At 63.5% G+C, this 57671-nt stretch carries 52 protein-coding genes (2 of these 52 running past the window's edge); 19 read left to right on the forward strand and 33 right to left on the reverse strand.

From position 1 onward, the window contains the following. Together XW59_RS18615 and XW59_RS18620 are read left to right on the forward strand one after the other, a co-directional pair. Positions 1–398, forward strand: partial view of an aspartate aminotransferase family protein gene (locus XW59_RS18615; protein ID WP_047146852.1) — the end only. The gene continues 940 nt to the left of window position 1, outside the view; only the last 398 of its 1338 coding nucleotides appear in the window; its start codon lies beyond the left edge, outside the window; the stop codon is at positions 396–398. Between the two features lie 18 nt (positions 399–416). Further along, entirely contained in the window at positions 417–2003 is a 1587-nt protein-coding gene (locus XW59_RS18620) for an aldehyde dehydrogenase family protein (protein WP_047146853.1), read from the forward strand. 66 nt (positions 2004–2069) lie between these two features. On the opposite strand, the gene XW59_RS18625 is transcribed toward XW59_RS18620, so the two are convergent. The 9 genes from XW59_RS18625 to XW59_RS18665 form a co-directional block, all read right to left on the reverse strand. Then, entirely contained in the window at positions 2070–3092 is a 1023-nt protein-coding gene (locus XW59_RS18625) for a GTP-binding protein (RefSeq protein WP_047146854.1), read from the reverse strand. A 2-nt stretch (positions 3093–3094) separates the two neighbouring features. After that, on the reverse strand, positions 3095–4702 hold the full coding sequence (locus XW59_RS18630) for an amidohydrolase family protein (RefSeq protein WP_047146855.1): 1608 nt from the start codon (positions 4700–4702) through the stop codon (positions 3095–3097). A 394-nt stretch (positions 4703–5096) separates the two neighbouring features. Then, positions 5097–5471 (reverse strand): RidA family protein, encoded by a 375-nt coding sequence (locus tag XW59_RS18635; RefSeq protein ID WP_047146856.1) that lies wholly within the window; start codon positions 5469–5471, stop codon positions 5097–5099. Positions 5472–5485: 14 nt separating this feature from the next. Further along, positions 5486–6781, reverse strand: coding sequence for an FAD-dependent oxidoreductase (locus tag XW59_RS18640; RefSeq protein WP_047146941.1), 1296 nt, complete (start codon positions 6779–6781; stop codon positions 5486–5488). Positions 6782–6841: 60 nt separating this feature from the next. Beyond that, complete coding sequence (locus XW59_RS18645; RefSeq protein WP_047146857.1) at positions 6842–8404, reverse strand: ABC transporter substrate-binding protein; 1563 nt, start codon at positions 8402–8404, stop codon at positions 6842–6844. Between the two features lie 27 nt (positions 8405–8431). Then, complete coding sequence (locus XW59_RS18650) at positions 8432–9769, reverse strand: MmgE/PrpD family protein (RefSeq protein WP_047146942.1); 1338 nt, start codon at positions 9767–9769, stop codon at positions 8432–8434. Between the two features lie 29 nt (positions 9770–9798). Continuing rightward, a complete protein-coding gene (locus XW59_RS18655) occupies positions 9799–11571 on the reverse strand; it encodes an ABC transporter ATP-binding protein (protein ID WP_047146858.1) in 1773 nt (590 codons plus the stop codon). Further along, positions 11571–12452 (reverse strand): ABC transporter permease, encoded by an 882-nt coding sequence (locus tag XW59_RS18660; protein ID WP_047146859.1) that lies wholly within the window; start codon positions 12450–12452, stop codon positions 11571–11573. The genes XW59_RS18655 and XW59_RS18660 overlap by 1 nt, the downstream gene beginning before the upstream one ends. Continuing rightward, positions 12449–13390 carry an ABC transporter permease gene (locus tag XW59_RS18665; RefSeq protein WP_047146860.1) on the reverse strand — a complete coding sequence of 314 codons (942 nt, stop codon included), beginning with the start codon at positions 13388–13390 and terminating at the stop codon, positions 12449–12451. The genes XW59_RS18660 and XW59_RS18665 overlap by 4 nt, the downstream gene beginning before the upstream one ends. A gap of 249 nt (positions 13391–13639) precedes the next feature. On the opposite strand from XW59_RS18665, the gene XW59_RS18670 reads away from it, so the two are divergent. After that, complete coding sequence (locus XW59_RS18670) at positions 13640–14413, forward strand: helix-turn-helix domain-containing protein (RefSeq protein ID WP_047146861.1); 774 nt, start codon at positions 13640–13642, stop codon at positions 14411–14413. Positions 14414–14478: 65 nt separating this feature from the next. Here the strand turns inward: XW59_RS18670 and XW59_RS18675 are convergent, their stop codons facing one another. Then, positions 14479–15123, reverse strand: a complete 645-nt coding sequence (locus XW59_RS18675; protein ID WP_047146862.1) for a DUF3617 family protein — start codon at positions 15121–15123, stop codon at positions 14479–14481. A gap of 48 nt (positions 15124–15171) precedes the next feature. Then, the gene (locus tag XW59_RS18680) at positions 15172–16167 is read right to left on the reverse strand and encodes an SPFH domain-containing protein (protein ID WP_047146863.1); all 996 of its coding nucleotides are present in this window, start codon (positions 16165–16167) and stop codon (positions 15172–15174) included. Positions 16168–16774: 607 nt separating this feature from the next. On the opposite strand from XW59_RS18680, the gene XW59_RS18685 reads away from it, so the two are divergent. Then, a complete protein-coding gene (locus XW59_RS18685; RefSeq protein WP_082137687.1) occupies positions 16775–17830 on the forward strand; it encodes a hypothetical protein in 1056 nt (351 codons plus the stop codon). Positions 17831–17941: 111 nt separating this feature from the next. On the opposite strand, the gene repC is transcribed toward XW59_RS18685, so the two are convergent. From repC to repA, 3 genes are all read right to left on the reverse strand, one after another. Further along, positions 17942–19336, reverse strand: coding sequence for a plasmid replication protein RepC (gene repC / locus XW59_RS18690; RefSeq protein ID WP_246666138.1), 1395 nt, complete (start codon positions 19334–19336; stop codon positions 17942–17944). 216 nt (positions 19337–19552) lie between these two features. After that, the gene (gene repB, locus XW59_RS18695) at positions 19553–20608 is read right to left on the reverse strand and encodes a plasmid partitioning protein RepB (protein ID WP_047146864.1); all 1056 of its coding nucleotides are present in this window, start codon (positions 20606–20608) and stop codon (positions 19553–19555) included. Further along, positions 20605–21852 carry a plasmid partitioning protein RepA gene (gene repA / locus XW59_RS18700; protein WP_246666145.1) on the reverse strand — a complete coding sequence of 416 codons (1248 nt, stop codon included), beginning with the start codon at positions 21850–21852 and terminating at the stop codon, positions 20605–20607. The genes repB and repA overlap by 4 nt, the downstream gene beginning before the upstream one ends. A gap of 873 nt (positions 21853–22725) precedes the next feature. Between repA and XW59_RS18705 the strand changes: the two genes are divergently transcribed. Beyond that, a complete protein-coding gene (locus XW59_RS18705) occupies positions 22726–22998 on the forward strand; it encodes a hypothetical protein (protein WP_136068331.1) in 273 nt (90 codons plus the stop codon). Positions 22999–23092: 94 nt separating this feature from the next. Next, positions 23093–23260 (forward strand): hypothetical protein, encoded by a 168-nt coding sequence (locus tag XW59_RS29385; protein ID WP_170990183.1) that lies wholly within the window; start codon positions 23093–23095, stop codon positions 23258–23260. 113 nt (positions 23261–23373) lie between these two features. Here XW59_RS29385 and XW59_RS18710 read toward each other — a convergent pair whose 3' ends face one another. Beyond that, the gene (locus XW59_RS18710) at positions 23374–24276 is read right to left on the reverse strand and encodes a LysR family transcriptional regulator (protein WP_047146866.1); all 903 of its coding nucleotides are present in this window, start codon (positions 24274–24276) and stop codon (positions 23374–23376) included. 240 nt (positions 24277–24516) lie between these two features. Between XW59_RS18710 and XW59_RS18715 the strand changes: the two genes are divergently transcribed. Continuing rightward, the gene (locus XW59_RS18715) at positions 24517–26028 is read left to right on the forward strand and encodes an aldehyde dehydrogenase family protein (protein WP_047146867.1); all 1512 of its coding nucleotides are present in this window, start codon (positions 24517–24519) and stop codon (positions 26026–26028) included. Positions 26029–26078: 50 nt separating this feature from the next. Here XW59_RS18715 and XW59_RS18720 read toward each other — a convergent pair whose 3' ends face one another. Continuing rightward, positions 26079–26993, reverse strand: a complete 915-nt coding sequence (locus tag XW59_RS18720) for a LysR family transcriptional regulator (protein WP_082137688.1) — start codon at positions 26991–26993, stop codon at positions 26079–26081. Between the two features lie 149 nt (positions 26994–27142). Between XW59_RS18720 and XW59_RS18725 the strand changes: the two genes are divergently transcribed. The 11 genes from XW59_RS18725 to XW59_RS18775 all read left to right on the forward strand — a co-directional run bounded on the left by XW59_RS18725 (position 27143) and on the right by XW59_RS18775 (position 37779). Continuing rightward, a complete protein-coding gene (locus XW59_RS18725) occupies positions 27143–27952 on the forward strand; it encodes a shikimate dehydrogenase (protein WP_047146869.1) in 810 nt (269 codons plus the stop codon). Positions 27953–27987: 35 nt separating this feature from the next. Continuing rightward, positions 27988–29250, forward strand: coding sequence for an FAD-dependent oxidoreductase (locus XW59_RS18730; RefSeq protein WP_047146870.1), 1263 nt, complete (start codon positions 27988–27990; stop codon positions 29248–29250). A 21-nt stretch (positions 29251–29271) separates the two neighbouring features. Continuing rightward, positions 29272–30978, forward strand: coding sequence for an FAD-dependent oxidoreductase (locus XW59_RS18735; RefSeq protein ID WP_047146871.1), 1707 nt, complete (start codon positions 29272–29274; stop codon positions 30976–30978). Between the two features lie 14 nt (positions 30979–30992). Then, entirely contained in the window at positions 30993–31313 is a 321-nt protein-coding gene (locus tag XW59_RS18740; protein ID WP_170990184.1) for an NIPSNAP family protein, read from the forward strand. A gap of 23 nt (positions 31314–31336) precedes the next feature. Further along, positions 31337–32230 (forward strand): alpha/beta hydrolase, encoded by an 894-nt coding sequence (locus XW59_RS18745; RefSeq protein ID WP_047146872.1) that lies wholly within the window; start codon positions 31337–31339, stop codon positions 32228–32230. A gap of 2 nt (positions 32231–32232) precedes the next feature. Further along, positions 32233–33216 carry a LysR family transcriptional regulator gene (locus XW59_RS18750; protein ID WP_052958254.1) on the forward strand — a complete coding sequence of 328 codons (984 nt, stop codon included), beginning with the start codon at positions 32233–32235 and terminating at the stop codon, positions 33214–33216. A gap of 92 nt (positions 33217–33308) precedes the next feature. Continuing rightward, positions 33309–34334 carry an ABC transporter substrate-binding protein gene (locus XW59_RS18755; RefSeq protein WP_136068342.1) on the forward strand — a complete coding sequence of 342 codons (1026 nt, stop codon included), beginning with the start codon at positions 33309–33311 and terminating at the stop codon, positions 34332–34334. Positions 34335–34398: 64 nt separating this feature from the next. Next, entirely contained in the window at positions 34399–35166 is a 768-nt protein-coding gene (locus tag XW59_RS18760; RefSeq protein ID WP_047146874.1) for an ABC transporter ATP-binding protein, read from the forward strand. Continuing rightward, complete coding sequence (locus XW59_RS18765; protein ID WP_047146875.1) at positions 35159–35959, forward strand: ABC transporter permease; 801 nt, start codon at positions 35159–35161, stop codon at positions 35957–35959. The genes XW59_RS18760 and XW59_RS18765 overlap by 8 nt, the downstream gene beginning before the upstream one ends. Before the next feature lie 33 nt (positions 35960–35992). Beyond that, positions 35993–37036 carry an alcohol dehydrogenase catalytic domain-containing protein gene (locus XW59_RS18770; protein WP_047146876.1) on the forward strand — a complete coding sequence of 348 codons (1044 nt, stop codon included), beginning with the start codon at positions 35993–35995 and terminating at the stop codon, positions 37034–37036. An 8-nt stretch (positions 37037–37044) separates the two neighbouring features. Then, a complete protein-coding gene (locus tag XW59_RS18775) occupies positions 37045–37779 on the forward strand; it encodes a hypothetical protein (RefSeq protein WP_136068334.1) in 735 nt (244 codons plus the stop codon). Between the two features lie 241 nt (positions 37780–38020). Here XW59_RS18775 and XW59_RS18780 read toward each other — a convergent pair whose 3' ends face one another. The 7 genes from XW59_RS18780 to XW59_RS18810 form a co-directional block, all read right to left on the reverse strand. Further along, the gene (locus XW59_RS18780; RefSeq protein WP_047146877.1) at positions 38021–38698 is read right to left on the reverse strand and encodes a DUF1028 domain-containing protein; all 678 of its coding nucleotides are present in this window, start codon (positions 38696–38698) and stop codon (positions 38021–38023) included. A gap of 34 nt (positions 38699–38732) precedes the next feature. Beyond that, positions 38733–39533: an ABC transporter permease gene (locus tag XW59_RS18785; protein ID WP_047146878.1), complete on the reverse strand. Its 801-nt coding sequence runs from the start codon at positions 39531–39533 to the stop codon at positions 38733–38735. A gap of 1 nt (position 39534) precedes the next feature. Beyond that, the gene (locus XW59_RS18790; RefSeq protein ID WP_047146949.1) at positions 39535–40401 is read right to left on the reverse strand and encodes an ABC transporter permease; all 867 of its coding nucleotides are present in this window, start codon (positions 40399–40401) and stop codon (positions 39535–39537) included. Positions 40402–40466: 65 nt separating this feature from the next. Then, on the reverse strand, positions 40467–41516 hold the full coding sequence (locus tag XW59_RS18795) for an extracellular solute-binding protein (RefSeq protein ID WP_047146950.1): 1050 nt from the start codon (positions 41514–41516) through the stop codon (positions 40467–40469). A 39-nt stretch (positions 41517–41555) separates the two neighbouring features. Continuing rightward, positions 41556–43532, reverse strand: a complete 1977-nt coding sequence (locus tag XW59_RS18800; protein WP_047146879.1) for a hydantoinase B/oxoprolinase family protein — start codon at positions 43530–43532, stop codon at positions 41556–41558. After that, entirely contained in the window at positions 43529–45598 is a 2070-nt protein-coding gene (locus XW59_RS18805) for a hydantoinase/oxoprolinase family protein (protein ID WP_047146880.1), read from the reverse strand. The genes XW59_RS18800 and XW59_RS18805 overlap by 4 nt, the downstream gene beginning before the upstream one ends. Before the next feature lie 14 nt (positions 45599–45612). Continuing rightward, the gene (locus XW59_RS18810) at positions 45613–46683 is read right to left on the reverse strand and encodes an ABC transporter ATP-binding protein (RefSeq protein ID WP_047146881.1); all 1071 of its coding nucleotides are present in this window, start codon (positions 46681–46683) and stop codon (positions 45613–45615) included. 221 nt (positions 46684–46904) lie between these two features. Here XW59_RS18810 and XW59_RS18815 point away from each other — a divergent pair, with 221 nt between their 5' ends. Next, on the forward strand, positions 46905–47927 hold the full coding sequence (locus XW59_RS18815) for a LacI family DNA-binding transcriptional regulator (RefSeq protein WP_246666139.1): 1023 nt from the start codon (positions 46905–46907) through the stop codon (positions 47925–47927). Positions 47928–47929: 2 nt separating this feature from the next. Here XW59_RS18815 and XW59_RS18820 read toward each other — a convergent pair whose 3' ends face one another. From XW59_RS18820 to XW59_RS18865, 10 genes are all read right to left on the reverse strand, one after another. Continuing rightward, a complete protein-coding gene (locus tag XW59_RS18820) occupies positions 47930–48328 on the reverse strand; it encodes a RidA family protein (RefSeq protein WP_246666140.1) in 399 nt (132 codons plus the stop codon). A 22-nt stretch (positions 48329–48350) separates the two neighbouring features. Continuing rightward, the gene (locus XW59_RS18825; protein WP_047146882.1) at positions 48351–49331 is read right to left on the reverse strand and encodes an oligopeptide/dipeptide ABC transporter ATP-binding protein; all 981 of its coding nucleotides are present in this window, start codon (positions 49329–49331) and stop codon (positions 48351–48353) included. Next, on the reverse strand, positions 49328–50302 hold the full coding sequence (locus XW59_RS18830) for an ABC transporter ATP-binding protein (RefSeq protein ID WP_047146883.1): 975 nt from the start codon (positions 50300–50302) through the stop codon (positions 49328–49330). Before XW59_RS18830 ends, XW59_RS18825 begins: the two co-directional genes overlap by 4 nt. After that, positions 50299–51840 carry a gamma-glutamyltransferase gene (locus XW59_RS18835; RefSeq protein ID WP_047146884.1) on the reverse strand — a complete coding sequence of 514 codons (1542 nt, stop codon included), beginning with the start codon at positions 51838–51840 and terminating at the stop codon, positions 50299–50301. Before XW59_RS18835 ends, XW59_RS18830 begins: the two co-directional genes overlap by 4 nt. After that, on the reverse strand, positions 51833–52744 hold the full coding sequence (locus XW59_RS18840; protein WP_047146885.1) for a polysaccharide deacetylase: 912 nt from the start codon (positions 52742–52744) through the stop codon (positions 51833–51835). Before XW59_RS18840 ends, XW59_RS18835 begins: the two co-directional genes overlap by 8 nt. A 28-nt stretch (positions 52745–52772) precedes the next feature. Then, the gene (locus tag XW59_RS18845; protein WP_047146886.1) at positions 52773–53564 is read right to left on the reverse strand and encodes a glucose 1-dehydrogenase; all 792 of its coding nucleotides are present in this window, start codon (positions 53562–53564) and stop codon (positions 52773–52775) included. A 7-nt stretch (positions 53565–53571) separates the two neighbouring features. Continuing rightward, positions 53572–54432: an ABC transporter permease gene (locus XW59_RS18850; protein WP_047146887.1), complete on the reverse strand. Its 861-nt coding sequence runs from the start codon at positions 54430–54432 to the stop codon at positions 53572–53574. After that, positions 54429–55358, reverse strand: coding sequence for an ABC transporter permease (locus XW59_RS18855; RefSeq protein ID WP_052958256.1), 930 nt, complete (start codon positions 55356–55358; stop codon positions 54429–54431). Before XW59_RS18855 ends, XW59_RS18850 begins: the two co-directional genes overlap by 4 nt. A gap of 117 nt (positions 55359–55475) precedes the next feature. Further along, positions 55476–56990, reverse strand: coding sequence for an ABC transporter substrate-binding protein (locus XW59_RS18860; protein WP_047146889.1), 1515 nt, complete (start codon positions 56988–56990; stop codon positions 55476–55478). After that, on the reverse strand, positions 56971–57671 hold the 3' portion of the coding sequence (locus XW59_RS18865; protein WP_052958257.1) for a GntR family transcriptional regulator. 97 nt of this gene lie beyond the right edge of the window; 701 of the gene's 798 nt are visible here — the last part of the coding sequence; its start codon lies beyond the right edge, outside the window — the gene reads right to left on this strand; it ends in the stop codon at positions 56971–56973. The genes XW59_RS18860 and XW59_RS18865 overlap by 20 nt, the downstream gene beginning before the upstream one ends.

Below are 57671 nucleotides of genomic sequence, written 5' to 3' on the forward strand. Positions count from 1 at the left end.
CGCTGGAAGTCCAAAAGATCATTTCCGACGATGCGCTGGTCGAACGCGCCGATGCACAAGGGCAGATGCTGACCCGCCTCTTGCACGAGCGGTTCGGACAGCACCCACATGTGGGCGACATTCGCGGGCGGGGGCTCATCCAGGCGATCGAGCTGGTGGCCGATCGCGAGACAGCATCGCCGTTCGATCCGAAGCGCGGCCTTGCCGCCTCCATCAAATCCGAAGCCATGCGGCGCGGCCTCTGCATCTATCCAGGATCCGGAACCATCGACGGAACGCGAGGCGACCACGTGCTGCTGGCGCCTGCCTTCATCGTTTCCGACGAGGAGATGGCGGTGGCGGTGGAGAGGCTCGGGGATGCCGTCGATGCCTGCATCAGCCGCATCCAGATACACTAACCAGAGAAAGGAACAGCCATGAGCGAGATCGACATTCGCACCCTGCCCCGGGTCACTTATTCGAACATCAACGAGGATTTCTCCGGTGTTCACGCGGTTCTCGACCGCATCATTCCCGAAGTCCGGGCAACGCTGGGCCGCGAGCATCCCAATTTCATCGACGGTGCGGACAACACGGACGGCGCGTCCTACGACGCGGCCTATCCTGTCGATCGCTCCGTGAAGCTCGGTACCTTCTATGCCGCCTCGCAAGAAGCAGTCGCCCGTGCCGTCGAGGCAGCGTGCAAGGCTTATCCGTCCTGGCGAAAAGCCGGATGGCAGCAGCGCGTCGCCATCGCACGCCGGGCCGCCGACATCGTCGAGGCGCGCAAGTTCGAGATCGCCGCCGCCTGCCTGCTCGAAGTCGGCAAGTCGCGCATGGAAGCCATCGGCGAGGTCGAGGAAGCGATCGACATCATCCGTTTCTACAGTGCCGAAATGGAAACCAACAAAGGCTTCGACCGTCCCTTGCAACAGGCGCAAGAACGCGAAACGACGCTCGATGTGCTTCGGCCCTACGGCGTCTTCGCCGTAATCGCTCCATTCAATTTTCCGGTCGCGCTTTCCATCGGCATGTCGATCTGCGCACTTCTCGCCGGCAATACGGTTGTCTTCAAGCCCAGTCCGATGGCGGGCCTGACCGGCCGTCTCATCACCGACTGCTTTGTCGAGGCAGGCTTTCCAGCCGGCGTGTTCAACCTCGTCAACGGTGGCAATGAAACCGGCGCCGCGCTCGCCGGGCATCCAGGCATCGACGGCATCGCCTTCACCGGCTCCCACTCCGTCGGCATGATGCTGCAAAGGACGTTCGGCAGTGGCGGCGCCCATGCCAGACCGGTGCTCGCCGAAATGGGCGGCAAGAACCCCACTTATGTCGCAGCCTCCGCCGATCTGGACACCGCCGTCTCCGGCATGGTGCGTTCCGCCTTCGGCCTTCAGGGACAGAAATGCTCGGCCGGCTCGGTAGTGTTCGTCCACGACTCCATCGCCAAGCCCTTCGTCGAGCGCCTTGCCGAGGCGGCGGCAAAATTAAAGATCGGCGATCCTTACCAACAGGACGTGTTCATGGGGCCGGTCATCAACGAGGCGGCGCGCGACCGCTTCGTCGCTGCTGTCGAGGCAGCAAAGACGGCCGGTGCAACCGTGCATGGCGGTGCGGTTCTCGACAGCGAGGTCCACAACAAGGGCTTTTTCGTCCAGCCGGCCATCGTCACCGGGCTTCCCGACAACCATGCACTGCACCATGACGAGCTGTTCCTGCCCTTTCTCACCGTACGCACCTTCAGTGATCTGAACGATGCGATCGAGCGCGGCAACGCCGTCCAGTATGGCCTCACCGCCGGCATCTACACGAAGGACGACGCGGAGCTGGAACAGTTCCTCGACACCGCCGAAGCGGGCGTTCTCTATGCCAACCGCGCCAGCGGCGCAACGACCGGCGCATGGCCGGGCATCCAGACCTTCTGCGGCTGGAAGGGATCCGGCACCGGCTCAAAGGGCGGGCTCGGCTCCTGGTATCTGCCGCAGTTCATGCGTGAGCAGAGCCGCACGATCATGCGCGGCTGATGCTGGCCGCAAACGAAAAAGCGCGGTCCCTGACCGCGCTTTTTTATTGGCTGGAAATGGAAAGAATCAGGCGGATCTGGCGTAGCCGGTCGCGACGCAGACGAAGGCAGGGCGCGTGCACGTATCGCGAAACTCCAGCGACAGGTCGGGCCCGATCTCACCCAACTCCTCGAGGTCGACGTCGCGCGCGATGATGACCATCGCATTCTGCACCGGCGGCTGCGCCATGCGCCGCGGCGGATCGAAGACGGTACCGACGCTCTGGACCAGCAGCGCGCCCGGTTGCCCCTGAACAGCGACGATCCCCTTGGTCCGCAGCAATCTCGGGCCGAGCAGGGCCGCCATATTGTCCAGCCATTCGAACAGGTCGTCTCCCGGCACTGCGTCCTTCGCCCGCGCAAGAAAGACGCCGATGCGCTCGTGCGGCGATGAAACCGGCTCGTCCTGCGCGATTCTTTCGGCCAGCCTGTCGATACCCACCGTCGTCGGTTTGAAAGCCTTCCGCACCCGCCGGCCTCTTTCCACCTCGTCGACGATCCGCGCCAGCGGATTGATCCCTTCGACCGCGCGCACCGCTTCGGCCCGCGCGATGTTCGAAACGCAGTCGAGCTTCGTCAGCACGATCGTCTGCGCGGCCGCCAGTTGCGCGGCGGCTTCCTCAAACTCATCCTGCGCCAACGCCCCGTTGACGCAGTCATAGGTCGCAACCACCGAAATGCGAAACGGCAGCGGCAGGCCGAGCAACTGCCGGATGATCGGCGCCGGCCGCGAAAGACCGCTCGTCTCCAGAATGATCCGGCGCAAGGGCGGGCGGCCCAGCCGCTCGTTCTCGTCCATCAGCGCGGCGACCGTCACCGGCAGGTCGCTCATCATGGAACAGCACACGCAGCCATTGCTGAGCTGGGCCAGTTGCAGGCCCGATTGCGCAGCCGTGACGGTCGAGCCATCGATGTTGATCTCGCCGACCTCGTTGACGATGACCCCAGTATTCTCGAACCCGGTTTCGGCCAGCAAGGAGAGGAGCAGCGTGGTCTTGCCGCTCCCCAGAAAGCCATTCAGCAGAAAGAACTCAGGCAGTTCGTCTTGCATTGTCATTGCCGGGTGCGCGGTCTTGTGTCCTCGCCCTCTTCGAAGCTTTGCGCGACGATCTCGCGAACGTCGGCCAGCAGTTCGGCGGGGTCATAGATGACGCCGTCCTTGATCGTGTATTCGATGCCGCGCTGCCATTCGGTCTTGCCGGTCTCGTCGTTGAGACGCCATGCGCCCGTGCCGTAGAGGTATTTCAGGTCTTCGAGCGGATCGTGGCGATGGACGAGAAGGTCGGCGCACTTACCGGGCGCGATAGTGCCCGTCTCGTCGTCCACGCCGAGAAGGGCGGCGCTCTCCGAGGTCGCGGCGCGGAAGATTTCCAGCGGATGGAACCCCGCCTCCTGCATCTGCTCCAGTTCGCGGATGAAACAGAAACCGTAGAGCTGGAACGTGAACCCGGCGTCGCTGCCGGGCACGACGCGCCCGCCCATGTTCTTGTAGTCATTGCAGAAGCGCATCCAGCGGCGGAAATGCTCCTTCCACTGCACCTCGTTGGTGGTGTTCCAGCGATACCAGTGTGAGCAGTGACCGCCGCGATGCGGCTGGAAATAGGTCCACAGCGTCTTGTGGGTGTACTCGTCGTGCCAGTCCGCCCGGCGGGCACGCATCAGGTCCCGGTTGGCTTCCAGGATGGCGAGCGTAGGCACAAAGGAGTGCCCGAGTTCGAGGAACTTCTCGAGCGTCTCCTGCCACTTCGCGCTGCCCGGCTCGGCAGACTGGATGAAATTCTGGCTGCTCGAATTGTAACGAAGCGACTCGTCCATGAAGTCGTAGCCGACCGGATAGGCTTGCACCGCGCGGTCGGTGAACATGGCCTCGGGAATGCCATAGAAGTGTTCGGTCGACGTGAGCCCCCATGTGGCACTGCGCAGGGCATTAACCTTGGAAACCGACATCTGCGCATGATGGCAGCCCGAGCGCATGCCCAGCGCATTCGCCTCCTCCAGCGCGGCCTGCATGATCGCCGGCGGTGCGCCGAAGAATTTCAGGCCATCCACACCGCGTTCCTTCACCGCGCGGACCCATGCCCGCGCCTCTTCGGGCTTGTAGATCGTCTTAACGAACTCGTCGACCGCCGGGAAATAGGCATGTGCGACGATCTTCGGCGCCGCAATGCGGTTTGCGGCTGCGGCTTCCTTCTGCTCCAGCGTCCAGCCAACCCCGTTCATGCAGGCCATCTCGCGCACCGTGGTGATGCCGTGTGCCAGCCAGAGCTTGTAGACATAGTCAGCCGTGGGCATGGGCCCGGAAGCCGCATGGTAATAGGTGCCGATATGCACATGCGCATCGACGAAGCCCGGCGTGACCAGCTTTCCTTCACATTCGATTTCATGGTCGCCGGGGGCGGGCCGCCGCTCTGGCTTAATCGGGACTTTGGGGACGCCCACGAGCACGACTTCCGTGATCCGCCCGTTCTCCACGACGATGTCGTAGGGCCCGACGGGCGGCGCACCGGTTCCGTCGAGAATCCGCGCGCCGCGCAGGACGAGCCTCCTGAATGGCCCCACACCCCGATCGCGGGTCGTGGCCGCCTGCACGGCCGGATAGCCGCGCGCAGCCATCGCAGAAGCGAGCTCGTCGCCAGGCAGGATTTTCGCTTCACCACTCATGATTGTTCCGATTTTTGGTTTGTTCACCCGTTTTCCGGACAAACTACCACCATATCAGCATGCGTCAAGCCATCCGCACCAAGGCGGAGCGTGAGTGTCTCGCCATCGAGTTTGGGGCGTTGTCACTTATCAACGGCGCATCAAGCAGATGTTTGCGGCATCCGCGCCAATATATTGAGAAGATCGCGTCGCTCGAGCCGCAAATCACGCAAGAACATGCGCTGGCTCATCCTGAACGCGCCGAGCAATCCGTCAGCGCAGTCTATACCAAGGAGAAGCTGGCGCGCTTCTGCGCCCTGCCCGCTCACTTGCGGAAAGGCCGCTTTACGAAAATCTTATCGACGGCATCTGGTCACAGATGTAAAGCCCGGCGGAATCCGGCACATTCCTGCATTCAACGTTCCAATGGCACCTCTTCGACATCGCCCAGCGCGGCCGATACCATGATCTCGACGCGCATCTCAGGATCGCCCAGTTCCACCGCGCAGCAGCAGCGCGTCGGCGGGTTGCCAGGGGCGACCCACTCCTTCCACACTGCGTCCATAGCTGCGAAATCGGCCATCGTCGTGATCCAGACCTCGGCGGTCAGAAGGCGCGACTTGTCGGTGCCGGCCCGCGCCAGCAGCTCGTCGATCTTGGCCAGCGTCTCGCGCGTCTGGATGGCGACGTCGCCCGCATTGTCGGAGAACTGCCCCGACAAATAGCAGACGCCGTTATATTTCACGAGCCGGCTGCGGCGCGCGTTCACGTCGAAACGTTCAATCTTCATGGATGGTCCTTCGTTCAGGCTTCAAGGCCGGCCCTGCGGCTTTCCAGCGCCGATATGACATGGAAGCCGATGCTGCGGAAGGGTTCGGGGGCGATGCGGCTGGCTATCCCCATGGCATCGGTCACCTCGGCCGGATCGCCGACGCCGCGGATGAGATCCGCCAAGCGGCGGCCGAGCATGGTGCCCTTCGCGATGCCGGAGCCGTTGCAGCCGCCAGACGCGTAAAGCCCGTCATCGAGCTTGCCCCACCAAGGCGCGCCATTCATCGTGAAGGCGGTCGTTCCGCCCCACACATAGTCGAAACCGACATGGCGCAGGCCCGGCCAGCGGCGCTCGAAACGGTCGCGCAGTTTGGCAGCGGCCGTCTCCTGCTCGACCTCGTTCTCATGCGCATAGAGCGAGCGCACCATGATGCGGTCGCGCCCGATCCGGCGCAGCGTGGTGCCCAGCCGATGCGAGGGCAGGAGCCCCCAGCCCGGCATTGCACCCAGATCCGGCAGGTCGGCCTCAGGCACCGGCGCGGTGACGGCCGCATAGGTGTAGATCGTCGCCATGCGCAGCGTCAGATAGCCGAATTTGCGGATGAAGCCGTTATTGGCCAGCACCACGCAGCGCGCCCGCACGCGGCCGCCCTCGGTGGCGAGCTCCCACGCGTCGCCGCTGCGCGCCAGTCGCTGCACGGGTGTATTCTCGTAAAGCGCGACGCTTTCAGGCAGCGCGTCGGCCAGGCCCCGCACGAGGGCTGCGGGCTGTAGCAGATAGGTGTCGTTGATGTGGATGCCGAACCTGTAATAGTCCGAGCCGATCCGTTCGCCGATCGCGGCGCGGTCGAGAACGGCGTGCTTGATGCCGTTGGTCTCAGCCACCTCGACCACCTTGCGCAGCGAGGCTTCGCCGGCCGGCGTCGCTGCCGCGCGGATCGACCCCACCTTCTGCATTTCGCAGTCGATGCCGTGGTCCCGGATGATGCCGGTCAGCCAGTCGAAGGCGTCGCGCATCAGCGCCGTCTGGCGCCGCGCCTTCTCCGCGCCCTGCAGCGTCGCAGTGCGTGGCAGCACGTCGGAACCCGTGAAGCCTGAATTGCGGGCCGATGCCCCCTCGCCCACGGTGGTCGCTTCGAACACGGCGATGCGGGCCTGCGGGTCGAGGTCGTGCAGCCGGCGCGCGGCGGCAAGCCCGGTGAAGCCAGCGCCGACCACCGCGTAATCCACGTAAAGGTCGCTTGCAAGGGTGGGGCGGGGCGCGCGCGGCGGTAGCATCGCGTTCCAGCCGCAGGTATTCGAATAGGTCGGAAAGGTCTGTCTGGACATGATCGCCATCTGGCGGAAAGGGGCCCGCGGCGAAAGCGATCGCCGCGGGGCCCGGTCCGGTTATTCGGTGAAGTGGGTGAGCTCGGTGACGAGCGGTCCCAGCGACATGGAGCCCTTCAGCTCGAAGCCCCAGTCGAGCTTCTCCTTGCGGGCCCAGACCTGCGCCGTCTCGGTCATCGGTATGCCGCACACCGCCTCGATGATGAGGCGCTGCGCTTCCTGCCACAGCTCGATCTGCTTCTGCGGGTCGGTCTCCACCCGTGCCGCCTCGATCTGCTCGTCGGCCACGTCGCAATGGCTGAAATTGGTGACGGCCGTCGGGGTGCCGATGATGCTGTCGGAATGGAAGAACTGCGTCAGATAGACGTCGGCCACGGGGAAGCGCGCCGCCCCGTAGGTTACCAGCGGGCTGAGGTCCTGTCGGATCATCTGGTGCCAGGTGGCGTGCTCGACCGGTTCCAGCTCCAGCATGAAGCCCGTTTCCTCCAGCTGCGCCTGCAGGATCTGGTTGGAGGATTCATAGCTGGGTAGCTGGCTCGAGATCATCTTGACCGTCAGCCCGTCGGGATAGCCCGCCTCGGTCAGCAGCGCCTTCGCCTTTTCAGCGTCGAAGGCCGGCAGGCCGTTGTCCTCGGTGTAGCCAAGATTGTTCGACGGAATCACCGACCCGCCGACGCGGGTGAATTCGGGGCCGCGATATTGGGCGATGCGATTAGGGTCCATGGCGTAGGCCAGCGCCTGCCGCACGCGAATGTCGTCGAACGGCTTCTTCTTCGTGTTGATGTGCAGCACGGTCAGCTCGGCCGGATCGAAGATATCCACCGTTGAACCGGGCGTTGCGAGCGTGCGCTGCAGCCAGCGCGGATCGGCCAGGCCCGTGGCCGCATCGACCTCGCCCGCAACGAATGCCAGGTCACGCGCCGCGGCCGCGTTGAGGAAGCGGTAGGTGACCTTGGTCAGCTTCGGCGCGCCACGGAAATAGTCCGCGTGGGCGGAGAAATGCACCGCCACGCCGGCCTCGATCGAATCAAGCTGGAACGGGCCGAAGCCGACCGGCCTGCGCGCGAACTCCTCACCGCGTTCCTCGTAGGCCTTCTTGCTGATGATGAAGCCGCCGGCATAGTTGGCCAGCGGCCCGAGCACGCTGGGGATCACGTTCTTGAGCGTAATGCGCACCGTGTAGGGATCGACGGCCTCCACCTTTTCAAAGGCGGAATAGTCGCTGGCAAACGCGGAACGGGTGGGATCGGCCGACTTCTCCAGGCTGAACACCACATCCTCCGCGGTCACCTCGCCATAGCCGTGGTGCCACTGCACGCCCTGGCGCAGCTTGAAGGTCCAGACCAGATTGTCGTCGCTGCCCTCCCAGCTTTCGGCAAGGTCCGGCTCGATCTGTGCGGGGTCGGTGGTACCGGGCGCGAAGCGCACCAGTCCGCCATAGATCCAGGCGACCAGCGTGCGGTCGGTCGTGCCGGCCGCGTAATGCGGATCGAGCGTGCCGATGTCGGCGGCGGCCGCGCCGAGCCTCAGCTCGGTTTGCGCGGCGTGGGCCGGCAGCGGTGCGAAAGCGGCGCCGGCAAGCAGCGCCGCCATGAGAATCATCCCGGAAAGCTTCAGTCTCATTGTTCCTACCTCCATTGATTATTGGCTTTATTCTGCTGCAAGGATCAGTCGGGGCGCGGCCAGCGCGGCGAAAAGCGGGCTGAATCCCTGGGTGAGGAGCCCGTCGAGCGCCGTCAGGACCCTGTCCTGCCAGTCGGATGCCATGCTGGCGGCGGCGATGCGGCGGAATTTTTCGGTGACCTGCGTGCGCGACATCGGGTTGGCGACATCGCCCAGCGGATGCGGCACGGTCAGGCTCTGCGGCCCCTCGCCCTGGTCGAGGATGACCCGGCACGGTGTGCCTGCGGGGAACGATGTGGCGAAGTCCTCATGCGCGTCCAGCTCGATGCGGCCGGCAAGCTCCAGCACCTCGGCGTCCGCGAGCCGCGCCGGGTCGACCGGCTGCAGGGCCACCGCCCCGTGAAGAGCCGCGAGCGCGCAACTGAAATAGTAGCTGTATTGCCCGCCCTCCAGCGTCTTCGGTGCGCGCGCGTTGGACAGGCGCAAACCTTGCGGAAAGGTCTCGATGCGCAGGCTCACCACCGGCTTGCCGGGCTGGCGCAGCGCCAGGATCGCGTCCACCGCCGCGTGCATGTAGCGGCAGCAGGCATAAGGCTTCAGGTAACATTGCCGGAGCCACCATGTTTCGCCCAGCCCGCCGGTGAGGACATGGCGCGTGAAGCGGCTGTCGTCATCGATGAGGTCGAGCGGGCCGGTCGCGCCGGCACGGGCGCGGAAGGCGCCGGTCAGGCCGGCAACCACGGCGGGCGGGATCGCCTCCTTCACCGTGCTGCCCTGGAACATCGACGTTCCGGTAGGAAAGTTGATCGGTCCCTCGGCCCCGGCGATCGCCATGGCGTGGGCCATCTGGCCGGCGTCAAGCCCGATAAGCCGGCCAGCAGCGGCCGCCGCGCCGTAGCCGACCCAGCGGCCGCTGGAATAGGTTTCGATGGTCGCCGTGGGGCGCGCGGTCGCCACCCGCAGGGCCACGTCGTAGCCGAGCGCGATCGCATCGAGGATGCGCTCGTTGGACGCGTCGATGGCCTGCCCGACCGCGAGCGCGGCGGGAACGACGCCGGCGCCCGCATGGCCTGCCGCACCGCGATGGCCGTCATCGATGTCGAGCGCACTGGCGGCGGCCGCATTGGCCATGGCCGCGCCTGCGATGCTCAGCGACTGACCTGTAAGCCAGACCCGCGCCACGCCTGAGCCGTAGAGCTCGGCAGCGGCCGCCCGCGCAGCCGCCGCCAGCGTCGAGTTCAACCCCGCCGCGGTCGCCGCGATCAGATCGGTAACCAGCAGCGCGGCGGTCTCGCGCGCCTCCTGCGGCAACGCACCTTCGCGATGGTCGGCGACGAAGCTGGCGAGTTCTTCTATTGCGTGCATGCGGGCGGGGTCCTTCTTGGCTATGGCGTTCAGCTGGCTTGGCGGATGAAGTGGCCTTGCGCAGCCATGTTCCACCGCGCCGGGGAGGGGCGATGGTCAAGCGGCTTGATCGGGCTGCGCGGCGCGGCGTCGCTACCGGGCGTCGGCAGCCTTGTGCCGCGCTGCTCGGGATGGGTGATCGGGATCGCCGACAGCAGGCGCTGTGTATAGTCGTGGCCGGGCCGGCCGATCACATCGTCGCGCGCGCCGATCTCGACGATTTCGCCGAAATACATCACCGCGACGCGCTCGCAGATGCGCTCGATGGCCGCCATGTCGTGGCTGATGAACAGGTAGGAGACGCCGAACTCCTGCTGGAGATCGATCATCAGGTCGATGATCTGGCCCTTGATCGACACGTCCAGCGCCGACACCGCCTCATCGGCGATGATCAGCTTCGGCGACATGGCCAATGCTCGCGCGATGCAGATGCGCTGGCGCTGCCCGCCGGAGAATTCGTGCGGCAGGCTGGACGCGCGCGCCGGGTCGAGGCCGACGCGCTGCATCAGCCATTCCATCTTCTCGACCGCCTCCCCGCCCCGCGCCAATCCGTGCACGTGCATGGGCTCGATGATCGCCGAGCCGATGGACTGGCGAGCGTTGAGCGAACCGAACGGGTCCTGGAAGATCATCTGCACGGCGCACCGCATCCGCGCGAGGCTCTGCGGGTCGTCATAGTCGACGCACTCGCCTGCCACCTTGATGGCGCCGGAATGGATTGGCGCGAGGTTGATGACGGCCTTGCCGATGGTCGACTTGCCGGAACCGGATTCGCCCACGAGCCCCAGCGTCTCGCCCTTGCCGATGGCGAAGGACACGTCCTCCACCGCATGGACCATGCCGGTCAGCCGCCCGAAGAAGCCGCTATGGACGGGGAAACGAACCGCAAGGTCCTCGACCTCCAGCACCGGCGTCTCCGCGTCGAGCATGTCCGGCACGCCGTCGATCGGGCGCGCGGGCACCGCCGTATCGGCGAGCTTGCCAACGAGGCTCGGTGCGGCCTCGATCAGGCTGCGCGTATAGGCATCGCGCGGATTGGAGAATACCTCATGCACGGAGCCGCTCTCGATCTCGCGGCCGGCGCGCATGACCAGCACATGGTCCGCCACCTCCGCCACCACGCCCATGTCATGGGTGATGAACAGCACCGCCGCGCCCGTCTCGCGCTGGAGGTCCTTGAGGAGCGCCAGCGTCTGCGCCTGCACCGTCACGTCGAGCGCGGTGGTCGGCTCGTCGGCGATGATGAGCGCCGGGTTGCAGGCCAGCGCCATGGCGATCATCACGCGCTGGCGCATACCGCCCGAGAAGGTATGCGGATAGTGCCGCATGCGCGTTTCGGGATCGGGGATGCGCACCTTGCGCAGCATCTCGATCACCGCCTCGGTGAGCGCCGCGCCGCGGAGGCCGCGATGGATGCGGATCGCCTCTGCGAGCTGGTCGCCGATGCGCTGCACCGGGTTGAGCGAGGTCATAGGCTCCTGGAAGATCATGCTGACGCGGCCGCCGCGCACCTTGCGCAGCTGCGGCTCGGGCAGCCCAAGCAATTCTCGTCCCTGGAGCGTTATCGAGCCCTTCGCCCGGCCTATGCGCTCGGGCAAGAGGCCCATGATGGCGAGCGACGTGACGCTCTTGCCCGAGCCCGATTCACCGACCAGCGCCAGCGTGCTGCCGGGAGCGATATCGAAGTTCAGGCCGTGCACGACCATGCTGCGGCCGAAGGAGATGCTCAGGTCGCGCACCGAGATGACGGGTTTCTGCTCCATCACGAGGCATCCTTCAGCCGGGGGTCGATAGCGTCGCGCAGGCCGTCGCCGATCAGGTTGAACGCCAGCACCAGCACGAGGATCGCCAGGCTCGGGATGAGTGCGAGGTGGAACGCGCTCAATATGTTGTCGAAGCCGTCGCGCACCATGCCGCCCCATGTCGGAGTGGGCGGCGCGAGCCCCAGCCCGATGAAGGCGAGCGAGGCCTCGGTACGCACCGCCGTCGCCATCCACAGCGAGGCCATGACCATCACCTCCGGCAGGATCGCCGGCGTGATGTGGCGAAACAGGATGCGCGGCCCCGAAAAGCCCATCGACCGACAAGCCTGCACATATTCGCGGTCCCGCTGCGCGATGACGCCTGCGCGCGCGATCCGGGCGAAGGCTGGCGTGGCGGTGAAGGCGATGGCGATGATGATGTTGGTCAGCGTCGCCCCCATCAGCGCCACCAGCGCAAGACCGAGGATGAGCGACGGGAAGGCGAGAACTACGTCCATTACCTGCATGAAGATGATGTCGATGCGCCCGCCGAGATAGCCGGCGATCATGCCGATCAGCGTGCCCACCACCAGCGCCAGCATGATCGCCAGCATCCCGATGGTCAGCGAATAGCGTGCGCCATAGAGCAGCCTCGACCAGATGTCGCGCCCGAACTGATCGGAGCCCAGCAGGAACTGCGAGCCCGGCGGGATGAGCTGGTCCATGATGCTCTGGCGTGCCGGGTTATGGGTCGCGAGCTGCGGCGCGAAGATGGCGGCCGCCACCAGCGCCAGCACGATCACCAGCCCGATCCAGGTGGAGACGTTCAGCCGCCCGACGAAGCTGCGGAAGCTGCTCTGGCGCTTCGCCGGAACCGCGTTTGGAAGCGTGGTGTCGGTCATTTGTACTGAACCCGCGGATCAAGGAGGCCATAGGTCAGGTCGGTCACGAGGTTCACGACGACGACCATCAGCGTGTAGACGACGATCATGCCTTGCAGCAGCGTGTAGTCGCGCTGCGTCAGCGCGGTGAGGATGAGCTTGCCAAGCCCGGGACGGGAAAAGACGATCTCCGTCAGCACCGAATTGCCGATCAGGATGCCGAGATAGAGCCCGACCACCGTGGTGATCGGGATCATGCAGTTGCCCAGCGCGTGGCTCCACACGACGGCGGCGGGGCTCGCGCCCTTGGCGCGTGCGGTGCGCACGAAGTCCTGGTTCAACACCTCCAGCATGGCCGAGCGGGTAACACGGGTGATGTAGGCCATCATGATGAGCGCCAGCGCCAGCGTGGGCAGCGCCATCTGCCGCAGCCGGTCGGCAATGGTGTCGCCTGAGCCGGCGCTGATGACCGGGAACCAGCGGAGCTGGATGGCGAACACCATCAGGAGCACGATCGCGGCGACGAAGGCCGGCAGCGACAGGCCGAGCAGCGAGATGAAACGCAGCACGTAGTCGGGCAAGCGATTGCGCCGCACCGCCGCCCACACGCCGGCCGGCACGCCGAGCACCACGCCCAGCGCCAGCGCTGCGACGGTCAGCTCCAGCGTGTAGGGTAGCACGGTCAGAATCTCCTCCGAGACCGGCCGGCCCGTTACCATCGAGTTGCCGAGGTCACCCCGTACCGCCTTGAGCAGGAACTGGCCGTACTGGACCAGCAGCGGCTGATCGAGCCCCAGCCGCTCGCGCAGGGCTGCGATGCTGGCCGGGCTTGCCTGGTCGCCGAGAATCACCAGCGCCGGGTCGCCGGGCAGGATGCGCACGATCAGGAACACCAGCGTCAGCACGCAAAACAGCGTCAGGATGGCAAAGCCGAGGCGCTTGATGAGAAATGGAAGCATCCGCTCGTCCCAGTTGCACCAAAGCAAGCTCCGGCAAGGCAGGAGAAAAAGCACGATCTGTCCCGTCCCGCGCCCAATGAGGCGCAGGATCGAAAGGCGCGTCGCAGCCTTCCGCCCCGAATATCCGTAGACTTGAAATTTGCCGCCTCAGGAGAGCCCGTTTAAGAGCATCTGTCAACATATTCCTTTATTCAGCATAGAATCAGTGATATTGTTCTAATAATCAGAATTTAAGGGCATAATACGAACATGGCGGGTTTGAACGCATCCTCGCTCAATGCCGAGCGTGCGCTGGAGATATTGCTTGTGCTGGGCGAGGTGGGACCCGAAGGGTTGAGCCTGTCTGAGATCGCGCGTCGGATCGGCGGGGCCAAGTCGGCGGCACATCGCAGCCTCGCCGCACTTTTGAACAAGGGCTTCGCCGAACCGACAGGTCGCTACGGTCACTACCGATTGGGACCTGCCATCCCCATGATCGCCGGGCGGCAGGAAAGGCTGGAGCCGCAAATCCAGCTCATCCGCCCGGGCATGACCGAGTTCGCCCGGCGCACCGGTTTCACCGTCTATCTGATGGTGCAGGCCGGTGTGGACGCCGTCTGTGCCGAGATGGTCAGCCGCTCGACCCGCCGCCAGTTCACCATGGGCGTGGGTGCGCGGGTACCGATGGGGGTCGCGGCTGGCAGCCTCGCACTCCTGTCGATGCTGCCCGAGGACGCAGCAGCCACCATCATCAAGGCCAATGCCGAGCGCTATCTGCGCCATCCCGCGCTCCGACATGTCGACGCGACGCTGATCGCGCAATCAGTCGCGGAAGCGCGCACGCGGGGCTATGCGATCAATATGGGCTTCTATCTGCCAGGTGAAGGCGGATTGGGCCTGCCGGTGCCTCGTCGGGGCCTCTACGAGGTGAATGTCGCGGTATCCTTCAACGCGCCGCTCGAAATGATGAACGATGACTGGATCGAGGCGACAATCAACGAATTGCGCGACTGTCTCGATCCTCACCTTCTGGGATCGCCCTGACAGGGCGTTTTGATGCCAAGATCGAGAGACCTGACAAGCGAGATCAGGAGTGAGCACTGGACGTCTCACATCGGCCCCAGGCGTTTGTTGATCTCAATCGCTTCCTTCAGCATTTTGTCCACCACCGTCAACGACTCGTAGATGTTGATCGGCTTTGCCTCGTTCGGCCACTTATCGCTATTATAGTGGAACCCGACATCCAGGCCGTCTCCAGGTTTCTGGTCGGCTGGGCATTCACCGATCCAGCGTTGCTCTTCGACCAGTTTGTTTTCCAGCAACAACAGCACGTCGCGGGGAACGCTGTGTTCCTCGTTAACGATGACACTGTCGCTCTTGAACGCCGTGGTCCAGCCGAAATCCTTGCCGGCAGCCTGGTCGTCATCTGAAGAGTTGGTCCTGCAGGCCATCTCTCCGGTCAAGACCTTGCCGGTCAGGGATATTTTCGGCGTTTGGCAGGTGATGTCGCTATAAACGACCTCCAGTTCCCTGCGCATGATATTGAGTTCCTGAAGAGCGCGATCAGCGCTCGCGTCGAGGCAGTATCTAATTATGCCCTTGAGCTGGTTCGGCCCCACCGTACCGGTGGTTCTCATCTCCCACAGGCCCGGCTTGCGCGCCGGAATTTCTTTGGGAAGATCATAAGCGGCAGCTGGAAACGACGTGAAGAAAAGCAGGACCAAGCCTGTGGTCCGCCGCGTGACAGGTTTCAAAATGACCTCGTCCTAAAATGGCGGCGTTGAATTTGCCGCCCTGTTTGCTTAGGCGGAATCCACTTGGGTATGCCTGCCGGGCGGTGAAGACTGCTTTGAGGTACGTTTCGCCGACAACCCGATCAAGTCATCACCGCCCTGCGCCAACGAGGCAAGAAGCGCCTTCGTCCCAAGATCGCTGCCGGAGCCATCGCCAGTTACAAGGACGGTACGCCCACCATGGGTGGAGGCGTCCCGCAGCGCTTCCAGACGATTGATCTCCATCATGAAGCCCATGGCGTCGGAATCCGTAAGGGTCGTATCGGCACGAAATGCCGCCAGCGCCTTGGCATTGCCCTCGGCAATAATACTGCGGCTCTCCGCGATCCCCCGTGCGGTGATCGTCATTGCCGCCGCCGACGCTTCGGCGCTCTTTGTCCGTTTGATCTTCTCGGCTTCGCCATCGTTCTGCGCCGCCTCCAGCCGGCGTTGCGACGCGAGTACTTCATTAAACGCCGAGATCATTTCCTCTGTCGGTCGTGGATCGTCGATCAGCACAGCCCTGATCTCATAGCCATAGCCGTTCATGGCCTCGTCCAGGGATTCGCGGACGGTCCGGGTGAATTCGTCGCGGTCGGTGTAAAGCTGGTCGAAGGTTTTCGTAGCAGCCACAGCCCGAGCCTCGGTCGCCACATAGGATTCGATCTGGTCCTCCGGATTATGTAGCTCATAGAAGGCAGCCTTAACCGCTTTCGGGATTACACGATACTGCAGGCTGATCGGCATGGTAACGAAGGCATTGTCTTTCGACTTCACACCTAGCTGAAGTGCAATCTGCTTTGTCTGCAACGAAAACGGCCGGCGCGCCACCTGGAGCGGCCAGGGCAGTTTAAGTGACAGGCCAGCGGACCGATATCCGCTATAACGTCCGAAGATCTCCAGCACCCTGGCATGCTGTTGCGGGGTAATGACAAAAAACGTTCTCAGCCACAGCAGACCCACAAGCACGCCGATGATATTGGCAATGGACGCGATCGGGATGGGAAATCCCAGAAAACTATACATATATCACTTCTCTCAATTATCTTTGCGCGCCCCCTTACCCGCAATCTCGTATGTGATCATCCCCAAATTCGAGAATGCGATTGACGATAGGCTGGCGATAGCGATGTGTCCATTCGCGCAACGCATGCGCGATCGGCGTCAAATTTGCGCAAGGCCGCATATGAATTTTCATAGGCGAGCACAGTACGGCTCTGGCCGACTGTCTCGATTGCGTATCACGTGATTGATTTCACGCCAGGCGGGATGGTTGCAACGCAGGCGTCTGATTTGAAGCCGAGAATGGATCGGACCCGGCGTTCGATACGGTCTCGCAGCCGACTTGCCACTGACAGCGCGCGCTTGCCAGTTGAAGAGCGCGTGCAGCAGCCCGGTAATGGATGGTGGAATGATCACTTGGATTACCGGCTATTACGCCGCATGAAGAGATGAGTTGCGGCGGCGCTTTCTGTAGCCAGAAAGACTGCAAACCGCCGCACATGTGGGCAGCCACCAATGTCCGATAATATTGAATTCTCGGACATCTTTCAGCAGAGTGACGAATGTGAGTCTAAGCTACACCGCCAACGCCGATTTTAAGGCTTCGGCGACGATCCCATGGCGGAGAAATATGATGGACAATAACACAAAGCCCAAGCCAAGCCTAAACCAATCTACTGAAGGCGATAAAAAGGACGACAATCTTTCCGCCGTTTCCAATCTCGCTGCCGGGATGGACGGAGGGCCAGGTCATGCCCCCTCCCCTCGCCCGAGCGATCAAGCGGAACCGACGCCACGTCCGCCATCTTCCGCGACAATGCGCGCCTACACCGCCGACTGGCGCCATTTCACATCCTGGTGCCGCCGGGTCGGACTGCCGCCCTTCCCGGCCGAGCCGAAGGTCATTGCCGACTATCTTCGCGCATGCGCTGCCGCGAATGTGGGAGATTCGGATACCGGCTTTGCCGAACAGCGGCTTTCGGCCTCGACGCTGGAACGCCGTTTGGCGGGACTTTCCTGGAACTTCGCCCAGCGCGGCGAGCAACTCGACCGAAACCATCCGCATATCGCCGAAATACGAACTCGTATCCGCCAGACGCAGACCCGTGCGCCGGAAAGAAAGGAGGGCGTATCGGCCCGAGATCTTCTCGCCATGATCGAGACGCTTGCGCGCGATCTGCGGGGACTTCGCGATCGCGCAATCCTCCTCGTCGGCTTCGCCGGTGGCCTGCGCCGGTCCGAGATCGTCGGCCTCGACTGTGGTCCCGACCAATCGGAGGACGGCCTGGGGTGGGCGGAAATCTTCGACAACGGCATTCTTGTCAGAATCAGGAAAGGTGCAAGCTGGCGCGAGGTTGAGATTGGCCGCGGCTCGTCCGACATGTCTTGTCCGGTCATTGCCTTGCAGAATTGGCTGAAATTCGGACGCGTAATCCGTGGTCCCCTTTTTCGTCGCGTTTTCGGCGACAACAAAACCGTCGATGTGGAGCGCCTTTCTGACAAGCACGTGGCGCGTTTGGTGAAGCGCACGGCACTTGTCGCGGGGTTGCGGCCCGAAATCGCGGAGGGCAAGCGCGGGCTGCTCTTCGCCGGCCAGTCACTGCGCACTGCCATTGCATCCGGGGTGCGTTTTGAAGCCGAACGCGAACGGTTTCTGGTCAATCTCACGAAAGCATCAGGCCTCTAGAGGCTCGGAAAGACTGGAGTTTGATACTCAAATCGATCCAGGAAAGCCCCTGCCCCGACAGCTGAAAGCGTTCTTTCGTCGACAGCTCAACGAGGCCTGCTTGTGCACGATTCAAGCAGCGCTCCCGGTGGTGCGCTCTCGAAGTCTCGCCGCCGCCAGCGCGGCAAGCATGGGCTTCACCGAAAACCGTCCTGTCGCGGCGCGGCTTGACAGATGTCTCAGATAACCACCCGGCGAGCGGATCTCTGCCACGCGCTCCAGGATCGCAGCGACGACGATAGCTGCATCGAGCTCTCCCATAACCTTACGAGCTTGCAGCCACGCATCGGTGGATATTCCGAGCATCATTCGGACGGTCTCGGCAGCCCGTGTGAGATCGTGCCAGGCTCGTAGTCCGCCGGGAACATAGTCGTGCATTTGCGGGCAGGCAGAGAGCACGTAGTCCAGGGCTATCGGCGGGGTCTTGGGTGCAGAAGGTGGGTCATCTGCGTCCTGCTTGGGAGCCCTATCCTTCAGATCGCGGTTTTCTGTGACTTCCGTGTCGGTCGTTTCGGCCGTGAGCAGCGTTGGCTGGTAGGCTGCGAACCCATCTTCAATCATTTCTCCCTTATTTATTTCAATTTGTTGGTCTGACTCTGAGTTATGTATATGGCGCTCATTTTGACGTGCACAGGCGCTCATTTTTACCGCTGAATCGGAGGCTTCATCGGCGGGAGGGTCAATTTCCTCCGCGCCCGCGAGATAGGCTGCCTCGAGGTCGCGGCGCAGCTCCAGCAAGCCGTTTCGCCGGGTTTCCAGTACCTTGAAGTCGACGTTGCGCGTCAGGCGGCCAGAAAGGGCCTCCAGACGCCGTGCAAAGCATTCGAAGGTATTTCCCCGGCCCTCATGGAAAGCCGCTTCCACGAGCTTGGAAATGTCGCGGAGATGGATCGTGACTTCGCTTCTGAGCGCGCGCAGTGATGCCGCCTCTTTGCGAGCCATGGCAGCGGCTTCCTCGATCTCCGCAGCGCGCAGCGCCAGGGGGGCCAGATCGAAGCCGAAAGCAGCCTCGATGACGCCGCTCTCGTCCCGCCGCGCATAGCGTTTGCCGTTAGCGCTGTCGCGGCGCATCAGAAGGCCGGCAGACACCAATGCGGCAAGGTGGCGGCGTAGCGTTGCGGGAGCCATTCCCCGTGCGCGAACGGATAGCTCGGCGTTGGACGGGAAGACCACCAGTCCCTCGACCGGGCCGAAATGCCGCTCGGTGTGAAAACTCGCCAGAGCCTCGAGAACGACGATCGCGCGATCGGAAAGCCCGAAATGCGACTTCGCCTCGGTCAGGGAGCGGATCAGCTTCCATTTATCCACAGATGGTCGCTTGTCGGCTTTTTGCGTCGCCGAGCTTTCGCCCTTTTGCCGCTCTTGTGAGCCTCGGGCCCTCAGAACGCGCTCATTCACCAGAAATTGGGCACGACTCATCCCTTTCCCGCCAAAAGGCGAGACTGCAAACCTCTCCATCATTTCCATAGCCTTCTTCAAGGCATGAAAAAGGGTTCACCAAAACGGTGCCGACGCTTGACAATGTGGGATGGAAGTGATTCTTTCAGATTGCTACATCGAAAGGGGCTTCCAGGATGGCAACGTCTTGGGGGCCTTTTTCTTGCGCTATTCCTTCCTCGATCTGGTTCGTTTTCGAACGCTTGTACTCGGTTCCGACGCGATCACGCGGCGCCGGCAGGTCACTCAACTGTCAGTGGTCGCCTCTTGCTCAAAGCGGGCAACCAGTTCGGGCAGCACCTCTGCGACATAGGCCGCGAATCCAGGTTTTGCGTTCTCATCGAATTCCAGGCGCGGCTTCGGGCCGTCGGTCAGGCGAGCCAGCACGCGGCCGGCATCATCGTTGATCTCGCGAGGCGCTTGCGGCTTCTTGACCGGAGGTCGGGCTCTCCGCTCCAGACGCACGTAAAGCCGGCGGAAGCGCTCATCCGACGACGCTTGCCGGAATGGTTCGCTATGGACCTCTTCCGCCGCTATTACGGCGGCTGCCGGGTTCCTGAAGAATTCCGACAAGGCCATCCAGCGCGGCCTGCCGGCCTTGGGGGCAGGGCCTATGGCACTGGCAATGTGGGTCGGGATGCCGGACGCAACCTGCAGGTAGCGGGTCATCTCCGCCTTGTGCAGCGAAAGCGCGCGCTCGACGATGCCGCGCTCGAAGCCGTGGTGGATCAGCGACTGGGCGAAGAAGGCACGCTCGATGAAGGAGAGGCTACGCCGCTCGGTGTTCTCCTTGCCTTGGGCAAGAACCAGCTCGGCATCCGAAAGCTCGCGCACGATGGCCCGCACAGGGATTGCGAGGCTTGCTGCCGCCCTGATGCGGCGATGACCGTAGGCGGTCTGATAACGGCCGGGAGACGTCGGATGCGGCCGGACGAGAACAGGCACCTGCTGTCCGTTCTCGCGCAGGCTTTCGACCAGCGGCTGAAACTCTTCGTCGCCGACGTCCTCGCGGCTTAGCCGGTCGCGCACGATCGAGGGATCGATCTTGGCGGGGTCGAGTTCGATCACCCGGTCGCCGCCTGCAAGTTGTTCCTTCAGCGCGCGTGCCTCATCCAACTCGCGGGTCATCGAGGAGAGCGAAAGCCCCATTGCTTTCACCGCGCCTGAAGAGGAGCGTTGTTCGACTGGCGGGTGAGGCTTGGCCTCTGGCTCCGGCGTAGCCGATTCCGTCTGCGTGGGGGCAAGGGAGGGGAGGTCGGCTCCAAATAGCGCGCGTAGGTGGTCTTTGCGCTTGGTGCTCATGTTGCACTCCCTTGTGAAGTCCGGCGGCCCCAGGCGTCGAGAATAAGCCCCTCGACTTCCGAGTTGACAGCTGTCAACGCCTCCAGGGCCCTGTCGTAGGTCGATCTCGTGAAATTGTCCCGACCGACCTCGTAGAGAGTTTGCTTGGTCAGGCCCGCATCGGATACGGCGGTGGACTTGACCATCGGCGCCGTCAGCACGCGTTCACCGAACTGCGCTCGCAGGAAGCCGACGATTTGCGTTTGCGGCCCGTCATTCGGCTCGTAGCGCGTGATGAGATAGCGAAGGAAGTCGAAATTTAGCTCGCCGCCGGCTTCCCGCACTACGGACAGCAGGTCCGAGGTCATGTAGAGGAACTGGCTCATCGAGGCGACGTCGAGCATTTGCGGATGCACCGTGACAATCACCGACGTGGCAGCGCACAGCGCCGACAGCGTGAGGAAACCCAGTTGCGGCGGGCAGTCGATGACGACAACGTCGTAATTGTCGGCCACGGACTGCAGAACGGACTGGATGCGCGCAAAGAAGAAGTCGCCCGCTTCGCCCGTTGACCGGCCTGTTCCGCTCGCAAGCATACGCGGCGTGGTGTGTTCGAACTCGTGCAATTCGAGATTGCCCGGTACGAGATCGAGCCCATCGAAATATGTTCTGCGGATGATTTCCGTTAGCGGGCGCCTCTCGTCATCGTAGCGGATCGCGCCATAGAGCGTGTCGTTGCCGGTAAGGTCGATCTCCGGCTGGTAGCCGAAAAGGGCCGACATGGAAGCCTGCGGGTCCAGGTCGATCGCCAGCACGCGATAGCCCGAAAGGGCCAGATACTGGGCAAGATGCGCGCTTGTCGTGGTCTTTCCCGATCCGCCCTTGAAATTAGTAACGGCCAGAACCTGAAGATGCTCGTGCGCGGGATCGCGCCATTTCACGTAGGAGCGAGCCTTTTGGACGTTACCCTTGAGGCTCGCCTGCTCCGAAAGGTGCCGCCGCAGCGCATTGATATCGGAAAGTGAATAGAAGCGACGTCCTCCCGCACCCGTATCGGGCTGCGGGCCTTCACCAGCGATGGACAATTGCCGCAGATAGCCGTCCGACACACCAATCATCTTGGCGGCCTCGCCGCTGGAAAACGTGCGCAGGCTTTTCTGGGCCGTAGGAGGGAAAAGCCTGTCGCGCAATCCGCGCAACTGCTCGGATAGCAGGGCGGCGTCTGCTGCTATCGTTTCGTCGGCGGATGTCGATTTGTCCGCTATGTTCGCCGTTACCGCCGTCGCCACGTTTTCCAAACGTCCTTCTCCGCCTTCAGCCTGCTGACGCTCTGTCAAACAACAGCATCCTGCGGCGTTGACAGGTGTCAACAAATCGCAGGGTCAGGCCACACCGATACTCATACATTGGGCCGATTCGATCCCCATGGCGACTCGATATACAGTTCGATTCACCAACACCTTCATCGGCCGCTTCTACAGAAGCCCTTACCAGATACGCTTACAATTCCAAGTTGGGGCCTCACTCCGTAAACAGAGGGTGCGAAGCGAAGGCGTTTCCGTCAAGAACTTTTTAGTTGATCCGAGGCATCGCGCGCCCGGCCTTGCCGGCTTTCAAAGTGCGAAAAGCCGGTCCGCAGGCGGATTCCAACGCGATTCCAAACATTTATTGATGTTCGATTCGTTTGGGTCCACGCGCCGCACGATCTGGCGGGCGACCGTTGCCATGAGCCGGCTCGACAGGAATCCGGCTGAGAAATCTCGGCTTTTCGTCGAATCGCTGCTTTCCGTCGCCTGAAACGGGTAGAATTGCCAAACCAACGCCGCCCGAAGGGGGAGGGAAGGAAGGGCTGGTCGCTTCTGGGATATGCCGCAGGAGATATGCGACAATTTGCATGGCAGCTATGCAGACTTGAAGATTGCGGAATCGTTGGGTGATTCCTATCTTAGAGACAGTCAACGGCCTACCTCCTCCCAGGCCAATGACAAGTCCTGCGGCGCACCTCCTCCCGCGTCGCATGATCGATCAGGCCTGCCGGACCTCCTCCCCCGGCGGGCCTTTTTCGTTCCGGACGTTGTTTTCCTCAGGGCCGGTCAACCCTCGCTTAAGGGCTTTGGTGCCAATATCGGCGCATGTCGATGTTTCGCTTGCCTGGTGTCGGTTGGCTGGTGGTCGGTGCTTTGGCCGCCGGCGGCTGGATGTTCTACAATTCGCTGCCGGCCAAGCAGACCTTCGTTCCGCGCAAACCGCCAGCGGCGGTCGCACGGCCGGAGGCGGTGGTGAAACCCAGGGTGCCGCGTATCGACGTGCCTTCTTCCAAGAGGCCGGCCGCATCCGAGAAGGTTTCGGCAAGGCAGCCGGTCTGGCGCAACGTGCCGCCGCGGCCCAGTGTGGACGTGCCACGGCGTTGATGGCGTCATGGTTAATTTGCCGGTTAACCTGACCTTAACAGCGGGAAGACAATTTTAAACAAAAGGGGGGCGTGCCCAGAAGAAGGGGACGCCGATGACCACATCGCCGTTTCACAACAACAAACAGGACGCCTTGCCGGCGCAGAACGAGCGGCCCGTGGTGGAGCTGTTCGATCCTTTCGAGCGCATCTTCCAGCCACGCCGGCGCAACGAGCCTTTTGACGGGTTCCTCGATCGTCCCAGCGCGCGCGAAAGCTCGTGATCCGATCCGAAAAGGGGGAGCGGCCCGCCCGGGCCGCGGCCATGGCGGCGCGTGCCGGAAGGTGGCATCGCGCTGTCATGGCCTTCACCGGCAAATAGGGTGACGCTCAGCCTTCAGGGCGTTCTTTTTTTCACCTGACCGATGATCCATTCATAGAGCTCGTTAGCCAGCGGATTTTCCAGCCGTCCATCCGGCACCACGAAATAGTAGCTGTTTTCGGTGGGAAGCGACCGATCGATCACCACTTGCAGGATCTCGTCCCGCAATTCCTGCTCGATCAGATACCTGGGAAGAAGCGCGAAGCCGAGCCCGGCTATGGCGGCTTGGATGACCATCATGAATTGGTCGAAGCGATGCCCGCGATAGACGGTATCGGCCTGCGATCCGACCGATTGGAACCAGTCGGCCCAGGCTTTCGGTCGCGTGGCGAGGTGGAGAAGCGGACCGGCTTCCAGAGCCTTGATCGTATTGCCGCCATGCCTTGCCAGGAAGGCGGGGGCGGCCACGGGCAGGATTTCCTCGCGACAGATATAGCGACAGGTCGCGTGCGCCCAGATCGGCTGGCCGTAGTGAATGGCCGCGTCGAAGACGCTTTCCTCAAGATCGAAGGGTTGCGAACGGGAAACGATATTGAGCGCGATGTCGGGATTTCGGGAAAGGAAATTAGGCAGCCGCGGCACCAGCCAGCGCGCCCCGAAGGCGGGAAGCGTCGCAAGGCTGAGGGAAGAGGCGCTGGGCGAGGTCATGACCCGCAGCATCGCTTCTTCCGATTGCGCCAGCAGTCGGCGAACCTCGGGCAGGAAGCGTTGGCCGGCCGCCGAGAGTAACACTCTTTGCCGCACGCGTTCGAAGAGCGCGACGCCGAGCTGATTTTCCAACTCCTTGATCTGGCGGCTGACCGCGCTTTGCGTCAGGTTGAGTTCCCTTGCCGCCTGCGTAAAGCTACCGTGACGCGCCGCGCATTCGAACGCCTGGAGCTTGTCGATGTCGGGGATCAGTTTTCTCGCTGTCGTCATTCTGTTTCGGTATCAACCCAGTCGAATTCAGCGCAATTTTTCACGTTCCGAGACCGCTATTATCCTATCCGAGAATGACTGCAATCCGTCTTGGGCGTCGAAGACAGTCGCACGATTGCGATACGGTCTTGGGCGGCTGGGCGGAATGGCCTAAGACGATCGGCGAATGAGAGCAACGCGCTCCGCAAGGAGGTTGGCCCCGCGCCGATGAGCGCTCTTCTGGGAAAGGAATAGGAAAAAATGGGCATCAGGAAAGAGACGACGGAACTTCTCGCGCGATTGGGCGTGAACGAACGCCGGCTTTCGGGCGGGGACCTGAAGGTCCGCACGCCGGTGAGCGGCGATGAGATCGCGGCGCTTGGATCGATGTCGGAAGCCGAGGCGGGCGCTGCGATCGAAGCCGCTGACGCGGCTTTCCGCTCCTGGCGACTGGTACCGGCGCCGCGCCGTGGCGAACTGGTGCGGCTTTTGGGCGAGGAACTGCGCGCCTCGAAGGAGGATCTCGGCCGGCTGGTATCGATCGAGGTGGGCAAGGTACCGTCCGAAGGCCTCGGTGAGGTGCAGGAGATGATCGACATTTGCGATTTCGCTGTCGGTCTTTCCCGTCAGCTCTACGGGCTCACCATAGCCACCGAGCGACCGGGCCACCGCATGATGGAAACCTGGCATCCGCTTGGCGTTGTCGGCGTGATCTCGGCTTTCAATTTCCCCGTCGCGGTCTGGTCGTGGAATGCCGCGCTGGCCTTCGTCTGCGGCGATGCAGTGGTCTGGAAACCGTCCGAGAAGACGCCGCTGACCGCACTTGCCTGCGAGGCGATCTTCGCACGTGCCCTCGAGCGCTTCGGAGACGCCCCGGCGGGCCTTCTGCAGGTCCTCGTCGGCGACCGGAAGATCGGCGAGGTCCTTGTCGATCATCCAAAGGTGCCGCTCGTTTCGGCGACCGGTTCCACGCGCATGGGCCGTGAGGTCGCTCCGCGACTTGCCAAGCGTTTCGCCCGCGCGGTGCTCGAGCTCGGCGGCAACAATGCCGGCATAGTCTGTCCTTCGGCCGATCTCGACATGGCGCTGCGCGCGATCGCCTTCGGCGCGATGGGCACGGCCGGCCAGCGCTGCACCACACTACGTCGCCTCTTCGTGCACGACAGCGTCTACGACCAGCTCGTGCCGCGCCTGAAGAAGGCCTATGAGAGCGTTTCCGTCGGCAGCCCCTTGGAGACGAGCGCCCTGGTCGGCCCGCTGATCGACAAGGCGGCCTTCGACAACATGCAGAAGGCGCTGGAGGCGGCGAAAGCCCATGGTGGCAAGGTGACTGGTGGCGAGCGGGTCGAAACCGGCGGCGCGGACGCTTATTACGTGCGCCCGGCGATCATCGAGATGCCGGAACAGACCGGACCGGTGCTGGAGGAAACCTTTGCGCCGATCCTCTATGTGATGAAATATTCAGACTTCGACAAGGCGCTGGAGCTGCACAATGCGGTGGGAGCCGGCCTGTCCTCGTCGATCTTCACGCGTGATCTGCAGGAATCGGAGCGTTTCCTTGGAGCCGACGGTTCCGACTGCGGCATCGCCAACGTGAACATCGGCACATCAGGTGCGGAGATCGGGGGCGCGTTCGGCGGCGAGAAGGAAACCGGCGGTGGCCGCGAGAGCGGTTCGGACGCCTGGAAAGCCTATATGCGGCGCGCGACCAACACGGTAAACTATTCGAAGGCGCTACCGCTCGCACAGGGCGTCTCCTTCGATATCGAGTAGCGTGCAGGAGCTTCGGGAGCAGGCCCGGCGTCTGCTTCGGCCACCTAGGATCAGGCGGTGCCGATACCGCGCGAGCGCGCGACGTCTTTCAGCGCTTCGATCAGTTCGTCGGTTGCCTTCGGGCGCGGGCGAAACCGGCACCAGTGGACATAAGCGGGGATTTCCACACTGTCCTCGACCGGAATGGCCACCAGCTCCATCCGCTCGCAATCCATGGCTGAAAACTCGTCTATGACGGAAACGCCTATATTCTCGTAGACGAAGGAGATCGCAGCCTCCACGAAATGGACGAAGACGTCGGTCTTGCGGCTGACGCCCGCGCGCGCATAGGTGGCGTCGATATAGCGCCCGTGCGGTGTCTCCGCGCCGAAGGAGATCAGCGCCTCGTCCTGCAGCATGCCCGGCGAGATGGAGGCGCGATGCGCCAGCCGATGGGTGCGTGGCATCAGGCAGACGAGCTTGCCCTTCGCGATCACCGCCGTCTCCAGCGTTGGGTCATTGGCTTCGGCGATCGTGGTCACGCAGGACCCCTGGCCGAAGAGCAGATAGTCGCGGATGTCCTTTTGCGAGAGGAAATCGCAATAGAAGGTGCGTGAGCCGTGACGCTCCTTGAGTACCTTCAACGCTTTCGGCACCAGCCGCATACCGATGCTGGGGGTGGTGCCGAAGCGGAAAACCGAGGAATCGCCCGTTGCGATCGAATGGATCGCCTCCGAAAGCCGGTCGAATTGGCCGTAGACCCGCTCCACCTCGACAAGAATAAGCTTGGCTTCCTCCGTGGGGACGAGCCGTCCACCGATGCGCTCGAACAGCCGGGCGCCGATTTCGTCCTCGAAGCGGCGGATCGTCATGCTGAGGCTGGGCTGGGAGACCCCGAGCTGTTGCGAGGCCGAGGTCAGCGAGCCCGTCGCCATCACCGCCCGGAAAACCTCGATCTGACGTTCTTTCAATCTGGGTTTTGCCATTACTTCTGCCCTTAAAAGCACGAAGCTCTATAACTTCGGATTATAAGCTGCCTCTCATATTCTATTGGCTCGCGAGAGGGAAGGCAGTCATTTTCCTGGGCTAGACGGCAAGCGTCGCAAGACGGCCGACGGCCGCGGAGGAATGCAGAATGATCAAGGGCAGCACGCGCATCGTCGCGATCATCGGCTCGCCGGTGGCTCAGGTTAAGTCGCCGGAAAACTTCAATGCGGCGTTCGCGCAATCCGGCACGGACGTGGCGATGATCGCTATGGACCTAGCGCCGGAGGGCGTCTCCGACTTCCTGTCGATGGCCAGGCGCTGGAAGAACCTCGACGGCTTCGTCGTGACGATACCGCACAAGCAGGCCGTTGCGGCCGGCGTTGACGTGATCACGCCGCGAGCGGCCCTGCTGGGTGCGGCCAATGTGGTCAGGCGCGAGGCCGATGGCACATTGACGGGCGACATGGTTGACGGACTTGGCTTCGTCGAAGCCGCGCGCCGGAACGGCTTCGAGCCGGCGGGCAAGCGTGCGCTGGTCATCGGCGGCGGTGGCGCGGGAAGCGCGATCGCCCATGCGCTTTGCGAGACAGGTGTTGCCTCGCTCGCCTTATCTGACATCGACACCGCGCGCGCAGAACGGCTTGCCGGCCTTTTGCATACGGAATTTCCCGCAACCGAGATCAGCACGCAGTCTGGCGATCTCGACGCACTCGACCTGGTGGCCAACGCCACGCCGCTCGGCATGAAGCAAGGCGATCCGCTGCCGCTGGCCGGGGAAGCGCTGGCCGAGCTCAAGGCGTCGGCGCTCGTCGCGGACGTGGTCACTTCGCCGGAGGTAACACCTTTCCTCGCGGCCGCGCAGGCGCGTGGCCTTTCGATACAGACCGGGCCGCAGATGGCGAAGGCACAGCTCGCGCTGCTCGGCGGCCATATGGGCGTCATCGACGACGCCTCCTGAGAAGATTTCAGCAAAAGCGCATCGTACGAGAAGGCATGACAAAGACAGTTCAGAAATATGACGTGGTGGTGGTCGGCGCGGGCGCGGGCGGCATAGCGGCGGCCGTGGGCGCGGCGAGGACGGGCGCCAGGACGCTTCTCGTCGAGCGCTACGGTTTCATGGGCGGTGCGGCCACCAATGCCCAGGTGCTCGCCTATTGCGGTTTCTTCGCGCGCGGCGAGACAGCCAGACAGACCGTGCTCGGCGTCGGCCAGGATCTGCTTCTGGAGCTGAAGCGACTGGGCGTCGACATTGCGCCGATCGTCTCGAAAAGCGGCTACTGGATCATCATGCTCGATCCGGAGGCGGCGAAGCTCGGCTTCGACCGCCTGGCTCGGGGCAGCGCGGTCGATGTGCGTCTGCACACCCGCCTGATCGACGCCGAGGTGGAAGGCGATCGCATCCGTTCGGTGACGCTGGTCGATCATTCCGGCATGACCATTGTCGAGGCTGGCGCCTTCGTCGACGCCAGCGGCGAGGCAACGCTTTCGACTCTCGCCGGCGTGCCGCTGAGCCAGGAAGGCGGGGCGAACGCCCATCTTCAGGCGGCATCCTTTCCGATCCGCATCGGCGGTGTGCCGGATGCCGTCGTCTTCGACCGAACGATCATGGCCGGGCTGATCGCTGAGCACAACAAGACCGCGGAGACGCCGATCCTGCGGGACGACGGCGGCGTGGTCTCGCGGCTTCCCCTCAGCAACGATATGTGGTGGATGGCGATCGACCTGGAGACGGACGGCATCACCGGCGAGAGCCTGACCGATGTCGAGTTCAAGGCGCGCGAACTCGCTTGGCGGAACCTGGGGGTGTTGCGCCGTCATCCGGGTTTCGAGAAGGCCTATCTGGTCTCGACCGGTCCGCAAATGGGCATCCGGGAGACGCGACGGCCGTTCTCGCGCGCCGACGTGGTCGAGCAGGACATCGTCGAGGGCCGCCGCCACGAGGATGGCATTGCACGTGCGAGCTGGCCCATGGAGGTCCACGAGGCGCCCGGCAAGGCACGTTTCCTGGACATAGGTGGGGAAGGCTTCTTCGACGTGCGCGCAGGCGCCGTCGAGGCCGCGAAGATCGTCAATCTGCGCCTTGGCGGACGTGTTATTGGCGCCGATCCGAAGGCATATGGCTCGATCCGCGTCATGGGCACGGCTTTTGCCACCGGGCACGCAGCAGGCGTTTCCGCCGCGCTGGCGGCTGAGGGCATCGAAGCCGACGTCGCCAGGCTAAGAAAGACGCTGGAAGGGCAGGGCGCCGTCGTCTGACGGTGCGGGGAGGAGCGAGGAATGAAACGAAATAGCGACATAGCGGAAAGCTACGATCTGATCGTACTTGGCAGCGGTGCTGCCGGCCTTTCTGCAGCCTTCACCGCGGCCAGCCACGGGCTCAAAGTGCTGGTCGCGGAGAAGGAGGCGCATTTCGGCGGTGCGTCGGCGATCTCGGGCGGCACGATCTGGATTCCCGGCAACCGCCAGGCCGCCGAGGCGAAGCTCGACGCGTCGCTGGAGACGGCGCGAACCTACCTCACCCACATGATCGGCGACGGAGCCGACCTGCCGCTGGTAAACGCCTTCCTGGAGCGGGGAGGGGAGGCATTGGCGTTTCTGGAGGAAAAGTCGGAGCTGAAATTCAAGGTCCGGCCGATCTCTCCCGACTATCACATGGAGCTGGATGGCTCGTCCGACGGTGGTCGGGCGCTGGAAGTGCTGGAATATGACGGCAGCCAGCTCGGCGACCGTTTCAGGGAGCTGCGTAAGCCGCCTGAAGGCATGCTTTTGTTCGGCGGCATGATGGTCAATCGCGTCGACGTGCAGCATTTCTTGAATGCTCGCCGTTCCTGGGCCTCTCTGAAGCATTGCCTGAAGCTCATTGCGCGCTATGCGAAGGACAGGTTTTCCCATGAGCGCGGCACGCGCCTCGTGGTGGGAAATGCGCTGATTGCCCGCCTCGCCCGCTCCGCGCTCGATCTCGGCGTCGACCTGCGGACAGGCTTGAGGGCCAGCCGCCTGATCGACGAGGGCGGCGAGATCCGCGGCATCGTCGTGGATACGCCGACGGGCGAACGTGAGATCCGGTCCAGGACAGGCGTCGTTCTTGCCACCGGGGGCTTCGGTGCGTCGAGGGATGCCGGTCAGTGGCGTCCGCGGACCGACGCTTCGCACCGTTCAATGTCTCCGCCAGGAAATGTCGGCGACGGCTTAACGCTCGCCTCGACGGCAGGCGGTGCCCTAGGCGAAGGGCTCGTGTCGAATTTCTATTGGGCACCGGTCTCGGTGTTGACGCATGGGGATGGACGCGAGGAGAAATTCCCGCACCTCGTCACTGATCGGGCCAAGCCCGGCCTGATCGCGGTGAACCGACAGGGCCGCCGCTTCGTCAACGAGGCGGATTCCTACCATCGTTTCGTTCTCGCCATGCAGGCCGATCCGCAAGTGAACTCACCTTGCCACCTCGTCTGCGATTCAGCCGCGTTGAGCGCCTACGGCATGGGACTGGCACGCCCCGCGCCTGCATCGAACGCTGGCCTGGTGAAAAGCGGATATCTCGTCAAGGCGGCCAGCATCACCGAGCTGGCTAAGCGGATCGGCGTCGATCCGAGCGCTCTCGCCGACACGGTCGCGCGTCACAATGCCGACGCCGTGCGCGGTGTCGATCCCGAATTCGGCAAGGGAACCAGCTCCTACAACCGATCGATGGGCGATCCCAACCATCGACCCAATCCCTGCCTTGCCCCGATCGGCCAGGCGCCGTTTTATGCGGTCAGGCTGGTCACCGGCGACCTTGGCTCGGCAAGGGGCGTGCGTACGGATGCGAATGCGCGCGCGCTCGACATCGACGGAAAACCGGTCACGGGGCTTTACGCCGCAGGCAACGACATGAATTCCGTCATGAACGGTACCTATCCCGGTCCCGGCATAACGCTCGGTCCGGCATTGACTTTCGGTTATCTCGCGGCGCTCGATGCGGTGAGCCGCATCAAGCCGTTGCAATAGAAGGATTGCCTCGAATGATCTATGAAATGAGAACCTATACGCTGAAGCCGACCAAGCTGGCGGATTGGCTTGCGCTCTACAAAAGCCACGCCCTCGCGGTGCAGCAGGAACATCTCGGCAAGCTTATCGGCTTCTTCACCACCGAATTCGGGACGGCGAACCAGGTCGTGCATATATGGGCCTATGAAAGCCTCGACGACCGCGCCGCGCGTCGGGGAAGGATGGCCACCGATCCGCGCTGGACCGAGTTCGGTGCCAAGAACAAGGAGCTCGACGCGATCGTAGAGCTGAAATCGTCGATCCTCAAGCCGACGGATTTCTCTCCGCTCGCCTGAGTGCCGCAAGAACGGGATATCCAATGAACGCTACCGCCGAACTGTTTCCGGGATTTCGCGAGGTCACGATAGAGACCTCGCAGGCGCGGCTTTCGGCGGTCGTCGGCGGCGCGGGAAAGCCGGTTCTGCTGGTGCATGGATATCCTCAGACCAAGGCGGCCTGGCATCGCGTCGCCGGCACGCTGGCCGAAAGGCATACGGTCGTCGCGGTCGACCTTCCGGGCTATGGCGACAGCAAGGTCGTCGGCGCGCTTCCAGAGCCTGGCAGCAAGCGCTGGATGGGTGCCCAACTGCACGAGTTGATGACCTCTTTGGGGCATAGGCGGTACGCCGTCGTGGGTCATGATCGCGGCGCCCGCGTCGCCTATCGCATGGCATTGGACATGCCCGACGTGGTGACGGCCCTCGCCTCGCTTGCCGTGGTACCAACCTCGGACGTCTGGTCCGGCGCCGACAAGAAATTCGGCATGGGCGCGTTCCACTGGTTCTTGATGGCGCAGCCATTCGACCTGCCGGAGCGGCTTCTTGCCTCCGATCCCGATTACTTCATCGACCTTACATTGACCAAGATGGCGGGAGAGCTCGACCATCTCGATGCGAGGGCGCTTGGTGAATATCGCCGCGCGTTCCGTGATCCCGCCGTGCGGCATGCGATGTGCGAGGATTATCGCGCCGGAGCGGGCGTCGACGAGCACCTTGACCTGGAAGACAGGGGCAACGGCCGCAAGATCGGCTGCCCCGTACTCGTCCTTTGGGAGGAGGGGAAGACCTTCGGTGGCGGTCGTGTTCCGTTGGATATCTGGAAGGATTGGGCTGGCGACGTTTCTGGTCGGGGTCTCGAGGGAGGCCATCTGCTCGCCGAGCGCGCATCGGATGACGTGCTTGCCGATCTCGTGCCGTTCCTGGAGCGTGGGTAGCGATGGCCGGCAAGCAGCAACGCGAGACGCCCCAAGATGGCGAGCCGGTGCTCAGCCTGCGTCAGATCGAGGTTTTCCACGCGGTCGTGCTGGCGCGCTCGATTACCGGCGCCTCCAAGGTGCTCAACGTCTCGCAGCCCTCGCTGAGCCGGACCATAAGGCGCATGGAGGACTTGCTCGGCGTCGAGCTTTTCGCGCGCGAAAGGGGCGGCCTCATCCCGACGTCGGAGGCGCTGCTGATCTTCGGCGAGGTCGATAACATCGTGCGCCAGATCTCCGGTCTCTCCGGTCAGATCGCGCGCATCACCCGCGGCGAGGCGACCGTTTTCCGCGTCGGCGCAACGGCGAGCGTGGCCCGCGCCCTGGTGCCCCAGGCCCTGAAGGCGCTTTCGGTCAGCGTGCCTTCGCTTGAGCTCTTCTTCGACGTGCTCGCCGTCGACCAGATGGAGGATTATCTAGTCACCGGCCGCGGCGAATGCCTCGTCACCATCGCGAAGATGCAGCATCCGCTGATCGCCTCAGAACAGGTCGGCAAGGCCGGGCTGGTGGCGATCGTACCGCGTGATCATGCCCTCGCATCGCGCGACGCGATCTCGGCGCAGGATCTCAAAGGCGTGGATTTCATCGCTTTTCCCGGTGGTGGCGCCCATCACATCGTGGTCGACAAGTTCCTCAAGGACGCGAATGTCTCGGTCAACATCAAGGCCGTGGTGCGCTTCTCCGACACCGCGTTGGCGCTCGCCAATCAAGGCATGGGCGTGGCGCTGGTCGATGCCCTGACGGCAATGGGCCCCATCGGTAACGATGTCGTGGTGAAGCGCATCGAAAAATCGCCGGATTTCGACATATCAGTTCTTTGGAACCGCAAGCGTCCGCGCTCCAACAATCTGAAGAAACTGATTGACATACTGCACAGGAGGCTCGACGAGCCTGACCTTATCGCACGGGGGCTGGAGGCATGCCATGAAGGCATGACTGGCGAATAATTCGGTTATTGAATGACAGCGTTGCAACTGGCAACAACGTTTCAAAACAGCCCTCAAAGAGGCAAAACCTAGGAAGGATGACAACAGAAATGCTGAAATTTTCATTGAATCGAAGGCAAGCACTCATCGGTCTCGGCGCCGCCGGTACCATGATGGGTCTCGGCATGCCCGCGCGTGCCAACACGAAGGTCAATCTTGGCGTGATCCGTCTCGCGAGCCATGCTCCGAGCTTCATCGCCTTCGAGCGCGGCTACTACAAGGACGAAGGTCTCGATGTGGAGCTGAAATATTTCGAGGCGGCGCAGCCGATGGCGGTGGCGATCGCATCGGGCGATGCGGACTATGGCGTCACCGCGATGAGCGGCGGCCTGATCAGCTTGGCCGAGAAGGAGGCCGTCAAGGTTATCGGTGGCGCGCTCACGGAAGAGAAGGGCCTCGTCGGAGCCATCATCCTGGCTTCCAACAAGGCCTATGAGGCAGGGCTTACCAGCCCGAAGGAGCTGGCCGGCAAGAGCTTCGGCATCACCACGGCCGGATCGTCCTTCCATTTCATGGCGCACAAGATTGCCCAGGCGAACAACATTCCGCTTTCGGAAATCACCTTGCGTCCGCTGCAGAAGGTCGGCGCCGTCGTCGGTGCTCTGTCTTCGGGCCAGATCGATGCCTGGGCCATCCAGTCCAGCATCGGCAAGAAGATGATCGCCGAGGGTTCGGCCAAGGAAATCGGGCTCGTTTCCGACTACGCGCCGGATTACCAGGTCACCACGGTGTTCACCTCGACCAGCAATGCCGCCAACGAGCGTCAGAAGACGGAAGCCTTCATCCGCGCCTATTCCAAGGCCGTGGACGATTACAACAAGGCGTTCGTCGACAAGACCGCGGACGCCGGCGAGGTCGATGAAATCGCCAAGATCTGCCACAAATATGTGGAATCCGATCTGCCGTTCGAGCAGGCCAAGAACAATCTGGTCGAAGGTTCGATGCGCATCAACAAGAACCTTGCCCTGTCGCTGAAGTCGGTGACCGAGCAGCTCGATTGGTTCAAGTCCGAAGGCATGGTCAAGGGGAACATCACCCCCGAGATGCTTTTCGACACGTCCTACGTCGAAACCATCTGATCCATTCCTACCGACCATTCTCGAACTACGGAGGCCCCGGCGTGGGCCTCCGCTGGAGTATCCCATGGATTTGCTGATCGACAATGTCAGCCACACCTATGGCGCCGTCGAGGTGTTGCGCGACATCTCGCTCGAAATCCCTCAGGGTCAGATCGTCTGTCTCATCGGGCCTTCGGGTTGCGGAAAATCTACCTTGCTGCGCTTTCTGGGCGGTCTGGAGGTCCCTTCGAAGGGCTCTGTGCTGCAGATCGGCGAGCCGGCTAAGGATTCGCTCAACCCGCTGACCTATGTGTTTCAGCACTTTGCGCTGCTGCCGTGGCGCACGGTTGAAGGCAATATCCGCCTGGTGCTGGAGGATCACGGTATCGGCCGCGCGGAGATGGACAAGATCGTCACCGACGTTTTGGCGCGGACACGCCTGTCGGACTTCCGCACGGCGTTGCCCAAGCAGCTTTCCGGTGGCATGAAGCAGCGCGTCGCCATCGCGCGCGCGCTCGCTGTGCGCCCCGCCGTCATGCTGATGGACGAGCCGCTGTCGGCGCTCGACAGCCAGACTCGCGAGCTTCTGATGGACGATCTCGTGGCGCTGTGGACCCGCCAACCCTTTACGGCCGTTTATGTGACGCACAATCTCGCCGAAGCCGTGCGGCTCGGCCATCGCATCGTGGTTCTTTCGCGCCGTCCCGGCCGCATTCGCGAGATCGTCGAGATCGATATGCCTCTCGACCAGCGAACGCTGGCAAATCCTGAGCTCGAAGCCAAGCAGAAGCAGCTTTGGAACCTGATGCGCGAAGAGGCCGCCGCCGCCGACCAGGAGTTGCTCGATGTCTGATGTCATGGTTCGCCGTCCCGTCGAATTCCGCGGCCGCGGCTTTGCTCCGCAGCATGTGCGCGGCATCGGCCTCATCGTTTTCATCGTCCTGATCGGGCTTGCCGAAATCGGCACGCGTACGGGCTTCATTTCCGCGCTGACGCTGCCGCGGCCCTCCGCCGTGCTGGACACGTTCGTTCAGCTCTACGAGACGGGCCTGTTGTGGAAGCACCTGCTGCCGTCACTGCAGAGGCTTTTCGTCGGCGCCTTCCTTGGCATTGCCGCGGGCGTTTCGCTGGGCGTGATGATCGGCCTTTTCAGCCTTGTCCGTGCCGGTCTCGTGCCGCTGGTGGCCGCCCTGTTCCCGATCCCCAAGATCGCGCTCCTGCCGCTTTTCGTCATCTGGTTCGGGATTGATGAAGCCTCAAAATATGCGCTGATCGCCTTCGGTACGTTCACGCCGACCGTCGTTGCCACCTATGGCGCAGTCGACAATGTCGACCGCAGTCTGATCAGGATGGGCCAGAGTTTCGGGCTTTCCTGGTGGTCTATCGTGCGCAAGATCGTCCTGCCGGGCGCTTTCCCGGCAATCCTTTCAGGCCTGCGCGTGTCGATCTCGATCGCCATCATCCTGCTCGTCGCAGCCGAGATGCTGGGCGCTGAATATGGCGTCGGTTCCTACATCCTGGAAGCTGGCGCGCTCTACGATCTCGAGCGGCTTTTCGCCGGTGTGACGATCCTTTCGATCATGGGCCTCATCATGAATTGGCTGATCGGCCTTATCGAGAAGCGTTTCCTTGGGTGGCGCGGTTAGAACCGCGCTGCCGACAACCGAAAGCAATGTGACATGCTGGCTTTGCAAAAGGTGCGGCCCGGCTCGGGAATCGAGTTGCGCGACCTGCCGGAGATATCGGAAATCCCCGCCGACGAGGTGGTGATCCGAACCGAGGCGACAGGGATTTGCGGAACCGACCTGCATATCGCCGAATGGACACCGGGTTATGAATCCATGCAGTCGGCGATGCCGGTCACGCTTGGCCACGAATTCGCCGGTACGATCGTATCCACGGGCATTTCGGTCGACAGCCGCTTTGTGGGGACGCGGGTCACTGTGCGGCCGTCCGTGGTGTGCGGTAAATGCGATGCCTGCCGCGTCGGCGACGAGGAAAATTGCACCGGCCGTCGCGGCATCGGCATCGGGCGCAGCGGTGCCTTTGCCGGCTACGTGGCTGCGCCTTTCGTCAATTGCGTGGTGCTGCCCGACGGGCTCGATTTCGAGATCGCCGCGCTGACGGAGCCGATGACGGTCTGCGCGGAAGCAGTCGATACCGGCGAGGTGAAGGAGAACGATCGTGTTCTCGTGCTTGGTCCAGGCTTCATAGGGCAGGGGATCGCGTTATTTTGCGATGCTGCCGGAGCATCCGAGGTGGTTATCTGCGGGCACAATGACGAAGCGCGGCTGAAGACGCTCAACGAGCTCGGTTTCGCCAATACCGTCGATACGGCCGGAACGACGCTTTCAGAAGCGCTTCACCCTTTCCTCCGGCGCGGCAAGTTCGATGTGGTCATCGAGGCGACGGGTGCTCCCCAGGTGGTGCCTGACGCGCTTGCCTGCCTGAAGAAGAGGGGGATCCTCGTCATCGCCGGCATCCACCCCCGGCCGGCCGAGATCGATCTCACGCAGTTGGTGCGCAACCACCAGCAGGTGAGGGGCTCCTATCGCGCGCCCACCGACACCTGGCATCGTGTCCTAAACTATCTAGCGGCGAACCAGGACCGTGTGCGGGGCCTGATCACGCATCGCGTCGATCTGGCGGATGTCGAGCAGGGCTTCGCTCTGGCGCTCGGTAAGACGGCTTCCAAGGTCGTCGTCCGCCATCCGCGGGCTTGAGGATGGTGATGTCCTCGCAAGGCTCCGCTTTCCTGGCACTGTGGAACGGCTTCGATCCGACGCTGCTCGATGAATATGAATGCTGGCACACATTCGAGCATGTGCCGGAGAGGCTTAGCGTTCCCGGCTTCCTTTCGGGCAAGCGCTACGCGACGGGCGAAGGTGCGAGGCGCAATTTCTTCACCCTCTATGAGATCGAGGCGCTCGACGTGCTCGAAAGCGCAGCCTATCGTGAGCTCGTCGACAAGCCGACTCTCTGGTCGGCCAAGATGCGGCGCTCCTTCAACGGCTTTCGCAGATATCCGTGCCGACGCGTGGCCGCAGCCGGAAGCGGCCTGGCAGGCGCGGCAGCGACTTTCATTATGCCCGTGACGAGGCTGGCCGACGAGGCGGATCGCCTTGCCGCTTTTCTTAGCGAGCAATATTCCTCCGGCAGGATCGCGTCGTTCCAGGTAGGCGTTTCGATTGCCAATCCGCACTACAAGGTGTTCAGCCAGGATTTTTCCGCTGAGGAGGATTCCTCGGTGGTCGTGGCCGTGGTCGAGGCAACCGGTCGCCCGGCGCTCGACGAACTGGGGCAAGCGCTTTTCGCGCGGATCGCGCCGGCGCTCAGCGAGGCCGGCACGCCGGACTGGGAAGTCTTCGATTTCCTCTACGCGATCGGCAAGCCGGAATTGCGCGAGGCGGACGGATGGCGCATTCGGCCGCGTGATGATCTGCGCGTGCTTTTCCGTGCCGGCTGATCCATCATTTCCGACAGCGAGCCTCGGCGTGGATGCGACGAGATTTTACTGTGTCCACAGGCGCGGCTGTGGCACTATACTGGCTTAATTCCTCGGCAATCACGTCGTTGATTCTCAGCCGCGTCAAACATGTCCGATAAATAGAATTATCGGACATCGTCTCACAAAGACAAGCGCGGCGGTTTTGTTCCTAAAATAGCTGATAATGCGCCGTTCTGATATGGCTTTCTGAAGCTTCGCACTAAACCTGCAAGGCCGAATTGATCAACGGCTTGAGCTCCGCGGGCCGCAGCACCTGGGTGACGAAGCGATCGACGAGCGGTTCATAGTGCTTCCAGAGCGTGCGCAAGGCTGTTGCCGGCAAAGGCTGGAAGTCGACACGCAGATCTACCAGCGGCCAAGCGTGACGATCGACGACCAAAAGCTTGGCGGCCATTGCCGGCTGGGTCTCGCCGCCCGCTTTAACTCCTGCGTCGAGCGCGTCGAGCAGGCGTTCGGCGAAGCTGTCGGCTTGCGAACTCTCGTAACCTGCGATCATTGCCGAGGTCACACTTTCGTTGGCGAGGAAATTGCCGACGGAGATGCAGGCATCGCCCTGATGCGCGGTGTTGATCGATTCAATGCGTGGCCCGTTGAAGAAAGCGGTGCGTCCCAGGCAATCGACGGCCGCGAACTGGCGCAGGTCCGGCTGGTCGCTGCCGGCCACCAGTATGTTGACGACCTCGTGAGCCGAAAAGCCTTGCGAGAGGAGATCGAGGCCGAGCGGTCCACTGCGGATGTCGGTGCGGTGCTGGGTCACGACCGCACCTGCGCCGGCGCGCGCCCATGGGCACCGATTGCCGACTGCGATGCTGGAACTCGCGACCGCTATCCCGAACATCCCGGTCTTTCGGTCGAGCGCGGAAAGGGAAAAGGTCATGATCGTACCCTTGATGTTTGTTGGTCGTGCGGCTTCACGTCGCCACCGTCATCTTGTGAATGCCGTAAACCCTGTCGGCGACGATGAGCGCTCCGACGGCCAACAGCAGTTGCAGCGTGGAGAGGGCGGCGATCGAGGGATCGAACTGATGTTCCATGTAGCTCAACATCACCACGGGGAGCGTGTTCGTCTGCGAACTGCCGAAGAAGTAGGAAACCGGCAGGTTGTCGAAGGAGGTGAGGAAGGAGAACAGGCAGCCCGCCGCGATGCCTGAGCGGATCAGCGGCAGGGTCACCTCGCGGAAGGTCACCAGTGGGCTCGCACCGAGAATGCGCGCGGCTTCCTCATAGGAGGGCGGAATCGAGCGATAGACGGCAGTGACCGTGCGCAGCACATAAGGCAGGCACACGACCGTGTGGGTGATGACCAGCGCGGTGAAGGAGACGCCGATGCCGATTTGCGAGAGGAAGAACAGCGAGGCGAAGCCGATGACGATCATCGGCATGGACAGCGGCGAGAGCAGAAACGTCGACACGGCGTTCGCCCAGCCGGCGCGGGCACGCGCGAGATAGAGGCTGGCGGGAATGCCGATCACGCATGAAAGCAACGTTGCGACGATCGCCAGCGTGAAACTGACGAGGAGGGCATCGATGAAGGGCTGATACTCGAAGATGCGCGCGAACCAACGCAGGGACCAGCCGGGGATCGGAAAGGCGGCGAAGCTGGCGGAAGTGAAGGAAATCAGCACCACGATCAGGATCGGCGCCAGCATGAAGACAAAGAACAGAACGACGAAGACGAGGAGTACAAGGTCGGTAAGCGATCTGGCGCGCATGTCAGCTTCCTCCCTGGCGGCGCACCAGCCGCAATTGCAGATAAAGGCAGGCGAGCGCGATGACGAGCAGGACCGTGCTCATCGCGCTTGCCATGGAGAAGTCGCGCGTGGTGTTGAACTGTTGATAGATGAAGAGCGGCAGCGTCTGGAAGCCGCCACCCAACAGCACCAGCGTCACGAAGCTGCCATTGGCGATCATGAAGACGAGGATCGCCCCGGTGCCGATGCCATCCGCCGACAGCGGCAGGGTAACCTCGCGAAAGGTGCGCCAGCGTCCCGCGCCGAGGATCTGCGCGCTTTCCTCGAGCCGCCGGTCTATGCCCTGCAGCACGGTGGCGATCGATAGCACCATGAAAGGAACGAGAACATGCACCAGCCCGATTATGGCGATGGCGGGCGTGTTCATGATCTGCAGCGGCCGTTCTAGCCAGCCGAGCTCCTGAACGAGAAGATTGTTGACGAGGCCGCGCCGGGCAAACAGTACCTGCCAGCCGAAGGTGCGCATGATGATCGAGGTCAAAAGCGGCGCGATCAGCAGGAAGATGACGAGGCCGCTCCAGCGACCGGCCTTGCGTACGAGGAAATAGGCGACGGGATAGCCGATGGCGGCGCAGATCAGCGTAACGACGGTGGAGAGCACCACCGTCTCCAGGGTTACGCCGAGATAGAAGCGGTCAGTGAGAAGCTGGACGTAGCGGGCAAGGGTGAAGCCTTGGCCATCGGCCGTGGCGAAACTGCGCATCGCATTGTCGAACAGCGGCAGCACGAAAAAGGCGACGAGGAAGAGGACGGCCGGCCCGATGAGAAGCAGGCCGCGCAAGCCGCGTGCTCCAAGCCGGGATTTCGTCTTGTCGACCGCTGTCGCCATTCCGATGTCCTTTTGCCGCTCGTCGGCATGGCCCGGCCACCGGACGATGCCGATCTGGTTCTCGCCTACATGCCGATCTCGCGGTTCCAGCGGTCCACCCACTCGTTACGGACTTCCGCAATCTGCTCATAGGGCGGGAAGGCCGCGTTCTGCCAGGGTGTAATGCGCGGCTTGAGCTTCTCGGAGTAGACGACCTCCTCGTTGGTGACGCCGTAATTCATGATCTCTGCGAACTTGGTCTGGTTTTCCGCGTCAAGAACTTCGTTAAGATAATCCCAGGCCAGTGGATTGGCATTGACCGGCTTCTGCACGGCTACGGCGTTGAGCGAGCCGCCTTCCTCGGGATTGATGAAGCCCATCCAGGTCGCGCCCTCGTCGTAGTGGTTCCAGGTGCGGCCATCGAAATAGATGCCGAGCTCCGCCTCGCCGGAGGCGAGATGATTGAAGAAATCGTTGGGCCCGCCCCAAAAGACCAGATTGTCCTTCATCCGCGCGACGGCATCGAAGAACGGATCGACATTGTCGACGCCGCCGCCCAATGCCTCGGCCATCGCCCAGATCAGCATGATCGGCGTTACCGCATAGGCGATCGAAGGCAGCGACGCGATGAATTCGCCGTCGGCCACCCGGTCGACGAATTCGGCGAAGGACTTGGGCGGCTCGGCGACGGTCTCCTTATTGTAGGTGATACCGGCGACGCCATAGTCGAAGACGGTGCCCTTGCCTATCACGCTGTCGGTGAAGACCTGCGGTATCTGGGCGAGGTTGGGCAGCTTCTCGACGGTGAAGTCGTCCATCAGCCCGGCCTTGGCCGCGGTTAACGCCAAGTCCGGCGTCATGATGAGCACGTCGACCGGCGGCTTTTCGGGATTGGCCTCGACCTGGGCAAGCCATTGCGGCGGCCCGCCGAGCGACACCGTGGCCGTGGCGCCGGTCTTCGCCTGGAAGGGCGCGACGAAGCAGTCGCGCACGGCCTGCTCCCAGACCCCTCCGAACGCGGTCACGTTGAGCGGAGCTCCTTGAGCGTTGACGAGGCGGGGAAATCCGCCCAGCGCCAGAGCGGTTCCGGCCATGGCGCCGGATTTCAGCAGTCGTCGTCTCGTGAAGGTCGTCATTTCCATCTCCTGCCTTAACAGTTGAGAATCATCGCTTCATCAATCGGCAAGCGCCGCCCGGAGCGCCTGGCGGGCGGTCTCGGCCTGATCCGGCGTTGCCGGTTTGCGCGGAAAGCCTTCCGGCAGCCGGCCGAGAGCGCCGCCGAGGATTTCGTGACGCAACCGCTGTCTGCGGGCGAGCGGCTGCGCGAGAAGCTTGTGGTTCAGCGCGTCCATCAATTCGGGCGCGAAGATTTCTTCCCAGGCATCACGCTCGGGTCCGAAGGCGATTTCCTTGTTGCCGGCAACACGGCCGGCGCGCGCGGTCTGTGTTGCATGCTCGTCGACGCCGCCGTCGGCAATGACGACGCCATAGTCGCGGCGCGCGCCCTCGATGGTGACGAAGCCGTTCGCCACATCGGCGAGCACGGCGGCCGGATCGCGCCGATAGGGGTTGCCCCAGCCGCCCGCGCCCGGCGTGCGGAAGGACACGATATCACCGGCATTGACCTCGAGCACATCAATCTTGCCGAGGTGGTGTTCGTTGGGCATGCCTTCGTTGACGACGAGGCTACCGGGCTCGCCGGCGTTCGCGCCGCTGCGCCCCCATGGGCGGAACAGCAGCCGCTCCATGCCGCGGCCCAACACGTTGGTGCCGTCGGTGAGCACGCGGAAGGTGAGCTCCATGCCGCAGCCACCGCGCCATTCGCCCGCGCCGCCGGAATCCGGCCGCAGGGCATAGCGCAATATCTCGATGCCGAGTTCGGCCTCGACCGTCTCGACGGGATTGTTGGCGAGGTTGGAGATGCCCGAATCGCGGCCGTCGACTCCGTCGTGCCCTTGGCGCGCGCCGGTGCCGCCGATCATCGGCTCGACCACCTGTACGTTGCGGCCACCCTTGGCATTCGGCTCGGCCATGACGACTGGGATCACCGTTCCACTGGAGGCGGCCGGCATCACCGAGGGCAATGCCAGACCGAAGGCGCCGTTGAGAACGTCGTTGACCCGGATCGCCGCCGCATGACGGACGCCGGTGGCCGCAGGCTCCTCTGGATTGACGATGCTGCCCAGCGGCGCTTCGATGGAGACCGGGCCGAGCAGGCCGGCGTTGAGCGGCACGGTTTGGTCGAGCGTATGGACCAGCGCCAGCACGCGCAGCGTCAACCAGGCATGCGGGCGCCCGCGCGAGGGGATGTTCATTGCGGCCGCGACCTGCGGATCGGAGCCGGTGAAGTCGAGATGCACGGTGCCGCCGCGGATCGTCAGTGCAAGTGCGAGGCGCACCGGCAGGTGGCTCACCGCGTCGTCATCGAGATAGTCGACGAAACGATATGTGCCTTCGGGAATGGTGGACAGAACGCTGCGCGCCTTCTGGTTTGCATAGGCGACAAGGTCCTCTTCCGCCTCGAGAAGAGTCGCGGCGCCGTGCTGGGCGATGACCTGGTCGATGCGTCGCTGGCCCGCCGCCAAAGCGGCGAGCATGGCGCGAATGTCGCCCATATTGGCATCGGGGGTGCGGCTGTTGGCATCGAGGAAGAGGCGCACGTCCGGATTCATCTCGCCCCGGCGCATCAGCTTGACCGGCGGTATGCGCAGACCTTCCTGGTAGATTTCGGTGTTGGTCGGAGAGATGGAGGAGGGAACGCGTCCGCCGACGTCCGAACAATGCACGAAGCACCAGCCATAGGCGACGACCTCGCCTTCGTGGAAATAGGGTGCGATCATGTGCAGGTCCGGCAGATGGGTCGCAAGGCCTTCCGAGCGGTAGGGGTCGTTGGTCAGGATCACGTCGCCCGGTTCCAGCGGGCCGACCGCCTCGATCGCTGGAGCGCATTCCAGTCCGACGAAGCCCGAAACGCCGATCGAGCGCGGATAGGCGAAGAAGCGGCCGTCGAGTCCGGCCAGCGCACAGGCGAAGTCGGCCGTTTCCTTGACGTAGAGCGTGCGGCCCGTGCGCTGCAGCGTCAGGCACATCTCCTCGGTGATCGCGGCGAGCTTGTTGTTGAGGATTTCCAGCGTGACGGGATCGAGCTTCATTTCGCGATGCCTTCGAGATGCAGATTGCCCATCCGGTCGATGCGACCGGACCATCCGGGCAGGATGACGACGGTGGTGTCCTCCTGTTCGACGATGGCAGGGCCGGCCAGGCTCTGGCTCGCCACCAGCGCGGCGCGGCTGTAGACTGCGGCCGGAATCCATGTCCCGCGATGATAGATAGGGCGTTCGCCCTTCGGACCCACAGCCGTGCCGCCGGCGTAGAGATCGGGTACCGGCAGGTCCGGCGTGATGCCGACGGCGGCCAGTCGCGCCGTGCCCAGTTCCACGACGGCCTCGGTGTCGCGGAAGCCGTAAATGCGCTCGTGCTCGCGATGGAAGGCCTCGGCGATCGCGTCTGCCGTTGTCGCGTCGGCAGGAAGGTTGACTCTGAGTTCATAGGCCTGGCCGGCATAACGCATGTCGACGGCTCGGTCGAAACGGGTCTCGCCCTTGGCGCCTCCCTCGGCTGCAAGCCAACTCAGCCCCTCGGTCCTCAAAGCCTCGAAGGTTTCGGACAGCGTGGCGGAGGAACCGGCGTCAAGTGCGAGCCGCAGGCTGCGAACGAAATCACGGCGCAGGTCCGCGCCCGCAGCGCCCATGGCACAGAAGGTGCCGGCGGCAGGCGGGACGATGATGTGCGGAATGCCGACTTCTTCCGCCAGCAGGTTCGCATGTGTCGGCCCGGCGCCGCCGAAGGGAACCAGTGCAAAGCCACGCGGATCGAGCCCACGCTCGGCGAGTGTCTTGTAGAGCGCGCTGGCCATGCCTGCGGTGGTGACGGCGAGCGCGCCCTCCGCCGCCCTGGCCGCGACGTCGGCGACATTCCCGGAAAGGCCGATTCTGGTGCCGACGGAAGCGAGCGCGGCGCGGGCCGCATCGCCGTCGAGCTTCATGCGCCCGCCGAGGAAACCGGCCGGATCGATATAGCCGAGCGTCAGATAGCAGTCGGTGACGGCGGGCTGATCGCCGCCCTGGCCGTAGGAGACCGGCCCAGGCTTCGCGCCGGCGCTTTGCGGTCCCACCTTGATGATACCGTGCTGGTCGACCCAGACGATCGAACCGCCGCCGGCGCCGATCGCGCTGACATCGACCACCGGTAACACCAGCGGAAGGCCGCCTATATCCGTGCGGGTGGCCAGTTCCGGCATGCCGCCGGCCGCGATGGCGATATCCGAGGACGTGCCGCCCATGTCGAAGGTGATGATGCCTGGCGTGTCGACAGCCTGGGCGAGCCTCACCGCGGCCATTACGCCCGAAGCAGGGCCGGAAAGGATGGTCTCGACGGGCCGGTCGACCGCAGAGGCTGCGCTGAGCGAGCCGCCATTCGAAGCTGTCACCACGATCGGTGCGGTCACGCCGCGCTCGGTCAGCCCACCCCGCAGGCCATCGAAATAGTGCTGGATGAGTGGTTGGATATAGGCGTTGAGGCAAGCGACGAGCGTGCGCTCATATTCACGGATCTCGGGCCAGATCGAAGCAGCAGATGTGATGGCGAGGCCGCCTGCCTGGCTCGATATCCGTTCTGCAAGCTCGCTCTCGAAATCGGGATGGGTGTATCCGTTGATCAGCACGAGCGCAGCTGCGTCGAGCTTCAGCGCCTGCAATTCCGCAGTGACCCGAGAAATCTCCATCTCGTCCGGCCTGGCAGTGACCGCGCCGGAAGCCGACAGCCGCGCGCCGATCTCGATGATGCGCTCACGGGGAACCAGCGGGATTTCCTTGTCCGCATGGAAGTCGAAGGACGATGGCATGCGGCAGCGCGCGATCTCCAGAATGTCGCGATAGCCGCTGGAGACGATGAGGCCGATGCGGGCGCCCTTGCGCTGGATGATGGCATTGAGACCGATCGTGGTGCCGTGCATCAGCACGGAAACGTCCCGGGGCCCCAGACCGACCTGGTCCAGAAGCGCCTGCAGGCCGTCGATCAGCGCTCGCGACGGATCGTCGGGCGTCGACGGCTCCTTGTAGAAGGAGAGGCTGCGGTCGCGCGGGTCCGACAGGACGAAGTCGGTGAAGGTCCCGCCGACATCTATGCCGATGCGCGCGCCTCTTGTTGCGGCTGTCATTTCACTTCCATTCCTCATTCGGGGTCGACCAGAATGCCGTCATCGGCGTTCCAGCCAAGCCAATGTTCCTCGCCGACCCGGTAGGTGATGGCGCCGAGCGGACCGTCGGCCTGCCTGTAGACGAAAATCTCGTTCTCCATTCCCTCGACGCGAACCTGATAGGCCGCGTAGCTGCCGCGAAAGACCGCGCCGGTTATCCGGCCCCGGAGGCGCGACGGGCACCGCTCCGCCTCGTCGCCGAGCACCATGCGTTCCGGGCGGATCGAAAGCACGACCGGAGCGCCAGCGGGCTGCGGCTCGGGCAGCGCGAAGGAATAGGCGCCGGCGGCAAGCTTGCGGCCGTCAGCGTCGGCCTTGCCGGTCAGAATATTGGACGTCCCGAGAAACTCCGCCACGAAACGCGATGCCGGACGATCGTAGATCGTGCTCGGCGCGCCGATCTGCAGGATGCGCCCGGCATTCATGACGGCCACCTGATCGCTCATCGACAGCGCTTCCTCCTGATCGTGGGTGACGAGGAGAGTGGTGATGCCCAGCCTTTGCTGCATCTCACGGATTTCGAACTGCATGCTTTCGCGCAGGGAGCGGTCGAGCGCGCCCAGCGGCTCGTCGAGCAGCAGCACCCGCGGGTTGACGACCAGCGAGCGAGCGAGCGCGACGCGCTGCTGCTGCCCGCCGGAAAGCTGATTGGGATACATGTCCTCCCGTCCCGGCAGACGGATCATGTCGAGCATGCGCGCCACCTGCGTCTGTTGCTCCGCGCGCGAGGCGCCCGACATGCGCAGACCGAACGCAATGTTCTCGGCCACGGTGCGATGAGGAAACAGGCTGTAGTTCTGGAAAACCATGCCGAGATTGCGCTTATGCGGTGGCTGGTACGTGACGTCGTCGCCGCCGATGCGGATCGTGCCGCGATCGGGTTCCTCGAAGCCGGCGACCATGCGCAGCGTCGTCGTCTTGCCGCAGCCGGAGGGACCCAGCAGCGCAAGCAGCTCTCCCTCGCCGACCGTCAGGTCAAGTTCGTCTACCGCCTGTACGGGTCCGTAGGATTTGTGGATGTCGGCGAGACGGAGCTCAGCGGCCATGGATGGAAAATCCCGGAAGGTTGGAGCCCCGCCGATGCGAACGCCGAGCGTGGCTTTCAGGCTGGCTGCGCGAAATCATCCTTACGCCTTCCGTTCCCTAATTTTAGCGCTAAAATACGATTGGAAATCGATGAGTCAACCGAGCGCCGACAAAAGAAAATGAATTTGCCGACTGCGTCGATTTGATGGAATAAACTGCATTCGAGGATGCGGAAGGGCGAATGAAAACCGGTGACGGGCGCGTTGCGGATCAGCGCATGATAACCATGCAGGACGTCGCGAAGGCGGCCCAAGTCTCGCCGATGACGGTCTCCAACGCTTATCGGCATCCGCATCGCGTACAGGAGGCGACGCGGCTTCGGATCCTCGAGATAGCCTTGGAATTGGGTTATGTGCCTAACCTGTCGGCTGGCCACCTGGCGGCGGGGAAGAGCCGCGTGATCGGCGGGACGATTCCGTCGGTGAAGAACTCGAGCTTCTATCAGTATATCAGCGGGCTGCAAGAAGGTGTCGCCGAGCATGGCTACAAGCTGATCCTGATGCTGGCGGACACGCCGGAGCAGGAGATGGAGGCGATCGAGACGCTGATTGGCCTGCGCGTCGCCGGCATCGTTCTGATCGGCAACGAGCACGAACCGGCCTCGATCGACCTTCTCAGCAAGTCGCATATCCCGTTGGTCGAGACATGGCTCCTCGACGATGCGATCGACATGGCGATCGGCTATCGCATCGACCGCGCCATGCGCGAGGTCTGCCGCCATCTGGTGGCAAAGGGGCGCCGGCGGATCGGCTTGATAGGCTATGACAGCCCGGCCTCGCGGCGGTTCAACGAGCGGCCGCCGATTTTCCGGGAAGAGATGGCGCTTGCCGGACTGCGCTCCGATTTGATTTATCACGTGGAGGAGGCGCACGGTTTTGGCAGCGGGCCTCACGCATTGGAGGCGTTGCTGGCGATCGACCCGCAGCTCGACGCGGTGATCTGCCCGACCGATATCGTGGCCGCCAGCGTGATCTTCGAATGCGGGCGCAGGTCGCTTTCGGTTCCGGGCCAAATCGCCGTCGTGGGCTGGGGCGACTATGAGATCGCCACAGCGATGAACCCGGCGCTGACCACGGTGAAGCCGCAGCCCTGGCATATGGGCAATGGTGCGGTCGCCATGCTGGTCGATCGGCACGAGACAGGCAGGAAGAACGGCAGGAGCGTCGATACCGGCTATCTGCTCGTTGCCCGCGACAGCGCCTGAGTTCAGGCGACGGCGATGCCTTCGATCTCGATCAGCCATGCCGGGTCATAGGCGCCGGTGATGATCGTCGAGAGCGCGATCGTCCGATCGCCCATGACCTCCCAACGTACCTTGGCGTTGATATCGCGATGTTCGTAGCCCGCCAGGAAGACGGTGAGCTTGACCAGATTGTCGAGGCTCATGCCGGCCGCGCGCAATTGTGCCTCGACATTGGCCCAGGCAAGCCGTGCCTGGCTTTCGAAATCCTCCGGCATATGGCCGTCGGCGCCGACCGGGATCTGGCCACTTATATAAAGAGTGCGCGATGCGCCGGATATCTCGACGGCCTGGGCATAGCGCCGGGCGGCGGTCTGGGGGGCGTCGGGCGCGTTGACGGCGCGCCGGGTGATCGATGAGGTCATGAGCTTTTCCTTGATGTCGGTTTCAGGCGGCCGCGCGAACATGGCAGGCGGCGCGCCTGCCGCCATCCAGCGCAACCAGGGGAGGCGCGGTCTCGCGGCAGATCGGCTCGGCCAGCGGACAGCGCGTGACGAAGGCGCAGCCCTTCGGCGGATTGGCCGGGCTCGGGAGGTCGCCTTTGAGCACGATGCGCTTGCGGCTGCGCTGCGCGATCGGATCGGGCAGTGGCACTGCGCTCAAAAGCGCCTCGGTATAGGGATGGACTGGATTGGCGAAAACCTCGCTGGTCCTTCCCGTCTCGACCAGATGGCCGAGATACATAACCGCCACCCGGTCCGCGAAATGGCGCACCACCGACAGGTCATGGCTGATGAACAGATAGGAAAGGCGGAAGCGCTTTTGCAAATCGAGCAACAGGTTGAGGATCTGCGAGCGGATTGAAACGTCGAGCGCCGACACCGGCTCGTCGAGAATGAGCAGCTTGGGGTTGAGCGCCAGGGCGCGGGCGATCACGATGCGCTGGCGCTGGCCGCCGGAAAAGGCATTCGGCCGGCGCTCTGCATGTTGCGGATGGAGACCCACGAGCCCGAGCAGTTCGGCGACGCGCTCGCGGCGCTCCTTGGCGCTACCCATGCCATGGATGGCCAGCGGCTCGGCGATGCTCTCGCCGATCGTCAGCTTCGGATTGAGCGCGGCCACCGGATCCTGGAAGACGATCTGCACGTCGCGCGAGAAGGCGCGCAACGCAGCCGGCTCGCCATGCACGATCGGCTTGCCCTCGAAGCTGATCGTGCCGCTGGTCGGGCGTTGCATGCCGAGGATCGCCGCGCCGAGAGTGGATTTTCCGCAGCCGGACTCACCGACGAGTGCTATGCTTTCGCCAACGCCGATGTCGAGGTCGACGCCGTCGACCGCCTTCACCCAGCCGACCGGGCGGCCGAGGAGCCCACCGCGTATCGGAAAATGGACCTTGAGGTCGCGAACCGAAAGCAGCGTTTCGCTCATAGTATCGCTCCGACCCTGTCGCTGTGCCAGCATGCGGCGTTGCCGGAATCCGCGCGTGGCGTCAATGGCGGCTGACTTTCCACGCAATGCGAATCCGACAGCGGGCAGCGCGGATTGAAGCGGCATCCGACCGGCCATTGCCCGATGTCGGGCACGGTGCCTTCGATCGTCGGCAGGATGGTCTTGGGAGCGCCGTCGAGGCGTGGAATGGTGGACAGCAAAAGGCGCGTGTAGGGGTGCTCCTGGCCTGCGAAGATATTGCCGACCGGCGCTTCCTCGATCACGCGGCCGGCATACATGACCGCCACGCGATCGGCCATATCGGCCACCACGCCCATGTCGTGGGTGATGAGCAGGATGGCGGTGCCGGTCTCCTCACGCAACCGTTTCATCAGTTCGAGGATCTGTGCCTGGATGGTGACGTCGAGCGCCGTGGTCGGCTCGTCGGCGATCAAAAGCTTCGGCCGGCAGATCAGGGCCATTGCGATCATCGCGCGCTGGCACATACCGCCGGAGAGCTCGAACGGATACTGGCCATAGCGAAGCTCGGGTTCGGGAATGCCGACCTCCTCGAGCATTGCAATCGCCGCGCGCTTGGCCTCGCCCGGATCGATGTGACGATGTATGGCGAGATTCTCTTCGATCTGGCGCCCGATCTTCATCAGCGGATTGAGCGATGCGACCGGCTCCTGGAAGATCATGGCGATTTCATCGCCGCGCAATTTGCGGCGCCCGCTTTCCGGGAGGGCGCGCAAGTCGACGTCGCCGAGCATTACCCTGCCGGCGGCGAAACGCGCCGCCTTCGGCAGCAGGCCCATGATGGAAAAAGCGGTCATCGACTTGCCGCAACCCGATTCTCCCACAACGGAGAGGATTTCGCCCTGCGCGACCTGAAAGCTGACGCCGTCGACGACCGGCTTGCCGCCGATCGTGATCTTGAGGTCCTCAACCGTAAGGACGGGGTCCGTCATGCGCCCTCCATGCCGACCGCCGCCCAGGGATGATTGGGATGTGCCATGCCGATATTCTGGCCGTCGACGCGCATCACCGCCGACGGCACCGCGAAATTGACCGGGTAAAGCGTGTCCTCGACGATCTCGACGGGAAACTCCTCGGCGAGCCTCGTGGCGACATCCGTCCGGGCATTCTGGTTGACGCGCAGCGTGACGCCGCTGGCGTCCAGGCGCGGCGCGTGCATCGCCTCTTCGAGCGACATGCCAAAGGCGGCGACGTAGGAAAGGATCTGCGCCACCGAGGGCATGATCTGTCTGCCGCCGGCGGCGCCCAATGCGAATGCCGGCCGATCTTCAACCGTTGCGATCAACGGACACATATTGGCCAACGGCCGTACGGCCGGCGCGATCGAATTCGGTTGGCCTGGACGCGGATCGAACCACATGACGCCGTTGTTCATCAAAAGGTCGGTCGACGGTAGCACGACCTTGGAGCCGAAGCGCGACAGGAGCGTGTTGGTGATCGCGACCATGTTGCCGTCGCGATCGACGACGCTGACATGGGTCGTGCAGCTTTCGCCGCCGGCATGGCCGAGGCTGCGCAGCCGGTGCTCGGAGGCGCGCCGGATGGCGCGCGCGAAGGCAAGTGCCGTTTGACCCGACATTGCATCACCTTCCGGCAATGTGCGTTCGAGTTCGCCAAGCGCTTCCGCCAGGGTCGGCCCGCCTGACAGGCCGGACATCGCGTGGACCTGCATGCCACGATAGGCGGTCATCAGCGGCTTGCGCCAAACCGGCGCATAGTCGCGCATCTCCGAGGCATCGATCGACGATCCGCCGTCCTGCAGGTCGGAGATGATCAGCGAGGCGATCTCGCCTTCGTAAAAATCGCGCGGACCGACTTTCGCAAGCCGCTCCAGCATCGCAGCCTTGCGCGGCATCGCGAGGTGAGCATTGGCGCCGCGCTCGGGGACGCGCGGCGCACGACCTTCCTTCAGGAACAGCGCGGCAGATGCTGGAAAGTGTCCGAGTCCCTCGGCATCGATCGCCAGGCAAAGCACGGTGTACCAGTCGAGCACCAGGCCTCGTCGCGCATGTTCGATGGCGGGCTGCAGCGCTTCGGCGAAACTGATCGTGCCGAAGCGTTCGAGTGCCGCGGCAAGTCCTGCGATGGCTCCGGGCACGCAGATCGAGCCATAGCCGATGAGGTTGCGGTCTTCCTTCACCGACGGCCAGTCGAACCAGTCGCCGTCGCGGCCGGAAACGAGCGGATAATCGGCGGGATCGAGCTTGCCCGGAGAAATCACGTTGAAGTCGAGCGCATCGACCGCGCCGGTGCGTCCATCTGCGTGCAGGAGGAAGCCGCCGCCACCTATGCCGGAGAGCCAAGGCTCCACTACGCTCAGCGTCAAAATAGTGGTGACCGCCGCGTCGACCGCGTTTCCACCGCGCGAAAGCACCGCCGCGCCCGCTTCGGCGGCAAGCCAGTTCTGGCAGGCGACGAGGCCCTTTTCGCTTCGCACCGCGTGCTTGCGTACCGCCCAATGCTCAGTCATCGGCCCGTCCGAATCTGCGCGGGCCGATCGCTGCGGGAATAGCGCCGGCGACCGCGAAACGGCCGCTGTTCGCCGAGCTGGCATGATGCTTGGCGATCTCGGCCGCCGTTGCGACCCAGACGCTGCTTTCAGCCTTGATCTTGTCGAAGAGTTCTTCGAGCAGCGCGATGCGCTGGGCGCGTCCGGATATCCAATCGTGGACCGTCAGGGTGAACAACCCGCCGAAACGGTGGAGCATGCGCCATTCCGAAGTCCAGTCCTCAAGCACGGCGCGCCCGGATTGCAAAGGCCATTTGTCGCGACCGCCGCCCTCGAATTTGAAGAAGACGGCGTCGTCAACCGCCCATTGCACAGGGATCTCCAGTACCCCGTCGACGTCGTAGGGATGGTCGAAGCCGGAAAGCGAGGAATCATAGGCAAGCCCGAGACGCTTCACCTCGCGCAGCATATGGGGGGTCATCTCCCAGGCCGGAGAGCGGAAGCCCACCGGTGCGGCTCCGGTCTGTTTGACGAACAATTCATGGCTCGCCTCCAGCGCGCCGGTGAATTCCTTGTCGGAGACGTCGGCGACGATCTCGTGGAAATAGCCGTGCAGTCCCACCTCGTGGCCGCGCTCCACGATCGCCGGCAGGATTTCCGGATTGGTCTCGGCGACGAACCCGGGCACGTAGAAGCTTGCCTTGAAATCATAGCGTTCGAACAGGTCGAGAAGGCGGTAGAGGCCGGTGCGCGGGCCGAAGCGGCGGATCTCGATACCGGCGAGACGGTCGGGAACCTCGTCGCGTAGCGACCAGAGAAACGGCGAATGGGCGTCGACGTCGACCGACAGAAGCGCGGCGGACTGCTTGCCTGCAGGCCATTCATAGGCCGGCCACGGTGAGCTGTTGTGGGAAACCTTTGTCATGCTTTTGCTCCGTTCTGCTTCGTCGGCATCACAACGCCTTCTTCTTGGCCTGGAACACGGCCTGTGAGCCGATCGAATTGCCGCCGTCGACGGCCAGCGTCGCGCCGGTGACGTAGGAAGCGGCATCCGAGGCAATGTAGAGAACCGCGCTTGCGACGTCCTTCGGCGAGGAGGAACGGCGTAGCGGGATCGATGCGGTGACCGTCTCGACATGCTCGTCGGGAAGCTGGCTCACATTGCTTCCCGCGATGAAGCCGGGCTCGACCGCGTTGACGCGGATACCGTATTCGGCGAGCTCTAGGGCAAAGCCCTTGGTCAGGCGATCGAGCGCGGTCTTGGACAGGCAATAGGGAACGACGGTGGTGCGCATCTTGCGCGCCGCGCCCGACGATATGTTGATGATCGCCCCACGCTTGCCGGCGTCGATCATCTGGCGCGCGAAAAGCTTCGACAGGATGAAGGGCGCGCGCAGGTTGACGCCCATGATTGCGTCCCAATCGGCAACGTCGATGTCGAGCAGGAAACCGGAGGGGTAGATGCCGGCATTGTTGACGACGATGTCCGGCGCGCTCCAGCGCTGCTTGACCTTCTCGGCAAAGCTGGCAAGGGCGTCTGCGTCCATGAGGTCGGCGGCGATGGCGAAGTGCTGGTCGCCGCCCCCGAGCCTTTCGAGCGTTGCCGCAAGTTTCGCCTCGTCGCGGTCGGTCAGGCAAAGCTGCGCGCCGGCGTCGCGAAACGCCTCGGCGATCCAGCCGCCTATGATGCCGCAGGCACCGGTGACGATGACCTTTTTGTCTTTGAACTCTTCGGCGAAATGCATGGCAACCTCATCTTGAGCGTGGATCGAGGCGGTCACGGGCGTGATCGCCGATCAGATTGATGGAAAGAACGAGCAGGAACAGCGCGAGACCAGGGAAGGTGGCGATCCACCACGCTGTCGCAACATAATTGCGGCCGGTGGAAAGCATTGCGCCCCAGCTCGCCGTCGGTGGCTGCACGCCGAGCCCGAGGAAGGAAAGTCCCGCCTCGAACAACACCATCAGGCCGAATTCCAAGGTGGCGACGACGATCAGCGCGCCGGCGATGTTGGGCAGAACGTGCCGACCTAGCAGCCGCAGCCAGCCCGCACCCATGAAGCGCGACAGGCGTACGTAAGGCATGTTGGCGACTGACAGAGTCTGGCCGTAGGCGACACGCGCATAGCGTGGCCAGCGGGTGAGCGCCAGCACGATGACGACGTTGTAGAGGCTGGGACCCAGAACCGCGACCGTGATGATGGCGAGCAGGATGGCCGGAACCGAAAGCACGATATCGACGATGCGCATGATGATCGTCTCGACCCAGCCGCGATAGAAGGCGGCGATCATTCCGAGAACGCTGCCGAAGACGCCCGAAAGGATGACGGAGGCGAAGGCGACGAGAAGCGAAACGCGTGCGCCGTAGACGGTGCGGCTCAACACGTCCCGGCCGAGCTCGTCGGAGCCGAGCCAGTAGACGGCGCCTCGCGCCTCGTGACCGGGCGCCTTGAGGCGGGCGAGGAGGTTCTGGGCGTTCGGATCGAGCGGCGCGATGTAGGGCGCGAAAATCGCCATCAGGACGAGCGCGGTGAGGATCGCGGCGAAGGGGATCACCGTCCAGGGGATGGGCCGGCGGGAACGCTTGGTCGCAACCGGTGCCGCGGCGTTCATGCTGCGCCTCCCTCGATGCGGATGCGCGGGTCGATCAGGCTGTAGAGCAGATCGGCGATAAGGTTGAGAGCGATCGCGGTGACGGCGCCGAGCAGCACGACGCCCTGCACCACGAGGAAATCGCGCGCGTTGATGGCTTGCACGGTGAGCTGCCCCAGCCCCGGCCAGGCAAAGACCGTTTCCACGATCACCGCGCCGGCAAGCAGGTTGGCGATCTCCAGTGCGGCGACCGTGACGACGGGAATCGCCGCGTTGCGCAGGAGGTGACGCATGACGATGCGCCGCATCGGCAGGCCCTTGGCGTGCCCGGTGCGGACATATTCCTTCTCAAGCTCGTCGAGCACGGCGGTTCGGGCAACGCGCGCGAACGTTGCCATGGAGAGGAGGCCGAGCGCGATTGAGGGCATGATCAGGCTTGAAGGCTCGCGCGCGCCCGACGGCGGCAGCCATCCGAGCCACACGGCAAAGACGAGGATCATCAGGATAGCGCTCCAGAAAGTCGGCATCGACTGACCGGCAAGCACCACCGCCATCATCGCCTTGGCCTCCGGCTTGTCGCGCCTGACCGCCATCAGCACGCCGAGCGGTATGCCGATGCCGAATGCGACGACGAGCGCACCGCCCGCCAGCATCAGCGTATAGGGCAGGCGGCTCCAGATCAGCGTCGAGACCTGCACGTTCTGGACGTAGGAGCGGCCAAGATCGAAGGACAGCAGCCCGCGCATGAAATCGAAATATTGCACGATCAGCGGCCGGTCGAAGCCGAGCGAGGTGCGCAGCGCGTCGATATCGGCCTGCGTCGCGTTTTGCGGAACGAGCAGCAGCACCGGATCGCCGGAAAGGCGCTGCAGGAAGAAGATCAGGGTCATGACGCCGAGAACGGCGATCACCGCCTGTACGGTTCGCTTGAGAAAAAACGCCGACACCGGTTGCGGTTCCTTCAGCCCATCACGCGGCCCGGCCCTGGTGACCGGAGCGCGCGACCATGAATTTCAGCGAGGGCAAGGCGGGCCGTGCCGTTGCAAAGCTGCTTCGTTCCACCGTCAGTCCGTCCAGTCCATGCGGTTGAGGAACATGCTTTCATTGGCGGTCGGCGTCCATTCGAGCCCGGAAGCCGCGCCGTAGATGATCGCCGCCTGGTAGAGCGGAACCAGGGGAACTTGCTCGGCGACATAGGTGCTGACCGATTTATAGGCTTCCAGCCGCTCCCCTTCGTCGAGCGTGTTGCGGGCCTTGTCGAGGAGCGCGTCGATATCGGGATTGGCCGCCGCCGACCATGAGCTGCTGGAGTGAAGCAGCGGATAGAGCACGCCGTCGGCGTCCTGGCAGGCGCAGGACCAGCGCCCGAACGAGATGAAGGGCTGGTTCGTCGGCTCGCTCTGCACGCGCTGGAGATAGGTCGCCATGTCGGTCAGCTCGATCTCGACCTTGAGCCCGACATCGCTGAGCATCTGCGCGATCGCCTGGACGATGCGCTGGTCGAAGGTCGGCGAGGTGGCGAAGGAGAGCGTCTTGCCGGCCGCACCCGCTTCCTCGATCAGCCTGCGTGCCTCTTCGGGATCGTAGGGCGCGGCCTCGATGCCCTCGACGAAACCGAAATGCGACGGCGTCGCCATCTGGTCGAGCGGCTGGTCGAAGCCACCGAGCAACCCCTCGACGATGGCCTGCTTGTCGATGGCTTGGGCGATCGCCTTGCGCACCCGCACGTCGTCGAGCGGCCCACGGGCCGGATTGAGCTTCACATAGCCGATACGCTCGGTCAGCACGGTCAGCGGTTTGGCCGCGCCCGATCCTTCCAACTGGGCGGCGAGATCGGAATCAAGGCTGACGCCGAGATCCGCGGTGCCCGACTGCAGGTTTGCCACCCTCGTCGCGGCATCCGGCACGGCGCGGAACTCCGCGCCGGCAAACGCACCCTTGTCGTCCCAATACTCATCGTTGCGAACGAGCGAGACCGAGACGCCGCGTTTCCACTCGCCGATCTTGTAAGGACCGGAGCCCACCGGTTTCAAGTTGAACTCGTCGTCGCCGACGGCCTCGACCACGTGCTTGGGCACGATCGAAAGCTTGACGAGCTGGGCGAGCAGCACGGGATAAGCGCCGTCGGTCTTCAGCGTCACCTCGTGTTCGCCGGTCGCTTCGGCTGAGACGATCTTGTTGAACTGGCCGAGCTGGGGGCTGGCGAAAGCGGGGTCGATGATACGGCCGATGCTGAAGGCGACGTCTTCGGCCGTCAGCTTCTCGCCGTCATGGAAGACGACGTCGTCGCGGATACTGAAGACGATCTCGCTATCGGAGACATACTCCCAAGCGGTAGCGATCTGGGGGACGATCTTGCCCGCGTCGTCGCGTGTAAGCATGTTGTCGAAGATGTTGCGATAGACGTAATAGCTGTCGGGATTCCACTGCTTGTGGGGGTCGAGCGACGAGGGCTCGCTGACTAGGTCGACAACCAGCATTTCCTTGGCGGCGGCCGGCTGAAGGACGAGCGGCGAACAGGCGAAGGCGAGACCCGCGAGAGCAAAAGCGAGCGAGCGGCTAATTCTTCGTATCGTCATGTGTCCTCATCCCGTTCGTGGCTTCGTCCAGGTCTGGAGACCGTCTCGCGACATCCTTCCTGACGGAGCGACGGCGTGCGGTCCTGCTGCCGACGATTGCTTCCGATTCCAGGAAGCGGTCGAGCAGGAAGGTCTCCAGCACGGTGTTGGCAGCGCTCAGATGATCGAGCGCATCCGACTTGCGGCCATCAAGAAGCGCCTCGACCAGCCTCGACCTGTTCGCCGGCGTCAGGCGTGCAGGGCCGTTACCCTCGAAGAAATTGACCAGACGGATCGACCGATCCCAAAGATCGGTCAGCCATCCGGCGACGACCGGCATGGAAAGGCGTGCTGCGAGTGTGTCGAGCATGTCGCGCTCGCAGCGCCGGATGGTCGGCAGCACGTTGCCACCAAGCTCCTCACGCTGGGTGAGCGCGACGTGCATCTCGGCAAGACCGCGAAGTCGCGCGCGGTCATGCTCGTCAAGGACTGCGGAACACAGCATGGGCTCGAGATGGCGCCGGGCGGCGCTCAACTCGCGGATTTCACCGGCCGAGACCGGCGTGACCGACCAGCCGCTGCGGGCGCTGGACGACACGAAGCCGCTGGCCTGGAGACGCGCCAGCGCGGCTCGGACCGCACCGCGTCCCAGGGCGAATTCTCTTGCGAGTGCAACCTCGGAAAGGCGCTCTCCCGGCGCGA

The sequence above is a fragment of the Aquamicrobium sp. LC103 genome (genome assembly GCF_001014615.2).
Lineage (GTDB): Bacteria > Pseudomonadota > Alphaproteobacteria > Rhizobiales > Rhizobiaceae > LBCQ02.

Excerpts from the sequence above, each read along its gene's own strand:
- XW59_RS18620 (WP_047146853.1), top strand. The coding sequence starts at position 417 with ATGAGCGAGATCGACATTCGCACCCTGCCCCGGGTCACTTATTCGAAC.
- XW59_RS18625 (WP_047146854.1), bottom strand. The coding sequence starts at position 3,092 with ATGCAAGACGAACTGCCTGAGTTCTTTCTGCTGAATGGCTTTCTGGGG.
- XW59_RS18630 (WP_047146855.1), bottom strand. The coding sequence starts at position 4,702 with ATGAGTGGTGAAGCGAAAATCCTGCCTGGCGACGAGCTCGCTTCTGCG.
- XW59_RS18635 (WP_047146856.1), bottom strand. The coding sequence starts at position 5,471 with ATGAAGATTGAACGTTTCGACGTGAACGCGCGCCGCAGCCGGCTCGTG.
- XW59_RS18640 (WP_047146941.1), bottom strand. The coding sequence starts at position 6,781 with ATGTCCAGACAGACCTTTCCGACCTATTCGAATACCTGCGGCTGGAAC.
- XW59_RS18645 (WP_047146857.1), bottom strand. The coding sequence starts at position 8,404 with ATGAGACTGAAGCTTTCCGGGATGATTCTCATGGCGGCGCTGCTTGCC.
- XW59_RS18650 (WP_047146942.1), bottom strand. The coding sequence starts at position 9,769 with ATGCACGCAATAGAAGAACTCGCCAGCTTCGTCGCCGACCATCGCGAA.
- XW59_RS18655 (WP_047146858.1), bottom strand. The coding sequence starts at position 11,571 with ATGGAGCAGAAACCCGTCATCTCGGTGCGCGACCTGAGCATCTCCTTC.
- XW59_RS18660 (WP_047146859.1), bottom strand. The coding sequence starts at position 12,452 with ATGACCGACACCACGCTTCCAAACGCGGTTCCGGCGAAGCGCCAGAGC.
- XW59_RS18665 (WP_047146860.1), bottom strand. The coding sequence starts at position 13,390 with ATGCTTCCATTTCTCATCAAGCGCCTCGGCTTTGCCATCCTGACGCTG.
- XW59_RS18670 (WP_047146861.1), top strand. The coding sequence starts at position 13,640 with ATGGCGGGTTTGAACGCATCCTCGCTCAATGCCGAGCGTGCGCTGGAG.
- XW59_RS18680 (WP_047146863.1), bottom strand. The coding sequence starts at position 16,167 with ATGTATAGTTTTCTGGGATTTCCCATCCCGATCGCGTCCATTGCCAAT.
- XW59_RS18685 (WP_082137687.1), top strand. The coding sequence starts at position 16,775 with ATGATGGACAATAACACAAAGCCCAAGCCAAGCCTAAACCAATCTACT.
- repC (WP_246666138.1), bottom strand. The coding sequence starts at position 19,336 with ATGGAAATGATGGAGAGGTTTGCAGTCTCGCCTTTTGGCGGGAAAGGG.
- repB (WP_047146864.1), bottom strand. The coding sequence starts at position 20,608 with ATGAGCACCAAGCGCAAAGACCACCTACGCGCGCTATTTGGAGCCGAC.
- XW59_RS18705 (WP_136068331.1), top strand. The coding sequence starts at position 22,726 with ATGTTTCGCTTGCCTGGTGTCGGTTGGCTGGTGGTCGGTGCTTTGGCC.
- XW59_RS29385 (WP_170990183.1), top strand. The coding sequence starts at position 23,093 with ATGACCACATCGCCGTTTCACAACAACAAACAGGACGCCTTGCCGGCG.
- XW59_RS18710 (WP_047146866.1), bottom strand. The coding sequence starts at position 24,276 with ATGACGACAGCGAGAAAACTGATCCCCGACATCGACAAGCTCCAGGCG.
- XW59_RS18715 (WP_047146867.1), top strand. The coding sequence starts at position 24,517 with ATGGGCATCAGGAAAGAGACGACGGAACTTCTCGCGCGATTGGGCGTG.
- XW59_RS18720 (WP_082137688.1), bottom strand. The coding sequence starts at position 26,993 with ATGGCAAAACCCAGATTGAAAGAACGTCAGATCGAGGTTTTCCGGGCG.
- XW59_RS18725 (WP_047146869.1), top strand. The coding sequence starts at position 27,143 with ATGATCAAGGGCAGCACGCGCATCGTCGCGATCATCGGCTCGCCGGTG.
- XW59_RS18730 (WP_047146870.1), top strand. The coding sequence starts at position 27,988 with ATGACAAAGACAGTTCAGAAATATGACGTGGTGGTGGTCGGCGCGGGC.
- XW59_RS18735 (WP_047146871.1), top strand. The coding sequence starts at position 29,272 with ATGAAACGAAATAGCGACATAGCGGAAAGCTACGATCTGATCGTACTT.
- XW59_RS18740 (WP_170990184.1), top strand. The coding sequence starts at position 30,993 with ATGATCTATGAAATGAGAACCTATACGCTGAAGCCGACCAAGCTGGCG.
- XW59_RS18745 (WP_047146872.1), top strand. The coding sequence starts at position 31,337 with ATGAACGCTACCGCCGAACTGTTTCCGGGATTTCGCGAGGTCACGATA.
- XW59_RS18750 (WP_052958254.1), top strand. The coding sequence starts at position 32,233 with ATGGCCGGCAAGCAGCAACGCGAGACGCCCCAAGATGGCGAGCCGGTG.
- XW59_RS18760 (WP_047146874.1), top strand. The coding sequence starts at position 34,399 with ATGGATTTGCTGATCGACAATGTCAGCCACACCTATGGCGCCGTCGAG.
- XW59_RS18765 (WP_047146875.1), top strand. The coding sequence starts at position 35,159 with ATGTCTGATGTCATGGTTCGCCGTCCCGTCGAATTCCGCGGCCGCGGC.
- XW59_RS18770 (WP_047146876.1), top strand. The coding sequence starts at position 35,993 with ATGCTGGCTTTGCAAAAGGTGCGGCCCGGCTCGGGAATCGAGTTGCGC.
- XW59_RS18775 (WP_136068334.1), top strand. The coding sequence starts at position 37,045 with ATGTCCTCGCAAGGCTCCGCTTTCCTGGCACTGTGGAACGGCTTCGAT.
- XW59_RS18780 (WP_047146877.1), bottom strand. The coding sequence starts at position 38,698 with ATGACCTTTTCCCTTTCCGCGCTCGACCGAAAGACCGGGATGTTCGGG.
- XW59_RS18785 (WP_047146878.1), bottom strand. The coding sequence starts at position 39,533 with ATGCGCGCCAGATCGCTTACCGACCTTGTACTCCTCGTCTTCGTCGTT.
- XW59_RS18790 (WP_047146949.1), bottom strand. The coding sequence starts at position 40,401 with ATGGCGACAGCGGTCGACAAGACGAAATCCCGGCTTGGAGCACGCGGC.
- XW59_RS18795 (WP_047146950.1), bottom strand. The coding sequence starts at position 41,516 with ATGACGACCTTCACGAGACGACGACTGCTGAAATCCGGCGCCATGGCC.
- XW59_RS18800 (WP_047146879.1), bottom strand. The coding sequence starts at position 43,532 with ATGAAGCTCGATCCCGTCACGCTGGAAATCCTCAACAACAAGCTCGCC.
- XW59_RS18805 (WP_047146880.1), bottom strand. The coding sequence starts at position 45,598 with ATGACAGCCGCAACAAGAGGCGCGCGCATCGGCATAGATGTCGGCGGG.
- XW59_RS18810 (WP_047146881.1), bottom strand. The coding sequence starts at position 46,683 with ATGGCCGCTGAGCTCCGTCTCGCCGACATCCACAAATCCTACGGACCC.
- XW59_RS18815 (WP_246666139.1), top strand. The coding sequence starts at position 46,905 with ATGAAAACCGGTGACGGGCGCGTTGCGGATCAGCGCATGATAACCATG.
- XW59_RS18820 (WP_246666140.1), bottom strand. The coding sequence starts at position 48,328 with ATGACCTCATCGATCACCCGGCGCGCCGTCAACGCGCCCGACGCCCCC.
- XW59_RS18825 (WP_047146882.1), bottom strand. The coding sequence starts at position 49,331 with ATGAGCGAAACGCTGCTTTCGGTTCGCGACCTCAAGGTCCATTTTCCG.
- XW59_RS18830 (WP_047146883.1), bottom strand. The coding sequence starts at position 50,302 with ATGACGGACCCCGTCCTTACGGTTGAGGACCTCAAGATCACGATCGGC.
- XW59_RS18835 (WP_047146884.1), bottom strand. The coding sequence starts at position 51,840 with ATGACTGAGCATTGGGCGGTACGCAAGCACGCGGTGCGAAGCGAAAAG.
- XW59_RS18840 (WP_047146885.1), bottom strand. The coding sequence starts at position 52,744 with ATGACAAAGGTTTCCCACAACAGCTCACCGTGGCCGGCCTATGAATGG.
- XW59_RS18845 (WP_047146886.1), bottom strand. The coding sequence starts at position 53,564 with ATGCATTTCGCCGAAGAGTTCAAAGACAAAAAGGTCATCGTCACCGGT.
- XW59_RS18850 (WP_047146887.1), bottom strand. The coding sequence starts at position 54,432 with ATGAACGCCGCGGCACCGGTTGCGACCAAGCGTTCCCGCCGGCCCATC.
- XW59_RS18860 (WP_047146889.1), bottom strand. The coding sequence starts at position 56,990 with ATGACGATACGAAGAATTAGCCGCTCGCTCGCTTTTGCTCTCGCGGGT.